Source organism: Pseudonocardia hierapolitana (genome assembly GCF_007994075.1).
In the GTDB taxonomy this organism is placed as follows: Bacteria; Actinomycetota; Actinomycetes; order Mycobacteriales; family Pseudonocardiaceae; genus Pseudonocardia; species Pseudonocardia hierapolitana.
This window is the reverse complement of record NZ_VIWU01000001.1, coordinates 621,226-677,899: the sequence shown is the minus strand read 5'-3', so window position 1 is coordinate 677,899 and position 56,674 is coordinate 621,226. Positions and strand designations below refer to the sequence as shown.

The 56,674-nt window shown below is 72.7% G+C and carries 55 protein-coding genes (1 of these 55 cut by a window edge); 23 read left to right on the top strand and 32 right to left on the bottom strand.

The window, feature by feature from the left end:
• Positions 1-886 carry the 5' portion of a DUF294 nucleotidyltransferase-like domain-containing protein gene (locus FHX44_RS03285; RefSeq protein WP_170308749.1) on the bottom strand. 536 nt of this gene lie to the left of the window's left edge, so 886 of the gene's 1,422 nt are visible here — the first part of the coding sequence; it begins with the start codon at positions 884-886; its stop codon lies off the left edge, out of view.
• 133 nt (positions 887-1,019) lie between these two features.
• On the opposite strand from FHX44_RS03285, the gene FHX44_RS03280 reads away from it, so the two are divergent.
• Both FHX44_RS03280 and FHX44_RS03275 read left to right on the top strand, forming a co-directional pair.
• Positions 1,020-2,231, top strand: coding sequence for a DUF418 domain-containing protein (locus tag FHX44_RS03280; protein ID WP_170308748.1), 1,212 nt, complete (start codon positions 1,020-1,022; stop codon positions 2,229-2,231).
• A 304-nt stretch (positions 2,232-2,535) separates the two neighbouring features.
• Positions 2,536-2,979 (top strand): hypothetical protein, encoded by a 444-nt coding sequence (locus FHX44_RS03275; RefSeq protein ID WP_147254101.1) that lies wholly within the window; start codon positions 2,536-2,538, stop codon positions 2,977-2,979.
• Here the strand turns inward: FHX44_RS03275 and FHX44_RS03270 are convergent.
• Positions 2,957-3,550, bottom strand: a complete 594-nt coding sequence (locus FHX44_RS03270; RefSeq protein WP_147254100.1) for a TetR/AcrR family transcriptional regulator — start codon at positions 3,548-3,550, stop codon at positions 2,957-2,959. The genes FHX44_RS03275 and FHX44_RS03270 overlap by 23 nt on opposite strands.
• A 79-nt stretch (positions 3,551-3,629) precedes the next feature.
• Between FHX44_RS03270 and FHX44_RS03265 the strand changes: the two genes are divergently transcribed.
• Entirely contained in the window at positions 3,630-4,493 is an 864-nt protein-coding gene (locus FHX44_RS03265; RefSeq protein WP_147254099.1) for an alpha/beta fold hydrolase, read from the top strand.
• Here the strand turns inward: FHX44_RS03265 and FHX44_RS03260 are convergent.
• The 10 genes from FHX44_RS03260 to FHX44_RS03215 all read right to left on the bottom strand — a co-directional run bounded on the left by FHX44_RS03260 (position 4,468) and on the right by FHX44_RS03215 (position 12,708).
• Positions 4,468-5,013, bottom strand: coding sequence for a CoA-binding protein (locus FHX44_RS03260; RefSeq protein WP_147254098.1), 546 nt, complete (start codon positions 5,011-5,013; stop codon positions 4,468-4,470). The two genes, FHX44_RS03265 and FHX44_RS03260, sit on opposite strands and share 26 nt — an antisense overlap.
• Positions 5,014-5,086: 73 nt before the next feature.
• Positions 5,087-6,394 carry an O-acetylhomoserine aminocarboxypropyltransferase/cysteine synthase family protein gene (locus FHX44_RS03255; protein WP_425469108.1) on the bottom strand — a complete coding sequence of 436 codons (1,308 nt, stop codon included), beginning with the start codon at positions 6,392-6,394 and terminating at the stop codon, positions 5,087-5,089.
• 258 nt (positions 6,395-6,652) lie between these two features.
• Positions 6,653-7,375, bottom strand: coding sequence for a dienelactone hydrolase family protein (locus tag FHX44_RS03250; protein WP_170308747.1), 723 nt, complete (start codon positions 7,373-7,375; stop codon positions 6,653-6,655).
• A 105-nt stretch (positions 7,376-7,480) separates the two neighbouring features.
• Entirely contained in the window at positions 7,481-8,872 is a 1,392-nt protein-coding gene (locus FHX44_RS03245) for a PPE domain-containing protein (protein WP_212612308.1), read from the bottom strand.
• Positions 8,873-8,892: 20 nt separating this feature from the next.
• Positions 8,893-9,216, bottom strand: coding sequence for a hypothetical protein (locus FHX44_RS03240; RefSeq protein ID WP_147254094.1), 324 nt, complete (start codon positions 9,214-9,216; stop codon positions 8,893-8,895).
• A 102-nt stretch (positions 9,217-9,318) separates the two neighbouring features.
• The gene (locus FHX44_RS44115) at positions 9,319-9,870 is read right to left on the bottom strand and encodes a DUF3558 domain-containing protein (RefSeq protein ID WP_425469178.1); all 552 of its coding nucleotides are present in this window, start codon (positions 9,868-9,870) and stop codon (positions 9,319-9,321) included.
• Positions 9,871-10,176: 306 nt separating this feature from the next.
• On the bottom strand, positions 10,177-10,485 hold the full coding sequence (locus tag FHX44_RS03230) for a hypothetical protein (protein ID WP_147254092.1): 309 nt from the start codon (positions 10,483-10,485) through the stop codon (positions 10,177-10,179).
• A gap of 133 nt (positions 10,486-10,618) precedes the next feature.
• Positions 10,619-11,170 carry a DUF3558 domain-containing protein gene (locus FHX44_RS03225; protein ID WP_170308746.1) on the bottom strand — a complete coding sequence of 184 codons (552 nt, stop codon included), beginning with the start codon at positions 11,168-11,170 and terminating at the stop codon, positions 10,619-10,621.
• Positions 11,171-11,302: 132 nt separating this feature from the next.
• Complete coding sequence (locus FHX44_RS03220) at positions 11,303-12,208, bottom strand: acyl-CoA thioesterase (protein WP_147254090.1); 906 nt, start codon at positions 12,206-12,208, stop codon at positions 11,303-11,305.
• Positions 12,205-12,708, bottom strand: a complete 504-nt coding sequence (locus FHX44_RS03215) for a MarR family winged helix-turn-helix transcriptional regulator (protein ID WP_147254089.1) — start codon at positions 12,706-12,708, stop codon at positions 12,205-12,207. Before FHX44_RS03215 ends, FHX44_RS03220 begins: the two co-directional genes overlap by 4 nt.
• 35 nt (positions 12,709-12,743) lie before the next feature.
• Between FHX44_RS03215 and FHX44_RS03210 the strand changes: the two genes are divergently transcribed.
• On the top strand, positions 12,744-13,838 hold the full coding sequence (locus FHX44_RS03210; protein WP_147254088.1) for a cytochrome P450 family protein: 1,095 nt from the start codon (positions 12,744-12,746) through the stop codon (positions 13,836-13,838).
• A gap of 8 nt (positions 13,839-13,846) precedes the next feature.
• Here the strand turns inward: FHX44_RS03210 and FHX44_RS03205 are convergent, their stop codons facing one another.
• The 5 genes from FHX44_RS03205 to FHX44_RS03185 form a co-directional block, all read right to left on the bottom strand.
• A complete protein-coding gene (locus FHX44_RS03205) occupies positions 13,847-14,350 on the bottom strand; it encodes a GNAT family N-acetyltransferase (RefSeq protein ID WP_212612307.1) in 504 nt (167 codons plus the stop codon).
• An 8-nt stretch (positions 14,351-14,358) separates the two neighbouring features.
• Positions 14,359-15,780: a pyruvate kinase gene (gene pyk / locus FHX44_RS03200; protein WP_147254086.1), complete on the bottom strand. Its 1,422-nt coding sequence runs from the start codon at positions 15,778-15,780 to the stop codon at positions 14,359-14,361.
• Positions 15,781-15,846: 66 nt separating this feature from the next.
• Positions 15,847-16,284 (bottom strand): GlcG/HbpS family heme-binding protein, encoded by a 438-nt coding sequence (locus tag FHX44_RS03195; protein WP_147254085.1) that lies wholly within the window; start codon positions 16,282-16,284, stop codon positions 15,847-15,849.
• A 28-nt stretch (positions 16,285-16,312) separates the two neighbouring features.
• Positions 16,313-16,723 (bottom strand): nitroreductase family deazaflavin-dependent oxidoreductase, encoded by a 411-nt coding sequence (locus FHX44_RS03190; RefSeq protein ID WP_147254084.1) that lies wholly within the window; start codon positions 16,721-16,723, stop codon positions 16,313-16,315.
• A gap of 7 nt (positions 16,724-16,730) precedes the next feature.
• Positions 16,731-17,426: a M50 family metallopeptidase gene (locus FHX44_RS03185; protein ID WP_246170183.1), complete on the bottom strand. Its 696-nt coding sequence runs from the start codon at positions 17,424-17,426 to the stop codon at positions 16,731-16,733.
• 70 nt (positions 17,427-17,496) lie between these two features.
• Here FHX44_RS03185 and FHX44_RS03180 point away from each other — a divergent pair, with 70 nt between their 5' ends.
• Entirely contained in the window at positions 17,497-18,402 is a 906-nt protein-coding gene (locus FHX44_RS03180) for a helix-turn-helix domain-containing protein (RefSeq protein WP_147254082.1), read from the top strand.
• Positions 18,403-18,641: 239 nt separating this feature from the next.
• Here FHX44_RS03180 and FHX44_RS03175 read toward each other — a convergent pair whose 3' ends face one another.
• Positions 18,642-19,277 (bottom strand): LysE family translocator, encoded by a 636-nt coding sequence (locus tag FHX44_RS03175; RefSeq protein ID WP_246170182.1) that lies wholly within the window; start codon positions 19,275-19,277, stop codon positions 18,642-18,644.
• An 81-nt stretch (positions 19,278-19,358) separates the two neighbouring features.
• A complete protein-coding gene (treZ, locus tag FHX44_RS03170; RefSeq protein ID WP_246170181.1) occupies positions 19,359-21,110 on the bottom strand; it encodes a malto-oligosyltrehalose trehalohydrolase in 1,752 nt (583 codons plus the stop codon).
• A 126-nt stretch (positions 21,111-21,236) separates the two neighbouring features.
• Here treZ and FHX44_RS43055 point away from each other — a divergent pair, with 126 nt between their 5' ends.
• From FHX44_RS43055 to FHX44_RS03160, 3 genes are all read left to right on the top strand, one after another.
• A complete protein-coding gene (locus tag FHX44_RS43055) occupies positions 21,237-21,761 on the top strand; it encodes a hypothetical protein (RefSeq protein ID WP_246170180.1) in 525 nt (174 codons plus the stop codon).
• Between the two features lie 31 nt (positions 21,762-21,792).
• Positions 21,793-22,677 carry a helix-turn-helix transcriptional regulator gene (locus tag FHX44_RS03165; protein WP_342792467.1) on the top strand — a complete coding sequence of 295 codons (885 nt, stop codon included), beginning with the start codon at positions 21,793-21,795 and terminating at the stop codon, positions 22,675-22,677.
• A 75-nt stretch (positions 22,678-22,752) separates the two neighbouring features.
• A complete protein-coding gene (locus tag FHX44_RS03160; RefSeq protein WP_147254079.1) occupies positions 22,753-23,775 on the top strand; it encodes a hypothetical protein in 1,023 nt (340 codons plus the stop codon).
• Between the two features lie 44 nt (positions 23,776-23,819).
• Here the strand turns inward: FHX44_RS03160 and FHX44_RS03155 are convergent, their stop codons facing one another.
• A complete protein-coding gene (locus FHX44_RS03155; RefSeq protein WP_212612306.1) occupies positions 23,820-24,335 on the bottom strand; it encodes a pyridoxamine 5'-phosphate oxidase family protein in 516 nt (171 codons plus the stop codon).
• Positions 24,336-24,386: 51 nt separating this feature from the next.
• On the opposite strand from FHX44_RS03155, the gene FHX44_RS03150 reads away from it, so the two are divergent.
• Entirely contained in the window at positions 24,387-24,863 is a 477-nt protein-coding gene (locus FHX44_RS03150) for a MarR family winged helix-turn-helix transcriptional regulator (RefSeq protein ID WP_147254078.1), read from the top strand.
• On the opposite strand, the gene FHX44_RS03145 is transcribed toward FHX44_RS03150, so the two are convergent.
• A complete protein-coding gene (locus FHX44_RS03145) occupies positions 24,860-25,522 on the bottom strand; it encodes a TetR/AcrR family transcriptional regulator (protein WP_147254077.1) in 663 nt (220 codons plus the stop codon). The two genes, FHX44_RS03150 and FHX44_RS03145, sit on opposite strands and share 4 nt — an antisense overlap.
• 80 nt (positions 25,523-25,602) lie before the next feature.
• On the opposite strand from FHX44_RS03145, the gene FHX44_RS03140 reads away from it, so the two are divergent.
• Together FHX44_RS03140 and FHX44_RS03135 are read left to right on the top strand one after the other, a co-directional pair.
• On the top strand, positions 25,603-26,550 hold the full coding sequence (locus tag FHX44_RS03140; RefSeq protein WP_147254076.1) for a zinc-binding dehydrogenase: 948 nt from the start codon (positions 25,603-25,605) through the stop codon (positions 26,548-26,550).
• The gene (locus tag FHX44_RS03135) at positions 26,547-27,920 is read left to right on the top strand and encodes a DHA2 family efflux MFS transporter permease subunit (RefSeq protein ID WP_147254075.1); all 1,374 of its coding nucleotides are present in this window, start codon (positions 26,547-26,549) and stop codon (positions 27,918-27,920) included. The genes FHX44_RS03140 and FHX44_RS03135 overlap by 4 nt, the downstream gene beginning before the upstream one ends.
• Here the strand turns inward: FHX44_RS03135 and treY are convergent.
• From treY to FHX44_RS03120, 3 genes are all read right to left on the bottom strand, one after another.
• Positions 27,832-30,192: a malto-oligosyltrehalose synthase gene (gene treY, locus FHX44_RS03130; RefSeq protein ID WP_147254074.1), complete on the bottom strand. Its 2,361-nt coding sequence runs from the start codon at positions 30,190-30,192 to the stop codon at positions 27,832-27,834. The two genes, FHX44_RS03135 and treY, sit on opposite strands and share 89 nt — an antisense overlap.
• Positions 30,189-32,348, bottom strand: coding sequence for a glycogen debranching protein GlgX (gene glgX / locus FHX44_RS03125; protein WP_147254073.1), 2,160 nt, complete (start codon positions 32,346-32,348; stop codon positions 30,189-30,191). The genes treY and glgX overlap by 4 nt, the downstream gene beginning before the upstream one ends.
• A gap of 76 nt (positions 32,349-32,424) precedes the next feature.
• The gene (locus FHX44_RS03120; RefSeq protein ID WP_147254072.1) at positions 32,425-32,886 is read right to left on the bottom strand and encodes a PPOX class F420-dependent oxidoreductase; all 462 of its coding nucleotides are present in this window, start codon (positions 32,884-32,886) and stop codon (positions 32,425-32,427) included.
• A gap of 41 nt (positions 32,887-32,927) precedes the next feature.
• Here FHX44_RS03120 and FHX44_RS03115 point away from each other — a divergent pair, with 41 nt between their 5' ends.
• The 9 genes from FHX44_RS03115 to FHX44_RS03075 all read left to right on the top strand — a co-directional run bounded on the left by FHX44_RS03115 (position 32,928) and on the right by FHX44_RS03075 (position 46,030).
• Positions 32,928-33,353, top strand: a complete 426-nt coding sequence (locus tag FHX44_RS03115; protein ID WP_147254071.1) for an HIT family protein — start codon at positions 32,928-32,930, stop codon at positions 33,351-33,353.
• Positions 33,354-33,569: 216 nt separating this feature from the next.
• A complete protein-coding gene (locus FHX44_RS03110) occupies positions 33,570-34,820 on the top strand; it encodes an MFS transporter (protein ID WP_147254070.1) in 1,251 nt (416 codons plus the stop codon).
• Positions 34,821-35,814: 994 nt separating this feature from the next.
• Complete coding sequence (locus FHX44_RS03105; protein WP_147254069.1) at positions 35,815-37,218, top strand: GGDEF domain-containing protein; 1,404 nt, start codon at positions 35,815-35,817, stop codon at positions 37,216-37,218.
• 105 nt (positions 37,219-37,323) lie between these two features.
• The gene (locus FHX44_RS03100) at positions 37,324-38,652 is read left to right on the top strand and encodes a GGDEF domain-containing protein (protein ID WP_170308745.1); all 1,329 of its coding nucleotides are present in this window, start codon (positions 37,324-37,326) and stop codon (positions 38,650-38,652) included.
• Positions 38,653-39,173: 521 nt separating this feature from the next.
• The gene (locus tag FHX44_RS03095; RefSeq protein WP_246170179.1) at positions 39,174-40,493 is read left to right on the top strand and encodes a GGDEF domain-containing protein; all 1,320 of its coding nucleotides are present in this window, start codon (positions 39,174-39,176) and stop codon (positions 40,491-40,493) included.
• A 118-nt stretch (positions 40,494-40,611) separates the two neighbouring features.
• A complete protein-coding gene (locus FHX44_RS03090) occupies positions 40,612-41,946 on the top strand; it encodes a GGDEF domain-containing protein (RefSeq protein ID WP_147254067.1) in 1,335 nt (444 codons plus the stop codon).
• Between the two features lie 246 nt (positions 41,947-42,192).
• Positions 42,193-44,121 carry a 1-deoxy-D-xylulose-5-phosphate synthase gene (gene dxs / locus FHX44_RS03085; protein WP_147254066.1) on the top strand — a complete coding sequence of 643 codons (1,929 nt, stop codon included), beginning with the start codon at positions 42,193-42,195 and terminating at the stop codon, positions 44,119-44,121.
• Positions 44,121-44,786 carry a response regulator transcription factor gene (locus FHX44_RS03080; protein ID WP_147254065.1) on the top strand — a complete coding sequence of 222 codons (666 nt, stop codon included), beginning with the start codon at positions 44,121-44,123 and terminating at the stop codon, positions 44,784-44,786. The genes dxs and FHX44_RS03080 overlap by 1 nt, the downstream gene beginning before the upstream one ends.
• Before the next feature lie 113 nt (positions 44,787-44,899).
• A complete protein-coding gene (locus FHX44_RS03075) occupies positions 44,900-46,030 on the top strand; it encodes a sensor histidine kinase (protein ID WP_147260890.1) in 1,131 nt (376 codons plus the stop codon).
• A gap of 90 nt (positions 46,031-46,120) precedes the next feature.
• Here FHX44_RS03075 and FHX44_RS03070 read toward each other — a convergent pair whose 3' ends face one another.
• The 5 genes from FHX44_RS03070 to FHX44_RS03050 form a co-directional block, all read right to left on the bottom strand.
• Positions 46,121-47,026 (bottom strand): IS5 family transposase, encoded by a 906-nt coding sequence (locus tag FHX44_RS03070; protein WP_147254064.1) that lies wholly within the window; start codon positions 47,024-47,026, stop codon positions 46,121-46,123.
• 139 nt (positions 47,027-47,165) lie between these two features.
• Positions 47,166-48,059: an IS982 family transposase gene (locus tag FHX44_RS03065; RefSeq protein ID WP_147254063.1), complete on the bottom strand. Its 894-nt coding sequence runs from the start codon at positions 48,057-48,059 to the stop codon at positions 47,166-47,168.
• Between the two features lie 63 nt (positions 48,060-48,122).
• Complete coding sequence (locus FHX44_RS03060; RefSeq protein WP_147254062.1) at positions 48,123-49,352, bottom strand: HRDC domain-containing protein; 1,230 nt, start codon at positions 49,350-49,352, stop codon at positions 48,123-48,125.
• On the bottom strand, positions 49,349-50,080 hold the full coding sequence (locus FHX44_RS03055) for a LuxR C-terminal-related transcriptional regulator (RefSeq protein ID WP_379590190.1): 732 nt from the start codon (positions 50,078-50,080) through the stop codon (positions 49,349-49,351). Before FHX44_RS03055 ends, FHX44_RS03060 begins: the two co-directional genes overlap by 4 nt.
• 270 nt (positions 50,081-50,350) lie before the next feature.
• The gene (locus FHX44_RS03050) at positions 50,351-50,923 is read right to left on the bottom strand and encodes a DUF3000 domain-containing protein (protein WP_147254061.1); all 573 of its coding nucleotides are present in this window, start codon (positions 50,921-50,923) and stop codon (positions 50,351-50,353) included.
• Positions 50,924-51,050: 127 nt separating this feature from the next.
• Between FHX44_RS03050 and hemE the strand changes: the two genes are divergently transcribed.
• Entirely contained in the window at positions 51,051-52,115 is a 1,065-nt protein-coding gene (hemE, locus tag FHX44_RS03045; protein WP_147254060.1) for a uroporphyrinogen decarboxylase, read from the top strand.
• The gene (gene hemG, locus FHX44_RS03040; protein WP_147260889.1) at positions 52,115-53,581 is read left to right on the top strand and encodes a protoporphyrinogen oxidase; all 1,467 of its coding nucleotides are present in this window, start codon (positions 52,115-52,117) and stop codon (positions 53,579-53,581) included. Before hemE ends, hemG begins: the two co-directional genes overlap by 1 nt.
• 6 nt (positions 53,582-53,587) lie before the next feature.
• Here the strand turns inward: hemG and FHX44_RS03035 are convergent, their stop codons facing one another.
• The gene (locus FHX44_RS03035; protein WP_147254059.1) at positions 53,588-53,824 is read right to left on the bottom strand and encodes a ketohydroxyglutarate aldolase; all 237 of its coding nucleotides are present in this window, start codon (positions 53,822-53,824) and stop codon (positions 53,588-53,590) included.
• A 12-nt stretch (positions 53,825-53,836) separates the two neighbouring features.
• Positions 53,837-55,072: a S8 family serine peptidase gene (locus tag FHX44_RS03030; protein ID WP_212612305.1), complete on the bottom strand. Its 1,236-nt coding sequence runs from the start codon at positions 55,070-55,072 to the stop codon at positions 53,837-53,839.
• Positions 55,073-55,252: 180 nt separating this feature from the next.
• Here FHX44_RS03030 and hemQ point away from each other — a divergent pair, with 180 nt between their 5' ends.
• Positions 55,253-55,948, top strand: coding sequence for a hydrogen peroxide-dependent heme synthase (hemQ, locus tag FHX44_RS03025; protein WP_147254057.1), 696 nt, complete (start codon positions 55,253-55,255; stop codon positions 55,946-55,948).
• Positions 55,949-56,051: 103 nt separating this feature from the next.
• On the opposite strand, the gene msrB is transcribed toward hemQ, so the two are convergent.
• Positions 56,052-56,477, bottom strand: a complete 426-nt coding sequence (gene msrB, locus FHX44_RS03020; RefSeq protein WP_147260888.1) for a peptide-methionine (R)-S-oxide reductase MsrB — start codon at positions 56,475-56,477, stop codon at positions 56,052-56,054.
• Between the last annotated feature and the right edge of the window lie 197 nt (positions 56,478-56,674).

Below are 56,674 nucleotides of genomic sequence, written 5' to 3'. Positions count from 1 at the left end.
GGAACGTGCGCTGCCACTCGTCGAGCCGCCGGCACCAGTTGGTCGCCATGAAGCCGCCCGGGCATCGCGGGACCCCCGCCGCCGCCAGCCCGTCCGTGACCCTCTCGGCCAGCGCCGCGAAGTACTCCCCGGCATCGTCGGTGTGCTCGGCGAAGGCGAGCGCGGTGTCCTGGTCCGACTGCAGCAGCTGCTCCATGCGCCCCTGCGACCCGAGCGCGAGCCAGGCGTACGGGCCGGGCGGGGGGCCGAGGTCCTGCTGGGCGAGCTCCAGCATCCGGATGGTGAGGGAGTCGTGCAGGCTCGCCACGATCGCCGCGATGCGCAGCCCGTCGACACCGTCGGCGAGCAGCGCCGCTGCGACCCCGGCGAGGTCGGACGACAGATCCGCGAGCGCCGGGTCGCGCGGTCCACCCGCTCCGGCGCGGCGGATGCGATCGGCGACGAGCAGCGGGCTGGCGGACTGCTGGCGGATCAGATCGACATCGGTGATCACACCGACGATCAGGCCGCCCCGTGTCACGGGGACGTGCTCGACGCCCTCGTCGAGCATCAACAGCAGTGCCCGGATCAGCGGCGCGCCGCTGGGCAGCGCGTGCACCGGGCTGCTCATGACCTGCTCAACCGGGGTGTCGGGGGGTCGACGCTCGGCCACGATGCGGGCCAGGTCCCCGTTCGTCACGATCCCGTCGGGCCGGGACGTGACCACGGCGCAGCTGTGATGGCCCTCCCGCATGGCCAGCGCGACGTCAGCGACCGTGCTGGTGGGCGGGACGAACAGCGGCTCGCGGCCGACCACATCGGACAGCGGCGTGCCGAGCCCGGTCTCCGGGCCAGCACCCGGCGACTCCCGGGCCACCGACGGTGGGCGGCCGGCGCGGGAATCCACCCGGATCATCGTGCAAGTGCAGACCGGGGTGCCGGCGCTGTCAACCAGCCGAGTCGCGAGATACCAAGGTCTGATCACCGACCCACCGATCGATGGACCCGCACCGCGCCGGGGACGCCCTACGTTGTCCGGTATGACCGCCCCGCCGCCCGGCGACCCCGGTGCCACCCCCACCGCCGCTCGCGCCCTCGCACCGGACATCGCCCGAGGCGGCATGCTGCTGCTGATCGCACTGGCGAACGTCCACGTCTACGTCTACGGGCACCCGCTGGGCGTGCGCGGCTATCCCCTCGACGTCGAGGGCGCCGACCGGTGGGTCGTCCTGCTGCAGATGCTGCTCGTCGACGGGCGGGCCTACCCGCTGTTCGGCCTGCTCTTCGGTTACGGGATCGTGCAGCTGGTCTCGCGGCGTGGTGCCGTGGGCCTGCCCGTGCCCGCCCAGACCAGGCTGGTCCGGCGACGCGGAGCTTGGATGATCGTGATCGGCGCCGCGCACGGGTTGTTGCTGTGGGCGGGCGACATCGTCGGGGCGTACGGGCTGCTCGCGGTGCTCATGGCCGGCCTGCTGGTGCGCGGCGCCGACCGCGCTCTGATCGGCACCGCCGCGGTCGGTGCGGTGCTGACCTCACTCGTCTACATCGGGGCATCGCTGCCGTCGCCACCGGACCAAGGCATGGACTCGATGCTCCCGTCGATGTCCACGGAGAGCCCGCTGGAGGCCGCGCTGTTCCGGGCGTTCGAGTGGCTCGGTATCGGTCTCATCGCCGCAGGCCTGACCGTGTTCGGGGCGGTCGCCCTCGGCGCGTGGGCCGCACGGCGGCGGCTGCTCGACGAGCCGGAGAAGCACCGGCTGCTGCTCGTGCGGGTCGCCTGCGCCGGGATCGGCGCAGCCGTGGTGCTCGGCCTGCCGCTGTCGCTGATGGCCGCGCAGCTGTGGACCGCCCCGCCGCTGGGGATGATCATGCTGGCCGGTGCGTTGCACGCCCTCGGCGGCTATGCCGGCGGGATCGGTTATGCCGCGCTGTTCGGGCTGCTGGCGATCCGGCTGGCCCGCGGGGCCGGCCCCGCCCCGGTCACGCACGCGCTCCAGGCGTGCGGGCAGCGATCGCTCTCGTGCTACCTCGCCCAGTCCGTGGCCTTCGTGGCGCTGCTCCCGGCGTGGACGCTCGGGCTCGGCGAAGACGCGCACCTCTGGCAGACCGCGCTGGTCGCGATCGGCACGTGGCTGGTGATCCTGCTGATTGCCGAGGCCTCCGCCAGGGCGGGCTACCGGGGCCCTGCCGAGCTGCTCCTGCGCCGCCTCACCTACGGCCCGCGCCGCGCGTCCGGCGTTTCGGCGCGGTGAGTCCGGCGCTCACGCCGCGAGTCCTGCGTCTTGGCACGGTGAGTCGGGCGTTTCGGCGCGGTGAGTCCGGCGCTCACGCCGCGAGTCCTGCGTCTTGGCACGGTGAGTCGGGCGTTTCGGCGCGGTGAGTCCGGCGCTCACGCCGCGAGTCCTGCGTCTTGGCACGGTGAGTCCGGCGTTTCGGCATGGTGAGTCCGGCATCCGGGCGGGGTGAGTCCGGCGTTCCCGCCCGTGAGTCCTGCATCCGGGCGCAACGAGTCGTGCGGTGCGCGACATCGGTGGCGGGTGCGGCTACCGTCGCGCGGTGGCCACCCCGCCCAAGAACCCCCGGCCCGACGACGGGCGCCCGCCGTCGTGGGCAGGTGCGCCGGGCTTCACGCCCGGCGTCGACGGCCTTCCGCCGCACGCTCCCATGCCCGGCGCGCCGCCCTATCCGGCGGCGCCGGAGCACGCTCCGCCGCCGGTGGGGCGGCGGGCGCGGCGGACCAGGTTCGTGACGGCGCTGGGAGCGACGGCGTTCTGGGCTGTCGTGAACGTCGTGCTGGTCGTCGCGGTCGTAGGCGTGCCACCCGGCCCCGCGGCGTTCGGGCAGTTCGTCGGCGTGTTGATCCTGCCCACGTTGCTGGCTGCGCTGGCGGTCTGGGCGATCGCTCGCCGCCGAGCGTGGCCGTTCTGGCTGCTCGTCCTGCTGGCGGCGCCGTTCTTCTGGGTGCTGCGCGCCGTCTTCAACGCTCTTCCGGCGAGCTGACCCCCGCCTGCGCGGCCCGTACCGCCGCCGTCACCGCGCTCGCGGCCGCCGTCAGCGCCTCCGTGCTGCGCGCCGCCCGGCACAGCACGAACGCGCCCTCCAGGCTGGTGATGAGCACGATCGCCAGCCGGCGGGCGTCGGCCGGGCCGAACCCCCAGCGCTCGAACCGCGTCGCTCCGGAGTCCACCCACGCGGCGAAGACGTCGGCCGTGGCCTCGCGCAACGTCTCGTCGGTGCTCGCGACCTCCAGCGCCACCGTGGCGATCGGGCAGGCGTCGGCGTATCCGGTGGCGACCAGCGTCTCGGCGGCGGCCGCGAAGCCGGTCTCGACCGCGGTGACCGCGTCGGGCGCCTGGTCGAGGATCGCCTCGACGAGCTGCTGGTAGGCCCGTCCGGACGTCCGGATCACCTCGGCGGCCAGTTGCTGCTTCCCACCCGGGAAGAAGTGGTAGATCGACCCGAACGGCGCCCCCGCCTCCGCGACGATCTGCTTGAGGCCGGTGCCCGTGTACCCCTGACGCCGGAACAGCTCGCCCGTCGTGCCGACGATCCGATCCTTGGTTCCCGCCACCGCTCCTCCTTGCCGCGCCCTCTCGTAATACCCTAGCCTCGTTCTGAGTAGAGCGATCTATCAAGTCGCGGGGGAGTCCATGGCGGAGATCGACCTGTCGGCAGGCACCATCGAGTACACCGACACCGGCGGGGACGGCCCGGTCCTCGTGTTCATCCACGGCGTCATGGTGGGTCCGTCGGAGTGGCGCCGCGTCGTCGCCGAGCTGAGCGGCGAGTACCGGTGCGTGCTCCCGCACCTGCCGCTCGGCTCGCACCCCCGCCCGATGCGGCCCGACGCGGACCTGTCCCTCGCCGGGCTCGCGTCGCTGATCGGCGAGTTCCTGGAGAAGCTCGATCTGCGTGACGTCACTCTCGTGCAGAACGACTGGGGCGGGGCGCAGGTCCTGGTCGCCCACGGCGGCGCCGAACGGGTGGCGCGGATGGTGCTCGTCGCGTGTGAGGCCTTCGACAACTACCCGCCCGGCCTCGCCGGCCGCGTGCTCACCAAGACCGCCGCGATTCCCGGTGGTCTCGCGGTCTTCGCGCAGCTGCTGCGCTTCAGGGCGGCCCGGCGCGCCCCCGGCGGGTGGGGCTGGATGACCAAGCGCCCCGTGCCCGACGAGGTGATGGACGAGTGGTTCCGGCCGGCCCGGGAGCAGGCCGCGGTGCGGCGGGACCTCGAGCGCTACGGCCGCGGCCTACCGCCGCGCGAGGTGCTGCTGGAGTGGGCCGAGCGCAACAGCTCGTTCACCGGGCCGGTGCTCGTCGTGTGGGCGGAGGAGGACCGGGTGATGCCCGCGGAGCACGGCCGCCGCCTCGCCGCGCTCTACCCGCGGGGCAGGCTCGTGACGATCCCCGACAGCTACACGCTGGTGCCCGAGGATCAGCCCGAGGCGCTCACGGCCGCGATCCGCGGCTTCCTCGCGGAGACGTCGGTCAGCGGGCCCGCCGCCGCGAACTGATCACTCCGGTCGCGAACCCGGCGATGTGCAGGCCGCCGTGGAAGCGGGCGTGCTCCACCTTGAGGCAGCGGTCCATCACCACTTCGAGCCCACCGGCCTCCGCCCGGCGCGCCACGTCCTCGTCGAACAGCCCGAACTGCAGCCAGAACGTCTTGACGGTGTCGATGCGCGCTCCGTCTGCGCTCCGCGCGGCGTCGATGCGCGCTCCGTCTGCGCTCCGCGCGGCGTCGAGCCCCAGCACATCGTCGAGCACGGAGGGCAGGTCCTCGCGGCGGCGGAACACGTCGACGAGGTCGGGCACGACCGGAAGGGCGTCGAGGCTCTTGTAGACCGGCCTGCCGAGGATCTCGGTGGCGTTCGGGTTGACGAAGTACACGTCGTAGTCGGTGCTCGCGAGCAGGTAGGTGGCCACGAAGTTGCTGGCCCGGGCCGGGTTCGGCGACGCGCCCACCATCGCGACGGTGCGGGTGGCGCGCAGGATCTGCTGCCGCCGGGTGGCCGACGGGTTCTCCCAGCTCACGAGTCCTCCTCGCTGACGCTCGTCGGCCGCGTCCGCGGCGCTGCCGTGTCGATCGGTTCGCTCGCAGGCTCGCTCACGTGCCCTCCTTCGCCGCGGCGGCCAGCGCCTGGTCGAGGTCCCACAGGATGTCCTCGGGGTCTTCCAGGCCCACGCTGATCCGTACCAGATCCGGCGGGACGCCCGCATCCCGGAGCTGCTCGTCGGTGAGCTGCTGGTGGGTGGTGGATCCCGGGTGGATCACCAGCGTGCGCGCGTCGCCGACGTTGGCGAGGTGGCTGCACAGCTGCACGGACTCGATGAACCGCGACCCGGCCTCCCGCCCGCCGACGACCCCGAACGAGAACACCGCACCCGGCCCGAGCGGCAGGTAGCGCGCCGCGCGGTCGTGGTGGGGGTGGTCGGGCAAGCCGGCCCAGCGGACGTACGAGACCCGCGGGTCGGCGTGCAGCCACTCGGCGACCGCGCGCGCGTTCGCCACGTGCGCCTCCATCCGCTGCGGCAGCGTCTCCACGCCCTGGATCAGCAGGAACGCGCTGTGTGGCGACAGCGAGGCGCCGACGTCGCGCAACTGCTCGGCCCGCAGCTTGGTGAGGAACCCGAACTCCTGGAAGTTCCCCCACCAGGTGAGCCCGCCGTAGGACGGGACCGGCTCCGTCATCTGCGGGAACCTGCCGTTGCCCCAGGGGAACCTGCCCGACTCGATCACGACCCCGCCCAGCGTGGTGCCGTGCCCGCCGAGGAACTTGGTGGCTGAGTGGATCACGATGTCGGCGCCGTGCTCGATCGGCCGGCACAGGTACGGGGTGGCGAGCGTGGCGTCGATGATCAGTGGGATGCCGGCGGCGTGGGCGACGTCGGCGAGCGCGGCGATGTCGGCGATCTGGCCGCCCGGATTGGACACGACCTCGGCGAACAGCAACTTGGTGCGGTCGGTGATCGCCGCGGCGAACTCCTCGGCCTCGCCCGCGACGAACGTGGTGTCGACCCCGAACCGGCGCAGCGTCACGTCGAGCTGGGTGATCGTGCCGCCGTACAGGCCTGCCGCTGCGACGATGTGGTCCCCGGCGCCGGCCAGGGAGGCGAAGGTCAGGAACTCGGCGGCCTGCCCGCTCGCCGTCGCGACGGCGCCGAGCCCGCCCTCCAGGCTCGCCAGCCGCTCCTCCAGCGCCGCGACGGTGGGGTTCGCGATCCGGCTGTAGATGAGCCCGTACTTCTGCAGCGCGAACAGGCTCGCGGCGTCGGTGGTGTCCTCGAACACGAAGCTCGTGGACTGGTAGATCGGCACCGCACGGGCGCCGGTGGCGATGTCGGGTACGTGCCCGGCGTGCACCGCGCGCGTGCGGAAGCCCCAACTGCGGTCCTGCTCGCTCATGCTCTCCATCCTGCTACGTGCCCGCGTGTCCGGATCGGTGTGTGACGAGCCGGGTCGTCACCGGCGTGGTGTTGCGGAACCGGTCGAGGTGGCGGTGATGACGCCGCGGAGGTTCTCATCCCGTTCGGTGATGGGCGCAGGGGATCTCCTGGGGTGCTGGGAGTGTCGGGTCAGCGGGGACCCGGACACGCGCAGCTGCAGACCAGGGCGAAGTCGACGTGCCGGCGGCGCGCGAGAAGGGGCGGCGGGACCGGCATGCTCCCCTTCCTAGTCGATCGGACCGTTGCCGTCGAGGTGCTCGCGGAAGAACGCGACGATCCGGCGGTGGGCGTCCTCGGCGCTCGGCGCGTGGTACTCGGCCCGGAACGGCGAGTACCTCGTCATCGCGCCGAGCAGGCCCGGCGGCCGGCTGAAGAACGAATGGCCTGCGTCGGGATAGGTGCGCACGTCGTGCGGAACGCCCAGCTCCGCGAGCCGCGCCTCCAGCCGGTCGCCGAACCCGCGCGTGGTGCGGTCCCGGCCCCCGTAGCTCGCGACCATCGGGCAGGACCGCGAAACCTTCAGCGGCACGTTGTAGAACGGGGCGCTGACCTTGTACCGGCCGCTCCCGGCGAGGAGGAGGGCGAAGCTCCCGCCGAGGCAGAAGCCGATCGTGCCGATGCGGCCGGCGTCGACCTCGGGGCGCGCGGCGAGCCACCGACGGCCCGCCTCGATGTCGTCCAGCTCGCGCCCGCTGCCGCGCAGCACGGTGCGCATCGCCCGCGCCACGCACAGGCCCTTGACCCGCCCGCGCGCGAAGAGGTCCGGGATCAGCACCGCGTACCCCTCGGCGGCGAGCTCGCGCGCGACGCGGCGCATCTCGTCGTTCATCCCGAACGCCTCGTAGATCATCACGAGCGCAGGGCCCTGGCCCTCGCGGCCGTCGGGCACGGTCAGCACGCCGGGGAGCGTCACGCCGTCGTCGGCGGGAAAGCTGATCTCGGTCTGCACCGGGATGACGCTAGTACCGGGAGATCCCGAACGAGCAGGACGCGAGCGTCGTGGCAACAACGCCGGTGTACTGCTCGTCGCGAGCAATCGCTGGTTTTGTGCTGGTCAGCGCCCGGGCGGCCGACCGTCGTCCGGAGTGATCACTGCCGGGGTGAACCAGCGGTCGTCGGCGAAGGCACCGGAGTCGTCGAGCAGGTAGTCGGGCCTGCGCCGTTCCCGCTCCTGGCCCCCGCCCAGCCCGGCGGCCATCGGCGGGTACAAGCCGCCCATGGCGCTCGGGCCTGCTCCCCGGGGCCCGGGGGGAGGCCCCGCGGCGGCGGCCGCCCGAGCGGTCGGTTCCGCGACGGCGCGGGTGCCCAGCGGCTCCGACGAGGTGCGCGGGCCGGGCGGTGGGGCCTGGTTCGGGTCTGCCGCTCCGGGGCCGGGGAACCGCGAGCCGGGCGGCGTCGGGCCGGCGGGGATGACGTCGCGCCAGCTCGGCACCGGAGCGGGGCGCGGCGGGCTCGGCACGACCGGGCGAGGGCCGCCTCCTCCCGGCGGGTTGCCGGGCCGAACCGGCGGGACTGCTCCCGGCCCGATCGGCGGAAGGGCGGAGGTGCCGGGTGGTGGTGTAGCGCCGGGAGCGGGCGCAAGGCCAGATCCGGTGGGTGCGGTGGGGAGGGCGGGCGCTGCGCTCGGACCGGTTGCCGGCGGGATCCGGCCTGCCTGCTGCCCCGGACCCGGCGGAACGACCGCCGGCGGGGTCGGCGGGGTCGGCACCGGGGCGATCGGTGGCCCGGCGGGTGCGGCGCCGGGTGCTCCCGGCGGCGGCGCGACGTTCGGCGGGGCGGGCGGGATCACCGCCGGTGGCGGGCCGGCCGGGGGGACGGGGGCGCTCGCGCCGGGTGGTGGGGCAGCGACGTCGGCCGGCGATGTCGGCGCTGGGGCGCCGGGGACCGCCGACACCCCCGGGCCGCCGCCCGGCCCTGGGGCAGCGACGTCGGTGACGACCGTGACCTGCGGCGGAGACGGCCAGGACCCCCAGAACTGGAGGTTCCCATTCGAGTTGTCCGTGTAGCCGTTCATCAGCTCGACCGCTCGGGCGGCCCGGTTGGCCGCGTCCTGCTCCACCCCCTGCAGGTCATCGAGGCCGTGGAAGATGAACGTCGGGTCGTTCAGGGCGTCGCCGATCATCGCGTTCCGCTGCTCGGTGAGCGGCTCCGGCATGTTGTCGCGAACGAACTTCGCAAACAGCCCCTGCCCCGTCACAGCCCCGGCGGTGAGCCTCGCGTTTCTCGCAGCGTCGAGTGCCCATTGACCGAGCGGGGTCATCGCCGATCGCGTGGCGTCGGCCGCGCTGCCCTCCCACCCCGCCTGCGACCCGGCCATCGCTGACGCAATCCGCTCATCGATCCGCAGGATCAGCGCCTCGGTCTGCCTCCAGGCATCCTCTGCCGGTTTCGAGACAGCCGCACCGGGTCCTTGGTGCACAGCTGCATAGATCTGATCATGGGTCATGCCTTCCCAGCGCAGGTCACTCACGCCTTCCGCCCCCACAGTGCTGTGTTGTTGCCCTCCGTGCGCCGGTAGTGGTCCTCCATCGCCTTGAGGCTGTCGAGAATCCTGGTCAGCTCGGCCTCGAAACCACGTATGGCAGCCAGTGGACCGTCGACTGCCTCGATGACCCGCTGCTGGTATTCGTTACGGACGAACTCGCTCGTTAAATCGCCCATCCAAGGCTGGGGAATGATCGCCTGCTGTCGAAGTCGGACGAGCTGTGTGCCAAGTTCAGCCAGCCCCTCCTCGACGGCAGCACGCACTGTCGGGATTGCCTGCGGCTCCAGCCGGAGTTGCTCAGGCATTCACACACCTCACCTTCAGGCCATGCGCCAAGGCTAGGTCTGCCTGCTATCGGCAGAGGCGTGATCGGGACAGATCGTTTGCGATCGTGAACGCGTGCACCGTCATCTGATGGCTAGCAGCGTGCTCATCGCATGATCCGCTACTACGACTGCGTCCTCACAGAGCTGAGTCTGGGGAATCGGAGGCGTCCGTCCTCCGTCTGCGAACTGGACGTCGAGGAGCTGACCAGGTGCAACATCCACGATCACTGAGCACCACTCCGTGAAGCGCTGAGGTACGGCGACCACTCCTGGGAAGCCATGCACCTGAGTTGGTTGGATGTCAACCTCGAGGGATCCAGCGGTGTAGAGATCGATGCCGGCAGTCGTAGCGAGAGTTATCCCGGCGGAAACCGCGCGGGGTTCGAAGCCGCGAGTCACACACACCGGAACATCGCCACCTGGGTATAGGCTGCTCGGACCGTGGTCGAGCACCGGCCGCCCGTCCAACCCCAGCTCCGCCCGCTGCTCGTCGGTCAGCAACGAGCAAGGGTCTATCCCATCGATCCGTACATCGCGGGGCCGGGTCGAGGCCGCGGAGGTCGGTTGAGCCGGATCGGCCGGTGCGGGTGTTCCCCCGATCGTCGTGCACCCAGCCAGAAGCACCAGGACCATGATCACGACAGCGTTCCGCACCCCGCCCACGCGTGCACCGTAGCTGCCCGATCACCCTGAGGTGGTACATCTGGTCGAGATCATCATGATCACCACGTGCGGTGCTGGAGCCGCGGCAGTGCGGCTCTACGACCGCATTCGGCGATCAGCGCGTATGTGCCGCCCAACCAGGCTGCGCTGCTCCGCGAACAGAGCGCCTCCGCCTCCTATAAGGATTCTCGGCCGGCTTGGAGACCGCGACACCGGGGCCTTGGTGCACGGCGGGCTAGATCTCGTAGCGGGTGAGGCTCTTCGAGGGGACGTCACTCATGCCTGTTGTCGCCTCATGTCTCCGGCGGCCTGGTCCTCGCTGCTGAGGTACTGGTCCTGCATCGCCTGGAGGCTGTCGCGGATGCGGATCAGTTCGTCGGCGTAGGCAACCATGGCGGAGTACGCGCCTTCAGCCGACTCCATGACGACAGAGTTGTAGTGTGCCCGCGTCGTACTGCTGATCGGGTCGCCCAGCCAGGGTTCCGGGATGAAGGCAGCGCCGCCGAGTCGCTGAACCTGCAATCGGACTTCGGCAATGGCCTCGTCGAACGCCGCCTTGACGGCAGGGAGCGCGCTACTGTCCACGCGGAGCGTGACGGTCGGTTGAGTACCGGGCATTGTCCCCTCGCTTCTGTGGATCCCCGACGCTACGGCGGATGTCACCTCTGCGAGCGTGGAACCTTCCGGATCGTTTGCTATCGCGAATGGTTGTTGGAGATCAGCGAACCGTCAGCAGCGTGGTCATCACTGCGTCTGCTGCTCGCTCCGCGTCCTGGCAGAGTGACTCGACCGGCGCCCCGGCATCCCGTCCGTCGAGCCGAAAGTTGATGTCGAGGGCCTGGCCTGGTGCGACATCAACGACCACGCTGCAGAAGTCAGTGTTGCGTGGTGCGATCGCTACCAAGGCTGGGAAGCCGTCGACCTCGATAGGCCGGATGTTGGCAACGAGTCCGCCTGAGCGGAAGAGGTCGATGCCTGTCGCGGTGACGGCAGCCACGCCCAGGGAGACCGAGCGTGGCCGGAACCCGCCGAACAGACACAGCGGGATGTCGTTGCCGGGGTACGGCGGTAGCGGACCGACATCGAGACGTGGCTCGGCGTCCAACCCCAGCTCCTCCCGCTGCTCCTCCGTGAGCAACGAGCAGGGGTCCACCCCGTCGATCGGCACGTCGCGGGGCCGGGCCGCGGCGGCTGAGGTCGGCGGAGCCGGATCGGCCGGCGCCGGTGTTCCGCCGATCGTCGTGCACCCAGCGAGGAGAAGCAGGACCACGACGACTACTGCACCCCGCACTCCGGCCACAGGTGCACCGTAGCGGCCCGATCACTCTCTGGTGGTACATCGAGCGGAGATCGCGATGATCACGGCGTGCGGGTCTGCAACCGCATATGGGGATGATCGGGGTCAGCGCGGGCGGCGGAGCCGCACCAGGCCTTCCTGGACCGTGGTGGCGACCAGCCGGCCGTCCTGCGTGGTGAACCGCCCGGTCGCGAGCCCGCGGGAGCCGGAGGCGCTGGGGGAGTAGCAGGTGTAGAGCAACCACTCGTCGGCGCGGAAGGGGCGGTGGAACCACATGGCGTGGTCGAGGCTCGCCATCTGGAGACGCTCGGCGGGGACGTCGTGGCGGGCGACCACGGAGCCGAGCAGGGTCATGTCGCTCGCGTACGTGAGCAGGCAGACGTGCAGGAGAGGGTCGTCGGGGAGGTTGCCGTCGGCGCGCATCCACACCCTGACCGGCGCGTCGGAGCCGCCCTCGCGGGCTGTCGACCAGGCGGGTTCGTCCACGAACCGCATGTCGATCGGGCGCGGTGTCCGGGCGAGCCAGCCGGCGTCGTCACCGCGGACGACGCGTTCCCCGATCGTGAGGAGGCTGTCCGGGTCGGGCACGTCGGACGGTGGCGGCTCGCTGTGGTCCAGTCCGTCCTCGGCCAGTTGGAACGAGGCGGACAGTGCGAAGATCGCCTCGCCGTGCTGGATCGCGAGGACGCGGCGGGTGGTGAAGGACCGGCCGTCACGCACGCGCTCGGTCTCGTAGACGATCGGGACGCGGGGGTCGCCGGGGCGGACGAAGTAGGCGTGCAGGGAGTGCACGGCGCGGTCGTCCGGCACGGTGCGGACGGCGGCGACGAGGGCCTGCCCCGCCACCTGGCCCCCGAAGACCCGGGTGGGGCTTTCCGGCGGGCTGACCCCGCGGAACAGGTTGACCTCCAGCTGCTCCAGGTCGAGCAGCTGGACGAGCCTGTCGAGCACGGCCTGGCCGCGCGGCACGCCGTCGGCGTCGGTCTCGGGAACGGCGGGCGAACGCGTCACGGCCGCATCCTCTCAGGGCTCGTTCCACGCGTGGTGCCGCGGTAAGTGCGCTGCTCCTCTGCGATCGCGCGCAGGTAGGTCACCACGGCGGCGCTGCCCTCCGGGCCGAGGTCGTCGGCCACCTGGTCGAACCGAGCGAGCAGCGGGCCCAGCTCCGCCAGGACGGCCTGCCGGCCGGTTTCCGTGAGCTCGAGGATCACGCGCCTGCGGTCGCGCGGGTGCCGCACGCGGCGGACGTGTCCGCTGCCCTCGAGCCGGTCGACGAGCTCGGTGGCCGACGCGGAGCGCATCCCCAGCCGGTGCCCCAGCTCGACCGGGCCGAGCGGGTCCTCGGACTCGGTGAGAACGCTCAGTGCCCGGACGTCGTTGTAGGGCAGGCCCAGCCGCTCGGCCAGGACGTAGCCGGCCTCGGTGGCGCCGCGCATCACCTCCCAGAGCGCCCACGTCGCCTCGGCGGCCGCCCAGCGGGTGCGCTCCCTGGATTCGATCTCGTCGGGCACCGGCCCATGCTACGTTAGCTAGGCAGCCTAGCTACTTGGGAGCCGAATTGTTCGATCCGTTCGCCACAGTCGTTCGCCGGATCAATGAACCGGGCACCGCCGCCGCCTTGCGGGCGGCCGGGCCGATCGTGCGCGCGGAGGCGCCGGCCGGCGGGCCGGTGTGGATCGTCACGGAGGAGGCCCTGGCCCGCCGGGTGCTCACCGACGATCGCCTGGCGAAGGACCCTGCGTACGCCCCGCCGTCATGGGACCGATGGGCGGCGGGCCTCGAACCGACGGCCGCCGAGCAGCCCTCGCTCACCACGCTCGACGGACCGGCGCATGCGGCACTGCGCAAGGCGCACGCTCCGTTGTTCGCCGCCCGACGGATCCAGGGGTTCGCCGATCTGATCGCCACGATCGCCCGCAGGCAGCTGGCCGCCCTGGACGGGCCGGTCGACCTGATGGCGGACTTCACCACGCGGTTCCCGCTCACCGTGATCTGCGAGCTGCTCGGCGTGCCGGCCGACCGCGTCGACCAGGCGGTCGCGGCCTGCGCGCGGATGGGCGCCTACGGCCCGAGCGAGTTCGCGGCGGTGATGGCGGCGTTCGCCGACCTCGCGGCGGCCGCGCTGGAGCACGGCGGCATGGCCGCGGAGCTGCGCGACCGCGTTCCGGAGGGCACCAGCGAGGAACAGGTGCACTACCTGCTCTTCGGGCTGATCTTCGCCAGCCAGATCACCACGGACGCCGCGCTCGGGTTCCTGGTCGCGCGGGCACTGGGCGACCCGTCGGACGACCTGGTGGGCGAGGTCCTGCGGCAACAGCCGCCCGCCCCGTTCACGCTGTGGCGGTTCACGCGCGCCGAGGTCGAGCTGGCCGGGGTGCGGCTCCCGGAACGGGCTCCGGTTCTCGTCGACATCGCCGGCATCAACACGGCCGGCGCGGGGGCCGACCTCACGTTCGGCGCCGGGCCGCACTACTGCATCGGCGCCCAGCTCGCCCAGCTGGAGCTGCGTGCCGTGGCCGACGTGCTGGCAGCCGACTTCCCGGATGCGCGGCTGGCCGTGCCGTACGCGCAGCTGCGCCGGGTCGACCGTGGGATGCAGGGCAGCCGCCTGGTCGAGCTACCGGTGCTGCTGCGCGGATGAGCGGAGGGTCAGCTCGCGCGTCCCTCGTCGAGGGCGGGTATCGCGAGAACCCATTCCTCCTCGCCCACGGCCGGGTTGCTCGGCAGCGGCTGCCGCCTGCCCGTCGGGACGAACCCCGCGCGCCGGTAGGCGGCCGCCGCCGCCGTGTTCCCGTCAGCGACCCAGAGCGCCACCTCGCGAGCGCCGTCGCTCGCCGCCCACTCGACCACGGCCCGCATGAGCCCCGTGCCGACGCCACGGCCGCGGTGTGCCGGGTGGACCCACATCGAGATCAGGTCGCGGCGGTCGGCGATTCCGTCGTAGGACGGCTTGCCCGCCGCAAGGCCGACCCGCTCGCCGCGCACTTCGGCGACGAAGCAGGCGTGGCGGGCGATGCGTTCGCGCCAGCGGGTCTCCGGCTCGGACCGTTCCCGCTCGATGCTCGACGCGAAGGCCCCTGGGGCATCGAGCAGCGCGGAGAGTCGCAGCTCGCGCAGCGACTCCCACTCCGCCGGAGCGAGCCGGCGGACCACGACGCCCGTCAGGCGTGGTCCTCCTCGCCCAGGCGGTGGACGCGGATGAGGTTGGTGGAACCGACGGTCCCGGGCGGCGAACCGGCCACGATCACGACGAGGTCACCGGGCTGGAACCGCTCGATCGACAGCATCGACTGGTCGACCTGGCGGACCATGGCGTCGGTGGAGTCCACCGACGGCACGAGGAACGTCTCGACGCCCCAGCTCATCGCGAGCTGGCTGCGCACCGCGGGCTCCGGGGTGAACGCGAGCAGCGGGAGCCGGGTGTGCAGGCGGGCGAGGCGCCGGACGGTGTCGCCGGACTGCGTGAACGCCACCAGCGCGCGGGCCGACAGGCGCTCTCCGATGTCGCGGGCCGCGTAGGAGATCACGCCCCGCTTGGTGCGCGGCACGTGGTTGAGCGGCGGGACGTTGACCGGCCCATCCTCGACGGCCTCGATGATCTGGGCCATCGTCTGGACGGACTTGATCGGGTAACGGCCGACGCCGGTCTCGCCCGAGAGCATCACGCAGTCGGCGCCGTCGAGCACCGCGTTGGCGACGTCGGACGCCTCCGCACGGGTCGGCCGCGAATTGGTGATCATCGATTCGAGCATCTGGGTGGCGACGATGACCGGCTTGGCGTTCTCGCGCGCGATCTGGATGGCGCGCTTCTGCACCAGCGGCACGTGCTCCAGCGGCAGCTCCACGCCCAGGTCACCGCGGGCGACCATGATGCCGTCGAACGCGAGGACGATGGCCTCGAGGTTGTCGACCGCCTCCGGCTTCTCCAGCTTCGCGATCACCGGCACCCGGGCGCCCATGCTGTCCATGATCTTGTGGGTCACGTCGATGTCGGCGGGGCTGCGCACGAACGACATCGCGATCGTGTCGACCCGCAGGCCGAGCGCGAACTCGAGGTCGCCGCAGTCCTTCTCGGACATGGCGGGCACCGTGACGTTCATCCCGGGCAGCGAGATGCCCTTGTTGTCGCTCACCGGGCCACCCTCGGTGACGCGGCAGACGACGTCGTTGCCCTCGACCTTGACGACGCGGAGGGCGACCTTGCCGTCGTCGACGAGCAGCCGGTCCTCGGGACGGGCGTCGGCGGCGAGGCCGGTGTAGGTGGTGGAGACCCGGTCGTGGGTGCCGGCCACGTCATCGACCGTGATCCGCACCTCCTCGCCGGTCTGCCACTCGACGGGCCCGGTGGCGAAGCGCCCCAGGCGGATCTTGGGACCCTGCAGGTCCGCCATGATGCCCACGGCGTGGCCCTCGGCATCGGCCGCGGCGCGGACCATGTCGTAGACCCGCTTGTGGTCGTCGCGGGTGCCGTGGCTGAAGTTCAGGCGGGCGACGTCCATCCCCGCCTGCACGAGCTCGCGGATCCGGTCCGGCGACGCGGTGGCGGGACCGATAGTGCAGACGATCTTGGTGCGTCGGCTCACGCGAATGAGTCTAGCGTGGCAACTGGAACGATCAGGTGAAGGTTCGTCTTCGATTCAGTCCGCAGCTCAGGCCTCTGCGCCCGTCTCCGCGACGAGGCCGGCCGCCGCGATCCCGGCGAGCGCAGCGGCCTCGTCGTTCAGCGACGTGTCCCCGCTGACGCCGACGGCGCCCAGCAACTGGCCGTCGGCGTCCCGGATGAACACACCACCGGGCACGGAGACGAGCTTGCCGCCGGAGAGGGCGACGATCGTCGTGTAGAGGTCCGGCGCCGCTTCGGCGCGGGCGGCGAGCGCGCGGTTGGTCATGCCCATGCCCAGGATCCCCCAGGCCTTCGCGGTGGCGAGGTCGGGCCGCAGGTATCCGGAGCCGTCCTGGCGGCCGAGCGCGACGAGCGCGCCACCCGGGTCGAGCACGGCGACCGTCAGGGGCTGGAAGCCCTGATCGGTGCCGTGCTGCAAGGCGGTCTGCACGATGGTCTGGGCCTGGTCGAGGGTGATCGGCATGGGCCGATCCTGCCCCCCGGATCCTGGCTCAGCCCACGCGGGTGAGCCGCACCAGCGGGATGAGGCGGTCGGTGTTGCGCTCGTAGTCGGCGAAGCCGGGGCGCTCGGCCACGACGCGCTTCCAGAACTCGTCGCGCTCGGCGCGGGGCAGCTCCTCCGCGAGCACCGTGTACCGCTCGGTGCCGACCTCGACCTCGATCTTCGGGTTGGCCCTGAGGTTGTGGAACCACGCCGGGTGCGTGGGCGCGCCGCCGTTCGAGGCCACGATCACGGTGTTGCCGTCGTCCTCGGGGAAGTGGACCAGCGGCGTGACGCGCTCGACGCCGGACTTCGCTCCGATGTGGTGGATCAGGATCATCGGGGCGCCCTCGAAGTAGCCGCCCACGATCCCGGAGTTGGCGCGGAACTCCTCGATGACCTTCTCGTTCCAGTCGCTCATCTTTCCCTCACCTGAAGAGCAGGATCCCGGCCGCGACGATCACGGCCGTTGCCGCGAGCAACCAGAACAGCAGCACCCACATTCCCCGGGGCACCCACGTGATGGCCCCGAGCATGTCCGCGTCCGACGCGCCGCGCCGCCTGCTGCGCCGCAGCTCGTGCACGGCGCGAACGCCGCCGAAGAGCAGGAACCAGCACAGCACGGCCGCGAACCCGTCCTGCAGACGGGGCTCGCCCCACCACGCGACGGCGCCGACCAGCGCGCCGGTGGCGAGCACGACGAACACCCCGTACGCGTTGCGCACGTGCACCAGCGTGGCCACGAGCAGGACGATCGCGATCCACAGCATCAGCGCGGTCTGGTCGGCGGCGACCAGCAGGGCACCCCCGACGCCGAGCAGTGACGGCGCCGGGTACCCGCCGAGGAAGGTGAACACAAGCCCGGGTCCGCGGCGGTCGCCGGTCGAGACCGTCAGCCCGGAGGTGTCGGCGTGCAGCCGGATCCCGGTGAGGCCGCGCCCGGCGATGACCGCGACGAGCGCGTGCCCGCCCTCGTGGGCGATCGTCACGACGATCCGTGTCCATCGCCACGCCGCCGTCCACATCACGACGACCAGCGCGAGCGCCGCGGCGAGCAGCACGCCAGGGCGCTGCTCGATCAGTGCGGAGAGGGTGCGTTGGAACGTTGCCAGGCCGTCACCCACACGACCCAGTCTCGCACGGGCGCAGAATCGGCCTTGACCTTCCAGCCGCTGGAGACTCGAGGATCGGTTCATGGCCGAGAAACCCCTGCTGACGATCGGGCAGCTCGCCCGCCGCACGGGCGTGCCGGTCCGCACCATCCGGTTCTGGTCCGACGAGGGCGTGCTGCCCGAGACGGACCGGTCGGCCGGCAACTACCGCCGGTACGACGGCCGGGCGGTGGCGCGGCTCGACCTCGTCCGCACGCTGCGCGAGCTCGGCATGGGCCTGGACGACATCAGGCTCGTGCTCGAGCGCAGGCGCAGCGTCGAGGACGTGGCGGCCGCGCACGTGCAGGCCATCGACAACCAGATCCGCGTCCTGCGGACGCAGCGCGCCGTGTGCACGCTGCTCGCGCGGGGCGCTCCCTCTCCACGGAAGGCAGCACTGATGAACGACCTCGCCCGGCTCTCCGCCGCCGAGCGCCAGCAGATGATCGACGAGTTCGTCGACGCCACGTTCGCGGGCACCGACCCCGACGCCCCTGGCGCCGGGATCGCGAACAACATGCGGATGCTCCCGGCCGCACTGCCCGACGAACCGACCACCGAGCAGGTGGAGGCGTGGGTGGAGCTCGCCGAGCTCGTGAACGATCCGGCGTTCCGCGCCCGGGCCCGGGAGATGGCCGTCGCCGGTTCGGAGGCCGCCGGCGACCAGCCTCCGTTCGACCCGGCGCCGATCGTCGAGCACGCGGGCGCCGCCGTCGCCGGCGGCACCGCGCCCGACTCGCCGGAGGGCCAGGCCGTCCTCGCCCGGATCATCGATCCCGGCATGGACGCGGCAGCCCGTGACCAGCTGGCCGACACGATCGACACCTTCACCGACCGCCGGGTCGCGCGCTACTGGGACCTGCTCGGCATCCTCAACGGCTGGGGGCGCGCCCCGGCGCAGATCGAGCCGTTCGAGTGGTTCGTCGACGCCCTGCGTGCCCACGGCTGAGGCGGGCCCGCCTCCAAGCCGGTGGCGCTGGAACGCCCGACTCGCCGCGTCGTAACGCACGACTCACCGTGTCAGGACGCAAGACTCACCGTGTCAGGACGCAAGACTCACCGTGTCAGAGCAAGACTCACCCGCGAGTCCGACGTCTCGACACGGCGAGTCGGGCGTCCGGATACGGCGAGTCGGGCGTCTCGGCGCGATGAGTTGGGCATTTCGTGGGAGTTCGACAGCTCGCGCAGTCAGTCCTTGCGGCCCGTCAGCGCGAGGCCTGCGCCCATCGCGATCAGGGACACGCCGCCGATGCCGCCCATCCACCGCAGGCGGCCGGGTGAGGTGGCGAACCAGGTCCGGGCGCTGCCAGCCGCCAGGCCCCAGGCGCTGTCGAGGGTGGCGGCGATCATCGCGAACAGCAGCCCGAGCACGAGCATCTGGGTGGTCGGGCTGCCCGCCGCGGTGTCGACGAACTGCGGCAGCACGGCCGCGAAGAACACCAGCACCTTCGGGTTGGTGACCCCGACGATCACGCCCTGCAGGAACATCCGCCGGTCGGGGGGCGCGGCGGGCTCGCCGAGGCGGGCGATCAGGTCGCCGCGCCTGCGGATCGTCTGCACACCCAGGTAGACGAGGTAGGCCGCGCCGACCAGCTTGAGCACGGTGAAGACGGCCAGCGACTGCGTCGCGATCGCACCGAAGCCCAGCGCGACCGCGACCACGACGAGCGAGGCGCCTGCCGTGTTGCCGGCCACGCTCGCCAGCGCCGCCCGCCTGCCGTGGGCGAGCGCCCGACCGACGATGAACAGCACGCTCGGCCCGGGGATGATCACGAGGATGACGCCGGCGAGCGTGAACGCCAGCAGGGTCTCGACGGAAGGCACGCCGCGAACGGTAGCGAGGCGGGCCGGGACGGTCGCGGGCATTCCGCGCGCGGCACGACGGCGGGCAGCGCGCGGAGTCGGTCAGGCCAGCTTCGCCACGGCGAACGACTCCGGCGGGAGGGTGAGCGCCCTCCCGTCCCCCTTCACCGGCTCCGACGCCAGCAGGATCCGCTCGATCGGCGCCTCCAGGTCGAGGGTGACGGCCTCGGCGGCGAGGTTGCAGGCCACGCGCAGCGTGCCGCGGTGCAGCACCACGGTGCGTGCGGCGTCGTCGCCCCCGACCCCCACGTCGTCGAGCCACGGGTCGGAGAGCTCCGGCCACGCCTTCCGCAGCGCGATCAGCTCCCTGTGCATCCGCAGCAGGGTGGCGTGGGGCTCCTGCGCGGGCTCGTCCCAGTCGAGCTTGGAGTCGAGGAACGTGCTCTCGGCGTTCGGGTCCGGAACCTCGGAGTCGCCCCAGCCGTGCTCGGCGAACTCCCGCCGCCTGCCCTCGCGCACGGCGTCGCGCAGCGCCTCGTCCGGGAAGTGGGAGAAGAACTGCCACGGGGTGCGCGCGCCCCACTCCTCGCCCATGAACAGCATCGGCGTGAACGGGGAGCAGAACACGAGCGCGGCGCCGCAGGCCAGCAGGCCGGGGGAGAGTGTCTGGCTGAGGCGGTCGCCGGTGGCCCGGTTGCCGATCTGGTCGTGGTTCTGCAGGTAGGCGAGGAAGCGGTGCCCCGGGATGCGTCGGGTGTCCACCGGAGCGCCGTGGGTGCGCTCGCGGAATCCGGACCACGTGCCCTCGTGGAAGAAGGCGCGGGTGAACACGCGCGCGAGGCCCGTGATGCCCGCCTCTGCGAAGTCGGTGTAGTAGCCCTGGGACTCCCCGGTGAGCACCGCGTGCAGGCTGTGGTGGATGTCGTCGCACCACTGCGCGTGCAGCCCGTACCCGCCGCCCTCGCGCGCCGTGACCAGCCGCGCGTCGTTGAGGTCGGACTCGGCGATGAGCGACAGCGGCCTGCCCACGTGCGCCGACAGCGCCTCCACCTCGACTGCCAGCTGCTCCAGCAGGTGCGTGGCACGGCTGTCGTGCAGCGCGTGCACGGCGTCGATCCGCAGCGCGTCGACGTGGAAGTCGCGCAGCCACATGAGCGCGTTGTCGATCGCGTAGCGGCGCACCTCGTCCGAGTGCGGCCCGTCCAGGTTGAGCGACGGGCCCCAGATGTTGCTGCCGGCGAAGTACGGGCCGAAGCGGTCCAGGTAGGCCCCCGACGGGCCGAGGTGGTTGTAGACGACGTCGAGCACGACGCCGAGCCCACGGGCGTGGCAGGCGTCGACGAACCGCTTGAACGCGTCCGGCCCGCCGTAGTTCTCGGTGACCGCGTACCAGCCGACGCCGTCGTATCCCCAGTTGCGCGGCCCGTCGACGGCGTTGACCGGCAGCACCTCCACCATGTCGACGCCCAGCCCGACGAGGTGGTCGAGCCGCTCGATCGCCGCGTCGAAGGTGCCATCGGCAGTGAACGTGCCGGTGTGCAGCTCGTAGAGCACGCTGCCCGGCAGCTGGCGGCCGGTCCACGCCCGGTCGGTCCAGAAGAAGGCGTTGTCGTCGTACACGCGTGACGCCCCGTGCACGCCGGTGGGCTGCCAGCGCGAGCGCGGGTCCGGCAGCGGCTCCTCCTCGTCGTCGAGGAGGAAGGCGTAGGCGGTGCCGGGCGCCGCGTCCTCGACGACGGCCTGCCACCACCCGGCGGCGCCTGCTGACGGATCGGGGGACATCTCGTACGGGGTGCCGTCCACCAGCACCCGGACGCGTTGGCGCTGTGGCGCCCACACGGCGAAGTCGGTCACGTCGGGCGATCCTGCCAGCACTCGCCAACGGGCACCGGCGCGCCGCCGACCTGCTCCCGTGTCGACGAGCGTGCTGCTGCTGGTGGTGGTGTCGGTCGGGTGCGGCGTCGGGTTCGCGGACTGGCCGTGTACGCGCAGGTCCGCGGGACGGGCGGGCTGCGCGACGTGACCTGGGGCGTGCCCGCCGTGATCCTCGTCGTCTGCGGCCTCTTCGGCATCGGGGCGTACTGGCTCGACCCGGGAATCGCCCGCACCACCCTCCTCGAGGTGGACGCGCAGGGCTCGCTGGGCGTGCCGGTCGGCGCGTCGGCCCCGGTGCGCGAGTACGACGTGCTGGTGGAGCACCCCGGGGTCGAGCACGAGCTGTTCGTGAGCCCGACCCTCGGCGACAGCGGCGGTGAGGCGGACGGTGCGGTGGAGCTGCACGTGCAGCTCGTCGACCCGGCCGGGCGGGTGCTCGTCGACCAGCCGTTGCTGCTGGAGCCGGAGTGCCGCCGGACGTCGGGGTGCGGCTGGCAGGACTGGACCGCGCCGTTCACGCCGACGACCGCGGCGGCCCACCGGCTCGCGGTCACGGTGGTCACCGTCGACGTGCCCGCCGTGCACCTGCTCGTGACCGATCCGGAGAAGACCGACGGACCGTGGACGTGACAGGTCCTGGTTGTCCCACTCGGGACGGATCATGCTGGAGCGTATGGATCGCGGCGAGCTCGGGGACTTCCTGCGCAGCAGGCGGGCGTTGCTGCAGCCATCGGACGTCGGGATGGTGGTGGGGTCCCGGCGGAGGACGCCGGGCCTACGGCGTTTCGAGGTCGCGCAGCTCGCCGGGATGTCACCGGACTACCTCGCCCGGCTCGAGCAGGGGCGGGCCGCGGCTCCCTCGGTCGCCCTCGTCGCGGCCCTCGCCCGTGCCCTACGGCTGAGCCGGGACGAACGCGAGCACCTGTTCCTGCTCTCGGGGCACCACGCTCCGCCCGCGCCGGGGTCCGACGAACACGTCAGCCGGGTCCTCCTGCGTCTGCTCGACGACCTGGCCACCCTCCCCGCTCTGATCGCCTCCGACCTCAACGTGGTGCTCGCTCAGAATGCGCTCGCCGACGCGCTGCTCGGCGAGCAGACCGGACTGCGCGGCTTTGCGCGCAGCTGCACGTACCGCTGGTTCACCGATCCGACGTTCCGCGCCCGCCAGCCGGTCGACGACCACGAGGGCGAGAGCCGTGCCCAGGTCGACGACCTCCGCGCGACGGTCGCGGCGCGGGGCGGCGACCGTTTCGCCGCGGGCCTGGTCCGGGCCCTGCGCGCCGCGAGCCCGGAGTTCACGCGGTTGTGGGCCCGACACGACGTCGCCGTCCGCCGCAGCGATCGCAAGCGGATCATCCATCCGGTGGTCGGGCTGGTCGAACTCGACTTCGACGTCCTGGCGACCGCCCAGGGGCAGCGGCTGATCGTCTACTCACCCGCCCCGGGCAGCGAGGCCGTGGGGCAGCTCGAGCTGATCGCGGCGCTCGGCCGGGAGCGGTTCGACGCCGCACCGTTCGTCACCGCGGAGCCGCGCCGGACACCCTGACCGCACGTCAGGTGACCCTGCGGGTCCGGTGACGTCGACCGACAGTCCACATAGGACAAGAAGAGGAGCATCACGATGCGAATGTCGCCGTCCGCCGCGCACGTCCGCGTGTCGTCCGTCGTCCTCGGCATCGCCGTGGCGGCCGGCACGGCGTTCGGTGCGGCCGGGTGTGCGTCCGCCGAGCCCGCTGCGCCGACGGAGACTCCGGCGCCCGCCGGGCTCAGTGAGTTGGCCGATGTCCGGGTGGTGGCGGAGTTCGACAGGTCCGTCGGGCAGAACGCGGAGAGCGTCGCGCTCGAACCGGGTGGCGGCGCGATCGTCGGCATGATCGGCGCCCGGCAGGTCGTCCGGGTGAGGGGAGACGGCGGTACCGAGGTGCTCGCCACCATGCCGGTGCCCGCGGGCGGGGGCGGTACGACGCCGGTGGTCGGGGCTCCGCAGGTGACCGGGGTGGCGCGCGATCGAGGCGGAGCGGTGTTCTTCCTCTACTCGGCAGGGCGGGGTGGGCTGACCGGCATCTGGCGACTGGTGCCCGGGTCGGCCGAGCCGGAGCTGATCGTCTCGATACCTGCGGACGCGATGCCGAACGCACTGCTCATCGACCAGGCCGGAGACCGCTTCCTCGTCACCGACTCGACCGGTGGCCGGGTGTGGGAGGCCCCGCTGTCCGGTGGCGAACCGTCGGTATGGAGCGCCGACCCCGCCCTCGCTCCGTCCGAATTCTTCGGAGCGAACGGGCTGAAGCTGCACGCAGGAGCGGTGTGGGTGAGCAACTACGATCTCGGCACGATCGTGCGCATCCCGGTGGAGCAGTCGGGTGCGGCAGGCCCGGCCGCCGTGCACGCCACGGGCCTGGCCGGCATCGACGACTTCGACTTCACCGGTCGGGGCGACGAGATCCTCGCGGCGCTCAACGACACGAGCGAGCTGGTCGGTGTCGCGGCGGACGGCACGCACCGGGTTCTGCTCGACGGCGACGACGGCCTCCAGGGCACGACGGCGGTGGCCGTCCGCGGGGACACCGCGTTCATCACCAACGGCGCACTCCGGGAGGGGGACCGACCCGCACTGCGGGTCGCCCGTCTCGTCGGAGGGTGAGCCACGCGGCGTGAGTGCAGGCCCGCAGCGAGTACGGCGGCCGGCTACCGGCCCGCCTCGACCGCCGTGGACCCGGGGTTGCTCGGCGACCTGTTCGGCTGAGGAGGTCCGATCGTCACCACCACGTGCCCCCGCCCCGCCGCGAGGTCGGCGGCCCGGGCCCAGCGCAGCCGCCACGGCCGCAGCTCCAGCACGGCGGCCTGCGGATGGGCGGTGCCACCCTCGAACACGCTCTCCGGGTCGAAGCCGACCGGATCGGGATGGGCGCGGAACACCGGCCAGGTCCGCTCCGGGGTCGGGTCCCACGCGGCGGCGCACTCGGCCACGGCGACGTCGTGGGCGGGATCCCAGTAGGAGACGGAGGCGTACGGGCTGTGCGCGATGTGTGCCCGCTTGAGAGCGGTGGCCCGGGTGCAGACCCGGCCCAGCAGCCCGTCGGGCGTGCGCTCCCACACCGGGTGCACCACCCGCGAGCGGGGCCGATTGCGGCCGTCGACGGTGGCGAGGGTGGCCCAGACGACGCGGTGGGCGATGGCGACGAACTCGTCGAGATCGGACACGACGAGCACGGTAATTGCTCAACCATAGTTGTGCAACTAAGGTTGTGGGTCATGGAGCTGGACGTCGTCACCGCACTGTTCCTGAGCGGGCTCGCCCTGAACGAGGAGGCGGTGCGCAGGCTCGGTGCCGCGGGCCACCCGGATCTGCGCATCAGTCACGGGTTCGTGGTGCAGCACGTCGTGGACGGACCCCGCTCCATCGGTGAGCTCGCCGAACGGATGGGGGTCACCCAGCAGGCCGCGTCGAAGGCGGTCGGTGAGCTGGAGCGGCTCGGCTACGTGGAACGCAGCCCCGATCCCGCCGACGCGCGGGTCAGGCGGGTCGGGTTGTCCGCGCGCGGCGTCGAGGCGGTCGCCAGGACGCGCCAGATCAGGGCAGGGCTGGAGTCCGAGCTCGTCGAGCTGCTGGGTGCCCGGCGCGTCGCCGAGCTGAAGGAGGCGGCCTGGGCGGTGCTCGAGCGGACCGGCGGTGCCGCGGCCGTGCGCGCGCGCCGTGTCCCCTCCATCCGGGGTGACGCATCGAGCTAGCTCGTCCGGGCCTCCCAGCGCTCGGTGAACAGCCGCAGGCTCGGCGGCTCGCCGGGCAGCGGGCGGCCAGGGCCGGCGCGCAGGCCGTCGAGCGCGATGGCGATGATCCGGCGCCGGGCCCGGACGGCCTCGTCCACCAGATCGTCGCGGCCCTGTGCGCGCACCTGGTCGACGAGAGGTGAGCGGCGCAGCTGCTCGATCAGCAGCGAGACGTCGACGGCGGTGGCGTCGGGCCGCAGCGCGCCGGCGTCGTGGGCGCGGGTGACCAGCTCGGCGAGGAGCTCGTCGCCGCGGGTGCTCGCGGCCCACATCTCCGGTGTGACCTCGATGGTGCCGGCCACCGGTGCGAGCGAGCCCTGCCCGGACTCGACGCACTCGGTGACGAACCCGGTGAGCCCGGTCCACGGGTCCGCGGCGGCGAGGCCGCGCTCGGCCGCCTCGTTCCACTGCTGGACGGCGAGGACGGCGAGGTGTTGGAAGAGCTCCTCCTTGGACCGGTAGCGGCGGTAGAGGCTCCCGATCCCGACGCCGGCCCGCTTGGCGATGGCGGCGACGGAGGCGTGTGCGCCGTCGAGGGAGAGGACGTCGCGGGCCGCTTCCAGGAGTGCCCGGTCGTTGCGCTCTGCCTCGGCGGCGCGCGCGGCGCGGCGCTCGGTCATGGCTCGATCATAGCTTCCTTGCGGAGCGATTCGCTCCGTCTTATAGTCGGAGCGAATCGCTCCGTTATGAGGGAGGCGCGGTGCAGGCGATCGTCATGGAGGAGTTCGGCGGGCCGGAGGTCCTCCGGCCCGCCGAGGTGCCCGACCCGGTACCCGGGCCGGGACAGGTGCTGGTCGCGGTCGAGTACGCGGGGATCACGTTCGTCGAGACGCAGGTGCGCGCAGGCCGCGGTCCAGCCGGGATGCCGGTCCCGCAGCTGCCACGCGTCCCGGGCAACGGGGTCGGCGGCCGGGTCGTCGCGACCGGGCCGGACGTCGACCCCGGTCTGGTCGGCACCACCGTGGTGACGACCACGGGCGGCGCCGGTGGCTACGCCCAACTCGCCGTGGCCGCGGCCGCGGACGTCCTCCCGGTCCCCGGGGGCCTGGCCCTGCCGGACGCGGTGGCGCTGCTCGCCGACGGCCGCACCGCGGTGATGCTGCACCGGCAGGCGACGCCGCAGCCGGGGGAGTGGGTGCTGGTGGAGGCGGCCGCGGGCGGCGTCGGGAGCCTGCTGGTGCAACTCGCCGTGGCGGCCGGGGCGCGGGTGGTCGGCGCGGCCGGCGGCGCCGAGAAGGCGGCGTTCGCCGGTTCCCTCGGCGCCGTCGGCGTCGACTACTCCCGCCCCGGCTGGGAGCACGAGGTCGTCGCGGCGACCGGCGGGCGGGGCGTCGACCTGGTCTACGACGGCGTGGGTGGGCGGCTCGGCGCGCAGGGCATGGCCGCCGTCCGTCCCGGCGGTCGCGCCCAGGTCTACGGCATGGCGTCGGGTGGCTGGACCGAGGTCCCCGCCGGTGTGGACGTGGTGAAGGGCGGAGCGCCGACGCCGGCCGAGATCAGGGCGTTCGCCGCCGAGGCCCTCGCCGCTGCGGCCGCAGGCAGGCTGCGCCCCGTCATCGGGCAGACGTTCCCGCTGGCCGACGCCGCGCGAGCACACCGGGCTATCGAGGCCCGCGCCACGACCGGCAAGACCCTGCTGGTCCCGTGAGCGCGCGGACGAGCATCGTCCCGATCGCCGTGACGGTGCTGTTCGGTGCGGTGGCGGCCCTGCTCGACACCACGCTCGTCGCGGTGGCCCTGAACGCGTTGCAAGCGGACCTGGGCGCGTCCGTCACGGCCGTCGGATGGGTGAGCACCGCGTACATCCTCGCGATGACCGCGGTGATCCCGCTCGTGGGCTGGTCGGTCGGCCGGTTCGGCGCCCGCGGGGTGTGGGTCGCCGCCCTCGGGGTGTTCCTGCTCGGCGCGGTGCTGTCCGCCTGCGCGTGGTCGGTCGGCTCGCTGATCGCGTTCCGGGCGCTGCAGGGCCTCGGCGGCGGGATGGTCCTCCCGCTGACCCAGGTCACGCTGGCCCGGGCGGCGGGACCGGAGCGCCTGGGTCGCGTCATGGGGGTGGTCGGCCTGTTCGGCCAGCTGGCCCCGGTCACCGGCCCGGTGCTCGGCGGCCTGCTCGTCGACGGCTGGGGCTGGCGCTGGGCGTTTCTCGCCACGGCGCCGCCCGTGCTGGCCGCGCTCGCGATGACGGGTCGCTGGTTCCCCCGCGAGACGGAGCGCAGCTCCCGACCCCTCGACGTGGCCGGGCTGGTGCTGCTGCCGGGCGGCCTCGTCGCGCTGCTGTACGCCCTGTCCGGCGGAGGCGTCGCGCTCGCGGTCCTCGGGGGGGCCATGATCACGATCTTCGGCGTGCGCGCGCTACGCCGGAGCGACGCGCTCGTCGACCTGCGGTTGTTCGCCGACCCGTCGTTCCGCGGCGGCACGGTGATGATGTTCGTCCTCGGCGTCACGACGTGGGGGCCGATGTTCCTGCTCCCGCTCTACCTCCAGCAGCGCGGTGGGCTCTCGTCGCTGGACGCCGGGCTCGTGCTCGCCCCGCAGGGCGTCGGGATGGGATTGGCGTTCCTGCTGGTGGGCCGGGTCGCCGATCGCCTGCCGCCGCGCCCGCTCGCCGCGGCCGGGATGGCCGTGGGAACCGCGGCCACCGTCCCGTTCCTGTTTACGAGCGACCCGGTGCTCCTGGGCACGACGCTCCTCGCGCGTGGGGCCGGGTTCGGCGTGGCGAGCCTTCCGATCGCCGCCGCGATCTACCGGACCCTGCCGAAGGCGGCCATGGCGCACGCCTCCAGCGCGAGCAACGTCGTGCAGCGGATCGGCGCCGCGGCCGGCACCGCCCTGATGGCCGCCGTCGTGGCTGCGGCGGGCTTCGAGCCTGCGCTGCTCGTGATGGTCGTCCTGGCGGCCGTGGCGTTGGCTTCGACGATCGTCCTGCGGCCTACGCCGGGCGGACCAGCAGCGCCACCGGATAGCGCGACAGGACGTCCGACAGACTCGGAGCCGCACCGTCGACCGCGGTGTCGGTGATGACGTCGTGCCAGTCGGCCGTGCCCTCGGGCAGCGGGAGCACCGTGTCGCCCCAGCCGCCGCGGGCCACGAGCCCCACCGGCAGGCGCGTCGCCACCGCGACGAGCGACGCCGAGCGTGCGAACGCCACGGCGTGCCGGGCGGCGGAGCCCTGCGCGGGCAGCGGCCGGTAGCCGGTGAACACCTCGGGCCGGTAGCGGCGCAGCCGCAGCGCGCTCGCGGTGACGAGCAGCTTCGCGGCGCCTTCCGCGTCGACGTCGGGCAGCCAGCCGTCGTCGAGGCGGGCGAGCAGCTGGCGCCGGATCGCCCAGTCGACCGGCCGGCGGTTGTCCGGGTCCACCAGGGAGTACTCGAAGAGCTCCGTGCCCTGGTAGACGTCCGGGACGCCGGGGCCGGCGAGCTGCAGCAGCTTCTGCCCCAGCGAGTTGGCCCGGCCCGGGCCGGAGATGCGGGCGACGAACTCCTCGATCTCGGCGACGAGGTCGGCGTCGGCGAGCACCTGCGCGGGCCACGCCGCGATGGCCTCGTCGACGTCGGCCACGGCCTCGACGTGGCTGGTGACGAGCTTGGCCTCCTTGGCCGCCTTCGTCAGGTACCCGGACATCCGCTCGGCCGTGATCGGCCAGGCACCCACCAGGTTCTGCCAGGCCAGGAGCTCCAGCGACCGGTCGGGCAGCGGGTGCGCGGCGGCCCACCGGCCGACGTTCCCGGCCCACTCGCGCGGGATCTCGGCGAGGACGGCGAGGCGCGCGCGGACGTCCTCGGAGCGTTTGGTGTCGTGGGTCGACAGCGTGGTCATCGTGGCAGGCCATGCCGCCTCTCGCGTGGCCATGGCGCGGTGGAACTCCTGCGGGGGAACGCCGAAGCGGGACGGGTCACCGCCCACCTCGTTGAGCGCGACGAACCGGTTCCAGCGGTAGAACGCGGTGTCCTCGACGCCCTTGGCCATCACCATCCCGGACGTCTGCTGCACGCGGGTGGCGAGTAGGCCCGCCGGGTCGGCGAGCATCGCGTCGCGGATCGCGTGGAGGACGTCGGCGAGGTCGGGCCGGTGGGTACGCGCGACGCTGACCGCCGTCTCGAGCGCCTCCCGCCCCTCCGGCAGGTAGCTGCGGTAGACGGGGAAGCCGCAGAGCAGCTCCGCGACGGCGGTCCGCACGCGGTCGGCGGCCTCGCCCGGCTCGGCCTCGGTGGATGGTGCGGCCTCCGGCACGGGGACGAGCGCAGCGATGCGCCGGACCTCGGCGGCGAGGATGGTGTCGGCCGCCTCCCGGCGAGCCGCGTGCTCGGCGGAGCGCGCCGACTCCTTGCGGCCGGTGTGCTCGGCGGCGAGCTGGGTGAGCAGGCCCGCGCCATCGGGGTCGACGAACACACCCTGGATCTCGCACAACGCCTCGTAGCCGGACGTGCCGTTCACGGGCCACGACGCCGGCAGCTCCTCGCCGACGCCGAGGATCTTCTCCACGAGCAGCCAGCGGTCCGGGCCGATCGCGGCGCGCAGGCGACGCATGTAGGAGCCCGGGTCGGACAGGCCGTCGGGGTGGTCGACGCGGATGCCGTCGACGTCGCCGGCAGCGACCCAGCGCAGGATCTCGCGGTGGGTCTTCTCGAAGATCTCCGGCAGCTCCACGCGCACCGCGGCAAGGGTGGACACGTCGAAGAACCGGCGGTACGTCAGCTCGGCGGCGCCGCGTTTCCAGGAGACGAGGCGGTAGTGCTGGCGCCCGTGCACCTCCTGCGCGGTGCCGGAGTCGCCGCTTCCGGCCGCCACCGGGAAGGCGCGCTCGTAGTAGCGCAGCTGGGTGCGGTCGTCGGAGAGGGTGAGCTCCGAGAGCGCCTTCTCCTCGTCGGCGTCGAGGACGGGCAGGAGGATCGGGCCCGCGTCCCAGTCGATGTCGAACGTGGCCGCGTGCTCCGACGCCCGGCCGTGCGCGAGCACGTCCCACCACCAGGGGTTGGCCTGCGGGATGTCGACGCCCACGTGGTTGGGCACGATGTCGAGCACGAACGCCATGTCGTGCTCGCGCACCGCCGCGACCAGCGCCTTGCGGCCCTCCTCGCCACCGCGCTCGGCCGAGACCCGGGTGGGATCGACGACGTCGTAGCCGTGGTTGGAGCCGGCGCCGGACTCCAGCAGCGGCGACGCGTACAGCGCCCCCACCCCGAGCGCGTCGAGGTAGGGCAGCAGCTCGACCGCGTCCCCGAACGTGGTGTCCTTCGACAGCTGCAGGCGGTAGGTCGAGCTGGGTGCGGGGGAGTGGGACCGGTTCACGAGCCCGCCTTCGTGTGCTGCAGGACGATCACGGAGCGGGCCGGCACGCGGAGCACGCCGCCGCCTTCCACCGTGGCCGGCTCGGCGGCCACCACCCCCGGTGCGGTGGACAGGGTGATCACCTCGCCCGTTGCGGTGTCGACCACCACCGCCCACTGCGTGCCGTACTCCCGGCCCGGGAGCGTGACGTCGATGTCCTCGTAGTGCGCGTTGAGGCACAGCAGGAACGAGTCATCGCTGACCCGCTCGCCGCGGGTGTCGACCTCGTCCATGCCCTGACCGTTGAGGAACACGGTGACGCACTTGCCGAACCCGGAGTCCCAGTCCTGCTCGGTCATCTCCTCGCCCGCGGGGGTGAACCAGGCGATGTCGGCGAGAGCACCGGCGCGGCGGCGGCCGATGGGGCGCCCGGCGAAGAACTTGCGGCGCCGGAAGACCGGGTGGGCGTGGCGGAGCGCGGTGACCCCGGCGGTGAAGTTCAGCAGCGGGGAGTTCTTGGTGGCCAGCGACCAGTCCACCCAGGAGATCTCGCTGTCCTGGCAGTAGACGTTGTTGTTGCCGCTCTGCGTGCGGCCGAGCTCGTCGCCGTGCAGCAGCATCGGCACGCCCTGGCTCAGCAGGAGCGTGGTGATGAAGTTGCGCTGCTGGCGGGCCCGCAGCGCGAGCACGGCCTCGTCGTCGGTGGGCCCCTCGACGCCGCAGTTCCACGATCGGTTGTGGCTCTCGCCGTCACCGCCGCCCTCGAGGTTGGCCTCGTTGTGCTTCTCGTTGTACGAGACCAGGTCGGCGAGGGTGAAGCCGTCGTGCGCCGTGACGAAGTTGATCGACGCGTACGGGCGGCGGCCGTCCTCCTGGTACAGGTCCGAGCTGCCGGTGAGCCGGGATGCGAACTCCCCGATCGTGCCCGGCTCACCCCGCCAGAAGTCGCGGACGGTGTCGCGGTACTTGCCGTTCCACTCCGTCCACAGGGGCGGGAAGTTGCCGACCTGGTAGCCACCGGGCCCGACGTCCCACGGCTCGGCGATCAGCTTGACCTGGCTGATCACCGGGTCCTGCTGCACGAGGTCGAAGAACACCGACAGGCGGTCGACGTCGTAGAACTCGCGGGCGAGGGTGGAGGCGAGGTCGAAGCGGAAGCCGTCGACGTGCATCTCGGTGACCCAGTACCGCAGCGAGTCCATGATCAGCTGCAGCGTGTGCGGGTTGCGCACGTTCAGCGAGTTGCCGGTGCCCGTGTAGTCCATGTAGTACCGCGGGTCGTCCTCGACGAGGCGGTAGTAGGCGGCGTTGTCGATGCCCCGCAGCGAGAGCGTCGGGCCCATGTGGTTGCCCTCGGCGGTGTGGTTGTAGACCACGTCGAGGATCACCTCGATGCCCGCGTCGTGCAGGTCGCGGACCATCGCCTTGAACTCCTGCACCTGGTTGCCGGTGCGCCCCCCTGCCGTGGCGTAGGCGTGGTGCGGGGCCAGGTAGGCGATCGTGTTGTAGCCCCAGTAGTTGGAGAGACCCTTCTCCTGCAGGTGGTGGTCGTTGAGGAACTCGTGCACCGGCATGAGCTCCACCGCCGTGACCCCGAGCGTCCTGAGGTGCTCGATCATCACCGGGTGGGCGAGACCCGTGTAAGTGCCGCGCAGCTCCTCCGGGATCTCCGGGTGCGCGATCGTGAGGCCCCGAACGTGCGCCTCGTAGATCACGGTCTCGTGGTACGGGATCCGCGGGGAGCGGTCGGTCCCCCAGTCGAAGAACGGGTTGACCACCACCGACTTCGGCACGAACGGCGCGGAGTCGGAGTCGCTGCGCCCCTCGGGCTGGCCGAACGGGTAGCCGAACACCGCCTCGTCCCACACCACCGGACCGTCGAGGGCCTTGGTGTAGGGGTCGATGAGCAGCTTGTTCGGGTTGCACCGCAGGCCCTGGGCGGGGTCGTAGGGCCCGTGCACCCGGTAGCCGTAGCGCTGGCCCGGCTCGACGCCGGGCAGATATCCGTGGTGGACGAACCCGTCGACCTCGGACAGCGGGACCCGGGTCTCCTTGCCCCGCGGGCTGAACAGGCACAACTCCACCTTCTCCGCGACCTCGGAGAAGATCGCGAAGTTGGTACCGGATCCGTCGTAGGTGGCACCCAGGGGGTAGGCGTGGCCCGGCCACGGCCGCATTGCTTCCTCCGGCGTCTCGGGAATGACCGCCAGAGGTTACCGGGGTCGACCGGCCCGGCGCCGGATCGCGGGGCCGTCAGGCGAGGCGCGCGGGGAATCCTCCCGTGGCCACGGGGCTCCACCGGGCCGGCGTGATCCTGATCAACGCCTTGCCCTGCTCCTGCATCGCACGGCGGTACTCGTCCCAGTCGGGGTGCTCGCCGGAGATGCAGCGGAAGTACTCGACGAGCGGCTCCACCGCGTCGGGCAGCGTCAGCAACTCTGCGTCGCCGTCGACCTGCACCCAGGCGCCGCCGAAGTCGTCGGACAGCACGATGACCGACGCCTTCCCGTGGCGGGCGACGTTCATCGCCTTCGCCCGCTCCGGATAGGTGGAGATCACGATGCGGCCCTCCGGGTCGACACCGCCGGTGACCGGCGACCCCTGCCAGTCACCGTCCTTGCGGGGTGTGAGCAGCACCATCTTGTGGCGGCACCGGATGAACTCGACGAGACCGTCCCGATCGACGGACGTGTTTGTGGCGATGGTCCGAACCATGGCCTCCGAGCGTAGTGGGACCACCGATACCCTTGCCGACGATGAGCACCCTCTTCACCCGGATCATCGACGGCGAACTGCCCGGACGTTTCGTCTGGTCCGACGATCGCGCCGTCGGCTTCCTGTCGATCAACCCGCTCGGTCCCGGCCACACGCTCGTGGTCCCCCGCGCGGAGGTCGACCACTGGGTCGACGCCGAACCGGGCCTCCTCGCTCACCTCACCTCCGTCGCGCAGACGGTGGGCGCGGCCGTCCGCGAGGTCTGGCAGCCGCCGCGGGTCGGCCTGATCGTCGCCGGCTTCGAGGTGCCGCACCTGCACGTCCACGTGTTCCCCGCGTGGGACATGGGTGCCTTCGACTTCGGGAACGCGGCGCCGTCGGTGGAGGCGCAGGAGCAGGAGGAGCACGCCGAGAAGCTCCGGTCGGCCCTGCGCGCTGCGGGCCACGGCGAGCACGTGGCGTCCTGAGGTTCGCCGGAACCGGTCGCTCTGCGTGACGTGAAGGGCCCCCTTACCGCCCTCGGGTGGCGTCACGGGTGACGGAGCGGAGGCATTGTTGCGACGGGTGGGGGACACCGGGCAGCATGCCGATCGGACGACACGCACCGCGCATGATCATTTACGGTGGGTTAGACCGAACGAGCCAGTCGGCGAGGGACACCAGGTCGAGGGGGGAACGACCGCATGGTGGGTAGCGGACTCGGCGCGGTGTTCCGCGCGCCCGAATTCCGGGTGGTGTGGGCGGCTGAGCTGTTCTCGATCGCGGGCGACCAGCTCGCACGCGTCGCGCTCGCGGTGCTCGTGTACGGCCGCACCGGTTCGGCCGTGTGGGCGGCCGTCGCATACGCCCTGACCTTCTTGCCCGCGCTGCTCGGAGGCGTGTTGCTGTCCGGGCTCGCCGACCGCTACCGCCGTCGCGAGGTCATGATCGTCTCGGACGTCGGGCGGGCGGTCCTCGTCGCCGTGATGGCGATCCCCGACCTGCCCCTGTGGGCGCTCTGCACCGTCCTCGTCGGCGTCGTGCTCCTCGGCTCGCCCCACACCGCGGCGCAGGGCGCGCTCTACCCCGAGATCCTCCAGGGCGAGCTCTACGAGCGCGGCCTCGCCGTCCGCCAGATCACCAGCCAGACCGCACAGCTGGTCGGCTTCGCCACCGGTGGCCTGCTCGTCGCGGCCGTGAGTCCTGGCATCGCGCTTCTGGGCAACGCCGTGTCGTTCGCGCTGTCGGCCGTGGTGCTGCGCATCGGCGTGGCCGATCGGCCGGCCCCCGCCCCCGCGCCCGGACCCGACCACGCGATCGGAGGGCTGCGCGGCATCGGCACAGGGCTCGCCGAGATCGCCACCGACCGGCGACGCCGCGCGCTCGTGCTGCTCGCGTGGCTCGTCGGCTGGTACGTCGTGCCGGAGGCGCTCGCCGCCCCGTACGCCGCCCAGCTCGGTGCCGGCCCGGCCGTCGTCGGGCTCCTCATGGCGGCCGACCCGCTGGGCAGCGTGCTCGGCGCATGGCTGTTCGTGCGGTTCGTCCCCGCCGAGACGAGGGCACGGCTCGTCGGACTCATGGCCGTTGCGGCCGGAGTTCCGCTGGCGCTCTGCATCCTGCGCCCGGGCGTCCCGCTCACCCTCCTCCTGTGGGCGGTGTCCGGGATGCTCTCCACCGCTTACCTGCTGCAGACGCAGGCGAGCTTCGTCCGCGCCACCCCGGACGGGGGTCGCGGCCGCGCGATCGGGGTCGCCGCGTCCGGGATCATCGCGGCCCAGGGTGCCGCGGTGCTCCTCGGAGGCCTGCTCGCCGAGGCGTCGGATCCCGCCACCGCTGTGGCGGTGGCCGGGGTGCTCGGGGCGGTGTTGTCGGCCGGTGGTGCCGTGGCATGGCATCGCGCGAACGCCACCACGCCCGCGATGCAGCTCGGCGTCGCGCCGGCGCGCCAGCGCTGAAGCTGCTGCCGGTCCCGGCACGGTCTGCGGCCGAATCAGGGTCCTGGCTTCGTCACCAGCTCTTGTTGCGCACCTGAATCTCCTTCGGTCGGTGGTCGGACGGGCCGTCGGTGGGTGGTCACCAGCTCTTGTTGCGCACCGTGGGTCTCCTTGGTCGGTGGGTGGTGGGGTTGTTGTGGGTGGTCACCAGCTCTTGTTGCGCACCGTGGGTCTCCTTGGTCGGTGGGTGGTGGGGTTGTTGTGGGTGGTCACCAGCTCTTGTTGCGCACCGTGGGTCTCCTTGGTCGGTGGGTGGTGGGGTTGTTGTGGGTGGTCACCAGCTCTTGTTGCGCACCGTGGGTCTCCTTGGTCGGTGGGTGGTGGGGTTGTTGTGGGTGGTCACCAGCTCTTGTTGCGCACCGTGGGTCTCCTTGGTCGGTGGGTGGTGGGGTTGTTGTGGGTGGTCACCAGCTCTTGTTGCGCACCGTGGGTCTCCTTGGTCGGTGGGTGGTGGGGTTGTTGTGGGTGGTCACCAGCTCTTGTTGCGCACCGTGGGTCTCCTTGGTCGGTGGGTGGTGGGGTTGTTGTGGGTGGTCACCAGCTCTTGTTGCGCACCGTGGGTCTCCTTGGTCGGTGGGTGGTGGGGTTGTTGTGGGTGGTCACCAGCTCTTGTTGCGCACCGTGGGTCTCCTTCGTCGGCGGTCGGTCAGGTCGTCGTCGGCGAATTCACCAGCTCTTGTTGCGCACGGCACACCTCCTCCCGTGCTCGCCGAGGGAAACGGGTGGTCTGGCGGCCCCTGTGACGGGAGCGAGGGAATCTCCGTCCCCGAAGTGAGTGGGCGACGCACTCCCCATGACGGTTGCGGGCGGCATTGCTACCTCCTCCTGCAGCCGAGGCCGTCCGGTTCATGGCCTGCGTCACGGCTGCCGCGGGTGGGTGAGCTGTGACCCGTGACAGTCCCGCGCGGGTCCACTAGCCTCGCTTCCCTCGATAGAGGGATGGCTGAGAGTATGAATGTCTAGGGGCACGCGCCAGGACGCTGCCTCGACCGGTGGCGGCAGCGCTGCTACCGGCAGCGCTGCTTGGCGGCTCGCACAATGGGCCATCTGGGGCATTCCGCGTCGGCTGGTCGTACCTGTGCTGCTCGTGGAACTGACCGCGGTCGTCCTGACGGCCTTCGCGGTGAGGCCGGCGGAATTCGATCGCACATCGATCATCTTCGGCTCGATGTTGTGCGCCTTCGGGATCATGCACTCCGAAGTCGCCATGCGGGTCGAGCGGACTCGCCGTCGCATTGCCGAGACGTTGCACGTCGATCTGAGTTCGGTGTGGACGTTCGCGGGTGCGGTTCTTCTGCCCCCCGCGCTCGCCGCCGGCGTTGCGACAATCGTTTTCACCCACCTCTGGTGGCGTTCCTGGCGCCCGCGGGTTCCGATATACCGGCATGCGTTCAGCACCGCCACGATCGTTCTGGCCTGCCTCGCCGCGAGCGCGGTGGTGGGTGCGTATCGCGACGGCGGGGTCACCGGTGTGGACGACGTCCCGGGTGTGCTCCTGCTCGGGGCGGCGATCCTCGTCTACACGACGGTGAACAGCGCACTCGTCGCGGGCGCGGTCGCGGTGAGTAGCCCGCAACCCGACATCGGCAAGGTGCTCGGGCGGTGGGACGACAACCTGCTCGAGTTGGCCACCCTGTCGCTCGGGGCGATCACCGCGGTAGCGCTGGCGATCAACCCGGTCCTCATCGTCTTCGTACTGCCCCCCTTGCTGGTGCTGCACCGCGCCGTTCTCGTCAAGCACCTGGAAGAGGCCGCGAACACCGACGGCAAGACGGGCCTGCTCAACGCCGTCGCCTGGCACGTGCAGGCCGAGCGCGCGCTGCAGCGGACGAAGCGCCGTGACGGTCCGCCCGGCGTCCTGGTGCTGGACCTGGACCACTTCAAGGCCGTGAACGACACCCACGGCCACCTGGCGGGCGACCAGGTGCTGACCGCGGTGGCCGGCGTGCTGCGGGACGAGGTCAGGGAGCGCGATCTCGTCGGGCGGTTCGGCGGCGAGGAGTTCGTCGTGATGCTGGCCGGGCTGGGCGGACGGGGCCCGGCCGAGATCGAAGCCGTGGCCGAGCGGATCCGGCGGCGCGTCGCCGACCTGCGCGTCGAGATCCCCACACCGGACGGGCCGCTGACGGTGCGAGGGCTGAGCGTGTCGGTCGGGTGCGCGGTCATGCCGGACGGCGGCGCGGAGCTGCGCGACCTCCTCGAGGTCGCAGACCGGGCGCTGTACGCGGCCAAGGGGGCGGGGCGCAACGCCGTTCGGATGGGCAACGCGACGTCCGACCGGCCCGCGCTCCTGCCGCTGCACACGGACCCGTCGACTCCGGTCGAGCCCCCCACGCTCCACAGCAACGCCGGGGACTGACGCACGAACGGTCGGCCCCTTGTGCCCTGCATTACGCTCCGTACTGCCGCCGACACAATCGGGAGTGCGATGGTTCCGGAGCGACCACCCCTCTCCGGTGAACATGTGCGTACGGGTGGTTGCGCCCCGCACCGGTGGCCGCTGTGGCAGTTGCCGCGGCTGTTGCTCGGCGCCGTGCTGCTCGTCGAGGCGGTCGCGGTCGCCCTGCTCGTCGGTGGCTTCCTGACCGGGCCCGCTCCGACCGCGGCCGAGCTGTGGGCCGGGGGCGCCCTCTGCGTGCTGGGGATCGCCTACAGCGAGATGGCGGTCGGCGTCGAGCGGGAACGGCGGCGGCTGGGCGGCGCCTCTTACGTCGACCTCAGCTCGGTGTGGACGTTCGCGGCGGTGCTCGTGCTGCCGGGTGCCCACGCCGCGGTGGTGGCGATCGTCATCACGCTGCACCTGTGGGTGCGCGCGTGGCGCCGGTGGGTGCCGCTGCACCGCCAGCTGTTCAGCGTCGCCACCGTGGTGCTCGCCTGCATCGCCGTCGGAGCACTCCTCGAGTCCGTGGGCGCGCAGCAGAAGCCGCTGTGGCTGGTGCTCGTCGCGATGGTCCTGTTCACGGCCGTCAACTCGGGGCTCATCGCCGCCGTCGTCGCCCTCAGCGTCCCGCACGCAGGCCCGGCCACGCTGTTCGGCCCACCGGACGAGAACCTGCTCGAGGTCGGCATGCTGTGCATGGGCGCGCTGACCGCGATCGTGCTCGCTCTGAATCCCGTGCTGCTCCCGCTGGTGCTGCTCCCGTTGTACGCCGTGCTGCGGGCGGCGTTGATCCGGCCGCTCGAGGCAGCGGCCAGCACGGACGGCAAGACCGGGCTCCTCAACGCCGCCACATGGGTCGCCGAGGCGGAACGGATCGTCGGCGGCGCCGACCCCGCAGACCGCGCCGGTGGCGTTCTGATTCTCGACCTGGACCACTTCAAGGCGGTCAACGACACGCATGGGCACGCGGTCGGCGACCACGTGCTGACGGCTGTCGCGGACGCCGTGCGGCGGGTGGTGCGCGCCCACGACCTCGTGGGCCGCATGGGTGGCGAGGAGTTCGTGGTGCTGCCTAGGCGCGCAGCGGCCGGCGGGCGCTCGGTGGAGCTCGACTCGGTGGAGCTCGAGGTGGTGGCCGAGCGGATCCGGTCCCGCGTGGCGGACCTGCGGCTCGAGGTGCCGACCTTGCGTGGGCCGCTGGTGATCGCCGGCCTGACCGTCTCGCTCGGCGGTGCGGTGGCCCCGGCCGAGGGCAGCGACCTCGCCGCGCTGCTGCAGACCGCGGACTCCGCCCTCTACGAGGCCAAGCGGGGCGGTCGCAACACGGTGCGGATCGCGGTGGCGTCCGGGCAGCCCTCGTCCGTGCCGCTCGCCGCTCGTGGGCCCGGCGTCCCGGCGCGCGCAAAGGACTGATCGCCGGGCGTGGTGCGCGCCGCCGGGTCCCCCCGGCGCCTTCCCGCCACACCCGGCGATCGCCGGGGATTCGGTGCTATTCGGCGGTTCAGGTCCAGTCGCGGTTGCGCATGGCGTCTCCTTCTCGGGTGTGTGGGGGTGGGTGGTCAGGTCCAGTCGCGGTTGCGCATCGCGTGTGCCTCCTTCCGATCTCGAACTCCATTTGCGCCACCCTCCGTGAATGACGAGGGGCTGCGGAGCCGCGGAGCCGCGTATTCGTGATCGCGGTCGGAATGTTTGCCCGACGATGCAGGCCGGTACTGCATTCAGGTGCGCGGCGACACAGCGGGGTGGCCGAATAGTGCGATCTGCACCATCACGTCATCTCACTGTGTCACGGCACGGGCGGATCCACGCCCTAATGGGTGACACGACGAGGGTCCTCCACTACCGTCGGTGTCGACGCCGAGGATCGACCGAGAGCGCTGATGTCCGCAGATCCCGAGAGAGCCCGTCCCGCGGCTCGGGCGGTCCGTGCCTGGATGATCCGGAGGTGGCCGCTCTGGGAGGTGCCGCACCGGCTCGCGGTGTCGGTGCTCCTCGTCGAGGCAACGGCGCTCGGGCTCGTGATCGCCGTCGCGGCGCGGATGCCGGTGCCGGAGCCGTTCCAGCTGGGGCACGCCGCCCTGCTCGGAGGGCTGGGGATCCTGCACACGGAGATCGCGCTCGGCGTCGAGCGGGTCCGCAGGCGCGTGATGGTCGGCAACCACGCCAACCTCAGCTCGGTGTGGACGTTCGGCGGCGCGCTCGTGCTGCCGCCCGTGTACGCGGCAGCGGTGGCCGTCGTGGTGCACATGCACGTGTGGGCGCGCACCGGACGGCCGCGCGTGCCGCTCTACCGCAGCGTCTACAGCGCCGCCACGATCGTGCTGGCGTGTCTCGGCGGCGCAGCGGTCATCGGGTTCCTCGGCTCGGGATCGGAGCCGCTGACCGCCGCCGGGATCCCCGGTATCACGCTCGCGCTCCTCGTCTACACCACGATCAACACGGGGCTCGTCGCCGGTGCCATCGCGATGAGCGCCCCGCAGCCCGACCTGGCCCGGGTGCTCGGCCGCCTCGACGACAACCTCCTCGAGGTCGCCACCCTCTCGCTCGGTGCGCTCACAGCGGTGGCCCTGGTCGTCAACCCGTGGCTGGTCCTGCTCGCCCTCCCGCCGCTCGTGGTGCTGCACCGTGCCGTGCTGGTGCACCACCTGGAGGAGGCCGCGAACATCGACGGCAAGACCGGCCTGCTCAACGCCGTGGCCTGGCACGCGCAGGCCGAGCGGCTCCTGCAGCGCAGCAGCCGGGCCGACGGTCCGCGCGGGGTGCTGGTGCTCGACCTGGACCACTTCAAGGCGGTCAACGACACGCACGGCCACCTCGCGGGCGACCAGGTGCTCACGGCCGTGGCAGGAGCGCTGCGCGCCGAGGTCCGCGAGCGCGACCTCGTCGGCCGGTTCGGCGGCGAGGAGTTCGTGGTGCTGCTCGCCGGTCCGGCGGTCGGCGCGGCCGTCGAGCTGGAGGCGGTGGCCGAGCGCATCCGCAGCCGGGTGGCCCACCTGCGGGTGGAGATCCCCACCCCGGACGGCCCGCTGACCGTGTCCGGGCTCACCGTCTCGATCGGCGGAGCGGTCGCACCTGCCGAGGGCGCCGACCTGCGCACCCTGCTCCAGATCGCCGACACGGCCCTGTACGCGGCCAAGAAGGCCGGACGCAACATCGTGCGCGTGGGTACGCCACCAGGGCCGGTGCCCCCCGTCGGGTCCCGCCACGGTGGCGAGCAGGCTCCTGACGCCGGCTGGCTTGTTGACGGAGAGTGACGGACCGGTCGCGGAGGACCACCCCCATGTGCGATCACAGTCCTCCTGACATGCCGTTCCCGCGTCACTAGCCTCGCCGTGAGGCACCTGGCGGTCGCGGCAAGGGGAGGGGGCGAGCGTGGAGGAGCCGGCACACTCGCACAGCCCGGCAGGCCGACCCGATCCTGCCGGTTGGGAGTTGTGGCGGCTGCCGGCGAGGGCAGTGGCGCTGGTGCTCGCCGTCGAGGCGGGAGCGATCGCCTCTGTGATGACCCACCTCGCCACGCCGGACGGGGCCACGTTCACCGGTGAGGCACTCGCGCTGGCCGCGTTCCTGACGTTGCTCAGCGTGGTGCACACCGAGCTCGCCACCGGGATCGAGCGGATCAGGCGGCGGGCTGCCGAGACCTCGTACTTCGACCTGAGTTCGGTCTGGACGTTCGCCGCCGCCCTCCTGCTGCCGCCCGCGCTCGCGGCGGCGGTGATCGCGGTCGTGTACCTGCACCTGTGGCGGCGGGTGTGGCGGCCCGCGAAGGTGTCGTTGCACCGCCACGTCTACACGACCGCCACCGTGGTGCTCGCCGCAGGCGCGGCGCACGCCGCCGTCGAACAGGCGGGCGGGCTGCCGGCCACCCCGGACGACGTCGCGGGCGTCGCCGGGATCGCGCTGGCCGTGCTGCTCTACGTCGTGGTCAACACGCTCCTCGTCGCCGCGGTCATCGCCCTCACCAGCGAGTGGCCCGGCCTGCGCGCCCTCGTCGGGCGCCTCGACGACAACGCGCTCGAGGTGGCCACGCTCTGCATGGGTGGGCTCGCCGCCGTCGCGATCGGGTCGACGCCCTGGCTCGTGGCGCTCGTGCTGCCACCGATCCTCGTGCTGCACCGCGCGGTGCTGGTGCGCCACCTCGAAGAGGCGGCCAGCACCGACTCGAAGACCGGGCTGCTCAACTCGGCCGCATGGCAGGCGGAGGCGGCCCGCGCGCTGCGCCGGGCCCAGCGCGCGCGGGGCACGGCCGCCGTGCTGATCCTCGACCTGGACCATTTCAAGCTGGTCAACGACGCCCACGGGCACCTCGCGGGCGACGACGTCCTGGCCGCCGTCGCCCGCGAGCTGCGCGAGGGTGTGCGCGACGGCGACCTCGTCGGCCGGTTCGGCGGTGAGGAGTTCGTGGTGCTGCTGGCGGACCTGCCGCCAGGGGCGCTCGGCCGCGCGGAGGTGCGTTCGGTGGCCGAACGGCTGCGGCGGCTCGTGGCGGAGCTCGACGTCCCGGTCTGCACGCCCGACGGCAACCTCACGATCGCGGGCCTGAGCGTCTCGGTGGGCGGCGCCTCCGTGCCGGCCGACGGAGCCACGCTCGACCAGGTGCTCAAGGTCGCCGACGCCAACCTGTACGCGGCCAAGCGCGGCGGGCGCAACCTGGTGCGGATCGCGGGCCCGGTGCAGATCCCGGCTCCGCGGACGGCAGCGGGCTAGCGGTCCTGGCGGAGCGCCTGGTGGACCTCCGTGCGCCTGCGCGGGCCTCCGGGTAGGCCTCGGTCCGAGGTTCGCCCGAGCGCACTCGTCAGGGCGCCAACCCGGATTTCGGAACGATCGATTCGCCATGATCCATCCCAGATCCGCCGGATCGCCCCATCGAGGGCCACGCGGCGCGACCTCGCAACGATCGCCGCCCGGGCCGTGCGGACGCGCGAGATCCGCGACCTTCCGTAAGCTGGCCCGGTGACCGTGTTGCGATCCGTCCGTGGCCCGGCCGACCTGAAAAGGCTCGGAGCCGACGAGCTCCCGGCGCTGGCCGCCGAGATCCGCGAGGAGCTCGTGGCATCGGTGTCGCGCACCGGCGGCCACCTCGGCCCCAACCTCGGCGTCGTCGAGCTGACCATCGCGCTGCACCGGGTCTTCGACTCGCCGCGCGACTCGTTGATCTGGGACACCGGCCACCAGGCGTACGTCCACAAGATGCTCACCGGCCGCCACGACGGCTGGGAGGCGCTCAAGAAGACCGGGGGCCTGTCGGGCTACCCGTGCCGGGCGGAGAGCGAGCACGACCACGTCGAGAACAGCCACGCTTCCACGTCGCTGTCCTGGGCCGACGGTCTGGCCCGCGGCTACGCGCTCACCGGCCAGGAGCGCCACGTCGTCGCGGTGATCGGCGACGGTGCGCTCACCGGGGGGATGGCCTGGGAGGCGCTCAACAACATCGCCGCGGGCAAGGACCGCAACGTCGTCATCGTCGTCAACGACAACGGCCGTTCCTACGCCCCCACGATCGGCGGCCTCGCCGACCGCCTCGCCACGCTCCGGCTGCAGCCCGGCTACGAGCGCGTGCTGGAGGCAGGCAAGCAGGCGCTGTCGCGCACCCCCGTGGTGGGTGCGCCGATCTACGCCGGGCTGCATGCGCTCAAGGCGGGCGTCAAGGACGCCCTGAGCCCTCAGGCGCTGTTCTCCGACCTGGGGCTGAAGTACTTCGGACCGGTCGACGGGCACGACATCGCGGCGATGGAGTCCGCACTGCGGCGCGCCCGGCACTTCGGCGGGCCGGTCATCGTGCACGCCGTCACGCAGAAGGGGCGCGGCTACCCGCCCGCCGAGAACGACGAGGCCGAGCAGATGCACAGCCCGCCCGCGTTCGACCCGGAGACCGGGCTCCCGACCGGGCCGCCGTCCGTGGGCTGGACGAGCGTCTTCTCGCAAGCCCTCGTGGCGCTCGGGGCCGAGAGGCCCGACATCGTCGCGATCACCGCGGCGATGCTCGGCCCCACCGGCCTCGCCCCGTTCGCGCGGGCGTTCCCCGAGCGCTGCATCGACGTCGGCATCGCCGAGCAGCACGCGCTGACCTCCGCCGCCGGCCTCGCGATGAGCGGGCTGCACCCGGTGGTCGCCGTCTACTCGACGTTCCTCAACCGGGCCTTCGACCAGCTCCTGATGGACGTGGCCCTGCACGGCAAGGGCGTCACGCTCGTGCTGGACCGCGCCGGCGTCACCGGCAACGACGGGCCGTCGCACAACGGGATGTGGGACCTGTCCCTGCTCGGCATCGTGCCCGGGATGCGGGTGGCCGCCCCGCGCGACGCCGCCACGCTGCGCGAGGAGCTGGCCGAGGCCGTCGCGGTCGAGGACGGGCCCACCGCGATCCGCTTCCCCAAGGGTGCGGTCATCGAGTCGGTGCCCGCTCTGCGTCGCGTGCAGGGCGTCGACGTGCTGCACGAGTCGGACGCCGACGAGGCCTCGGTGCTGCTGGTGTGCGCGGGCGCGTTCGGGGAGCTCGGGGTCGCCGCCGCACGGAGGCTGGAGCAGCAGGGCGTGGCTGTCACCGTGGTCGACCCGCGGTGGGTGCTGCCGGTCCCCGAGGTGCTCGTCGACCTCGCCCGCTCACACCGCCTCGTCGTCACCGTCAGCGACTGCGGCCGCCACGGCGGTTTCGGTTCCGCGCTCGCGGCGGTCCTGCGCGACGCGGGGTGCGACGTCCCGCTGCGCGACCTCGCGCTCCCGCAGCGGTTCCTCGACCACGGCAGCCGGTCCGACGTCCTGCACGCAGCCGGGCTCACCGCGCAGGACGTGGCTCGCCGCGTCACCGAGTGGGCGGCCGCGCTGCCGGCCGGGGCCGCGTCGATATCGGAGGAGCCCGCTCCGTCGGAGGAGGCTCGCTGATGCGGGTTCTGGTCGTCGAGGACGAGCGGGCGCTGGCCGACGCAGTGGCGCGCGGCCTGCGTAGGGAAGGCATGGCCGTCGACGTCGCCTACGACGGCGACAGCGGCCACGAGAAGGCGGTGATCACCCGCTACGACGTGGTGGTGCTGGACCGGGACCTGCCGGGCATGTCCGGCGACCGGCTGTGCGACGAGATCGTCAAGTCCGGGTCCACCACGCGGGTGCTGATGTTGACGGCCAGTGGCACGCTCGCCGACAAGGTCGACGGCCTCTCCCGGGGCGCGGACGACTACCTCGCCAAGCCGTTCGACTTCCCCGAGCTCGTGGCGCGCTGCCGGGCGCTCGGGCGCAGGGCCACCCCGGCGGTGCCGCCGCTGCTCGTGGCGGGCGACGTCGCGCTCGACCCGGCGCGGCGCACCGTGCACCGCGCGGATCGGCCCGTCGAGCTCACCCGCAAGGAGTTCGGGGTGCTGGAGGTCCTGATGGCCGCCGGCGGCGCCGTGGTGAGCAGCGAGGAGCTCCTGGAGCGGGTCTGGGACGAGAACGCCGACCCGTTCACCACCACCGTGCGGGTCACCGTGATGACCCTGCGCAAGAAGCTCGGCGATCCCGGCGTCATCGAGACCGTGGTCGGCGCCGGCTACCGGGTACCCGCGGCAGGATAGGCGGAGGAGGGACGCCGACCGTGGCCGAGCCCGCGCCGTCCCCGACCCGCACCGCGGGCCGGCCGCCCCAGCAGGTGGTCCCACCGGCGCCACCGCCACCGGAGCTCGCCCGGGTGCCTCCCCGGCGCCGCGGGGCGGGCCTGCGGCCGCGGCTCACCCTCGTCTGCACGGCCGTTGTCGCACTCGTCAGCGCCCTCCTGCTGTGGCTCGGCTGGCTGCTCGTCGGTGGTGTGGCGCGCAGCGTGCCGTCGCTCCCGCCGGGCACCACGGTGCGCGTCGGCAACGTCACCGTGCCGGCCGAGCGGCTCAACGACGCCATCGGTGCGGCCGCCCGCGCCGACGTGCTGCGCGCGGGCCTGATCGCGTTCCCGCTGGTGGTGGCCGCTGCCGCGGTGGTGTCGTGGGTGCTCGTCGGCAGGGTGCTCGGCCCGCTGCACGCCGTGACGGCCACGGCGCGGCGCCTCACCGTCGAGTCCCTCGACACCCGCACCGGCCTGCAGGACGCCCGTGGCGAGGTCGCCGAGCTGGCCGCGGGCTTCGACGCGATGCTCGACCGGCTGCAGGCCGCGTTCGACGCGCAGCGCCGGTTCGTCGCCAACGCCAGCCACGAGCTGCGCACGCCGCTCTCGGTGCTGCGCACGGAGGTGGACGTCACCCTCTCCGACCCCGATGCCGACGCCGAGGAGCTGCGCCGGATGGCCGGCGTCGTGCGCGAGGCCACGCGCCGCGCCGACGACCTCATCGCCGGCCTGCTGCTGCTCGCCCGCACCGAGAGCGCCGAGCTCAACGAGGTGAGCCCGGTGGACCTCGCCGAGGTCGTGGTGCCTGCGCTCGCCGCCGTGCGCGCGGAGGCAGGCCGGCGCGGCCTGCGGATCCAGGTCAAGACCGCGGCGGCCCCGACCCGCGGCGACCCGGTGCTGCTCGAACGCGTCGCGGGCAACCTCGTCGAGAACGCGGTGCGGCACAACGTGGCAGGCGGCTGGCTCGAGGTCTGCACGGGCACGGCCGACGGGCTGGCCCGGCTGCAGGTCTCCTCCAGCGGTGCGGAGATCCCGGGCGACCGCGTCGCGGAGCTGTTCGAGCCCTTCCGCCGCGGCCCCGTGGCCCGCACCGCCGACACCCCGGGCTCGGGGCTGGGGCTCTCGATCGTCCGCGCGGTCGTGCAGGCCCATGGCGGGCGCGTGTGGGCCGAGCCGGTGCGCGGGGGAGGCCTGACGGTGACCGTGGAGCTCCCCGTCCGCTGACGCACCCGTGCCGGCTCGCGCTGCCCGTCGACCAGGCGCGTCGGCCACGAAGGGGTGTGCCGGCCGAAACGGGACGCGCCCCGTAGTGCACTAGCGCGTGTTTACTAATCGGCGGAGCCAGATGTTGATCTCTACGATCTGGGTGGTGGCTTCGAAGCGCAGGGCGAGCTTGTCGTAGCGGGTGGCGAACCCTCGGTGCTGTTTGTGCAGGTTGATGCTGCACTCAACGGCATGCCGCTGGCGGTAGATGTCGGGGTCGAACCGTGGAGGCCGTCCACCACGTGATCCACGCTTACGCCGGTGGGCCTGCTGGTCGCGCTTGATCGGGATAGTCGCGCGGATACCGCGTCGGCGTAGGTAGGCGCGGTTGGCCCAGGATGAGTAGGCCTTGTCGGCCAGTACCCGGTCCGGTCGGGTCCGGGGCCGCCCCTGCCCGGGCCGCAGGACCCGGATGCGTTCCAGGACCGGCACGAACTGCGGGCTGTCTCCTCGATGCCCGGCGGTGAGCAGCATCGACAGCGGCTTACGCCCCTGCTCAGAAGCCAGATGCAGCTTTGTGGTCCATCCGCCACGGGACCGGCCGAGTGCGTGGTCGGCCGGCTCATCACCGGGTGGTTCGACTTGACCGGCCGGGTCTTGGCGGGCGCCCGCGGCGTGCTGGTGCGCCCGCACGATCGTGGAGTCCACCGACACGTCCCAGCAGATCAGGCCAGCCTCGTCACCGAGTTGCTGCAGGCGTTCCATGATCCGGGTCCAGATGCCGTCACGTTGCCAGGCCCGGAACAGGCCGTAGACCGACTGCCAGGACCCGTACCGCTCGGGTATGTCCCGCCACGGTGTGCCGGCACGGGTCCGCCACCGGATCCCGTCGATCAACTGTCGTCTGGTCCACGTTCGGGGCCGCCCACGCCCACTCACCGCAGGTAGCAGGGGTGCAAGCAGCTGCCACTGCGCGTCGGTGAGGTCATGACGGGCACCCGCGGGTACGGTCCCCACGAGGTCTCCGGTGGTGATGGTCTTCTTGGTCGTTGATCCATCTACCGGAGGCCTCACTCATCTCCGCCGACCGACACGCGCTGGCCGACGACGAAGATCCACTTTCTAAACAGGCGCTAGACGAGTAAGTCCGAATTGATCAGTGGTCGTAAGCGATCAGGGATCGGGTGATGGGCTGGCCGGTGGCGCGGTTGTGCCAGATCGCCGCGGTCAGGGCGAGCAGGCGCTGGCCGATCCTGGCGCCGACGCCATCGATGCTGCGCCCGCCATGCAGTTCGAGGTCGAGCTGGCCCTTGAGGGTGTCGTTGACCGACTCGATGAGCTGCCGAATCGGTTTGAGTAGGTGTTCTCCGGGGCGGGGGGCGCGGTTGCGGTACGAGGGGCGCAGCAGCGTCGCGCCGCGTTCGGCCAGGTAGCGGTCGAGCTCGGCGGAGGCGTATCCCTTGTCGGCGATGATCGTCAGCCCGAGCCGGGTGGCGGTGAGGGTGGGGTCGTGGTCGAGCACGGCCATCAGCACCTGCCGTTCGTCGAGTTTCGGGTCGGCCAGCGCCCAGGTGATCGGCAGCCCGGCCGGGGTGCACACCAGGTGTAGGCGCAGGCCCCAGAAGAACCGCGAGTGCGAGGCGCAGTAGCTGTAGCCGGCCCACCCGGCCAGGTTCGAGCGGCGCACGGTGGGGCGGGAGCGGGCGCACTCGACCGGGGTCGAGTCGACGATCCACACCGGGTCGTCCCACAGGTCGGTGTCGGTGGCCAACACCCGGATTAGCCGCTTGATAAGAGACAACGCGCCACGGAGGCGCTTGTTGTAGCCGGATTGCCCGGGCAGGTAGGGGAACGCGCCGGGCAGCGCACGGGGGACGAACCGCAGCCAGCGGGCCTCCGAGCGCACCCCGAGCAACACCTGTGCCACGGCCAGAGTGAGCAGCTCGGCATCCGAGAGCTTGGGTGGTCTACCCGGACGGGTACGGCGGCCCAGGTAGTCGTCGATCTTGACGTACAGTGCGGTCAGGAGGGTGTTCAGGTCGGTCGTCACAAACTGATCTTGAACGCCCTCCTGCCACGTCTACGGGCCACCCCGCCGTTAGGACTTACTCGTCTAGCGCCCGGCCAGCGCCTTCTCCAGCCGCTCCGCGAGCAGGTCGATCTGCCACTCGCGCGCCCCACCGGCGCGCAGGGCGGCGCGGACGTCGCCGTCGGCGGGCGGGGCCCAGCACAAGCGCCGCAGCAGGTCGGGCTGGAGCAGGTTCTCCACCGGGACGTTCCACTGCTCGCCCACATCCGCCACGGCGGCGCGGGCGGCCGTGAGGCGGGTGGCGGCGTCCGGGTCGCGGTCGGTCCAGCGGGAGACCGGGGGCGGCCCGTCGGAGGGCGGGGCTGCGCGCGGGTACTCGGCGGGGTCGAGCGTGTACGCCTTCTCGAGCGCCGCGAACCAGTACGACGTGAGGCGGCGCTGCGCGCGGCCGCGGAAGGTCGGCATGCCGGCGAGCACCTGCGCCGACTCGGGTTCGGCGGCGGCCGCCGCGACGATCGCGCTGTCCGGCAGCACCCGCCCCGGTGCGATGTCCCGCTCGGCGGCGAGCCGGTCGCGGGCCTCCCACAGCGCGCGGGCGGCGGCGAGCAGCCGCGGCTTGCGCAGCTTGTGGACCCCCGACAGTCGCCGCCACGGCTCCGCGCGGGGCGCGGGCGGTGGCGCGGTGCGGACGGCCTCGAACTCCTGGGCCGCCCACTCGAGCTTGCCCTGCTCGGCCAGCTCCCGGGCGAGGACGTCACGCAGCTCGACGAGCACCTCCACGTCGAGCGCGGCGTAGACGAGCCAGTCCTCCGGCAGCGGGCGACGCGACCAGTCGGCAGCCCCGTGCCCCTTCTCCAGCGAGAGCCCGAGCAACTGCTGGACCAGTGGCCCGAGCCCCACGCGCGGGAACCCGGCGAGCCGGGCGGCCAGCTCCGTGTCGAACAGCCGGGTCGGTGCGAGCCCGGCCTCGGCCAGGCAGGGCAGGTCCTGGCTCGCCGCGTGCAACACCCACTCGGGCCCGGTGAGGGCAGGCGCGAGCGACCCCAGGTCGCTGCCGAGCGGGATCGGGTCGATCAGCGCCGTGCCCGCGCCCTCGCGCCGCAACTGGACGAGGTAGGCACGCTGCGAGTACCGGAAGCCGGACGCCCGTTCGGCGTCGACGGCAATGGGCCCGCTGCCGCCCGCGAGCGCGGCGGCGGTGCGGTCGAGCGCGGTGCGATCGGCGACGACCGGAGGCAACCCGTCGGCCGGCCGCAGCAGCGGGACCGGCGGCGGGGTGTCCGGGTCATCCCCTGAGAGTGCTTCTCCTGTCAGCGGATGACCCCGGCACGCATTGCCAGCGCGACCATCTGGGCGCGATCACCGGTACCGAGCTTGCGCCCGATGCGCGAGAGGTGGCTCTTCACGGTGAGCGCCGACAGGCTCAGGGCCTCGCCGATCTCCTTGTTGGACTGCCCGTCCGCCACGAGCTGCAGGACCTCCACCTCGCGTGCCGAGAGCTCACGCGGGGTGTTGTCGGTGCCCGGCACCCGGGTGCCGGTGGCGAGCAGCGGCGCAACGGTCGGGTCGGCGTACACGCCGCCGTCCAGCACCCGCTTGACGCCGTCGGTGACGATCGCCGCCGACGCCGACTTGAGCAGGTACGCCTGTGCACCGGCCTGGAACGCCGAACGCACCGCGTACGGGTCGTCGGACGAGGCGAGCACGACCAGACGGTTCCAGCCCAGCGACCGCAGCTCGGTGACCAGGTCCAATCCACTGCCATCGGGCAGCCCGAGGTCGAGGATCGCGAGGTCGCACGGTCCGTTGGCGTGCGCACGAGCGCGCGCCTCCGCCACCGACGCGGCCTCGTACACCGTGCCCGCGCCCATCGAGCGCAATCGTGCCGCGATCGCCTCGCGCAGCAGTGGGTGGTCGTCGACCACCAGCACCGAGAACAGCTCTTCCCGCGGGTGCGGGACCATCGCGGGCGACAGCACAGCATGGGCGGGTGGATGCCCCGCAGCGCCGCGCACCGGCGCGCCTTGGCCCACAACGGCCACGTCACTACCTCCCTGGAGTCGGTCGTTGCCCCCCGACCGGCACCAGACCCCCGGTCGGATGGAACTAGTCGCCCGACCGCCCGAGGAGGTGTCGTGGAGGAAGCGTAGCCCCCCAAGCGGTCTAACGTCGTGTATCGGATCGAACTTCTCTGGGTGAAAGTTACAGCGTTGTCGATGCCGATCCACTCGTCCGGGTGAGGATATTGATCACTGGGAGCATCGAACGTGCTGGTGAGCCCTAGGATCACCCGTTCGTGATCGCATCCTCGCTCAGGCTCGACGAGTTCCCAGCGGGAGCACGCCGACGGGCGGAAGACCGGCCGCGGAGGCCACCAGGGCGCAGAACGCATCGGCGTGTCGCGACAGATCGGAGCCCACCGGGGTCCAGGACGCTCGCAGCTCGACGTCGTCGTCGCGGCGCGGGCCGGCGATGTCGCCGAACCGCACCGAGGACGTCTGCGTGACGGTGCCGCCCAGTGCGACGTGCTCGGCGCCTGCGAGCTCGAGCGCCTCGGTCAACCAGGACCAGCCGACCACCGGCAGCATCTCGTCGCCGAGCTGTTCGGGCTCCAGCCGGGCCTGCACGAAGCAGACGAGCCGGAAGGTGCCCTCCCAGGCGTCCTGTCCGGCGGGGTCGTGCAGCAGGATCAGGCGGCCGCTGGTATCCGGCTCCGAGGCGTCCCCGTCCTCGGTCACGGCCTCCACGCTGAACGCCCACGTGTACGGCGCCAGCCGGGGCGGCGCGTCCAGCGGGGCGAGCACGAGCTCGGGTCGCGGCCGCACGGCGCGCAGCGAGGCCACGGCCTGCTGGAACTCCTGTGGTGGGGCGGGCGCGTCGGACACGAGCGAGGACTTTAGGTCGCTCTCGGTGATCCGCAGCCGAGGCGCGCCGCACGCTGGACAACCCGGACGTGGGACGTCGGCCGCCCGACGGTGACGCGGTGGTGGGGCGTGGGAGGATGGCGGGACCATGACCGTCATGCCCGCCTCCGACGTCCAGCCCCGGCGGCACCTGCCCGCGGCGCCCCTCCTCGCTGCCGCCCGGGGGGAGCGGCCGTCCCGCCTCCCGGTGTGGTTCATGCGCCAGGCCGGGCGCTCGCTGCCGGAGTACCGGGCCCTGCGGGCCGGTTCCGGGATGCTGCAGGCCTGCCTCACCCCCGACCTCACCTGCGAGATCACGCTCCAGCCGGTGCGCAGGCACGGTGTGGACGCCGCGGTCCTGTTCAGCGACATCGTCGTGCCGCTCTACGCGGCCGGGGTCGCGGTGGACATCGTGGCCGGCACGGGGCCGGTGGTCGCCCACCCGGTGCGCACGATGGCCGACGTCGAGCGGATCCCGCTCCTGCACGCCGAGCAGGTCGCTCCCGTCACCGACGCGATCGGGCTGCTGATCCCCGAGCTGGGTGACACCCCGTTGATCGGTTTCGCGGGGGCGCCGTTCACCCTCGCCTCCTACCTCGTCGAGGGCGGTCCCAGCCGCAACCACGAGCGCACCAAGGCCATGATGCGGTCGGCGCCGGACGTCTGGCACGCGCTCATGGGCCGGCTCGCCGACATCACCTCCACGTTCCTGCGCGCCCAGCTGGCGGCGGGCGTCGACGCGGTGCAGCTGTTCGACTCGTGGGCCGGGGCGCTGTCCGAGCGCGACTACCGCGAGTACGTCATGGCCCACTCCGCGCGGGTGCTGGAGAGCGTGGCCGGCGCCGGTGTGCCGCGCATCCACTTCGGGGTGGGTACAGGCGAGCTGCTCGGCGCCATGGCCGAGGCGGGCGCCGACGTCGTGGGCGTCGACTGGCGGGTCCCGCTGGACGAGGCGTCGCGCCGCACCGGCGGTCGCGTCGCCGTCCAGGGCAACCTCGACCCGGCCGTGCTGTTCGCCGATGCGGCGTCGATCGAGGCCGAGGCGCGGCGGATCGTCGGGGAGGGCCGCCTCGCCCCGGGTCACGTCTTCAACCTCGGGCACGGCGTGCTCCCGGAGACCGACCCCGACGTCCTCACCCGGCTCGTCGAGCTGGTGCACACGCTCGAGCCGTGATCGCCCGCGTCGCCGTGGTCGGCGGCGGGATCTCGGGTCTCGCCGCGGCGCACCGGCTGCGCACGCTCCTCGGCCCGACGGCCCGCATCGATGTGCTCGAGCAGCGCGACCGCATCGGGGGCGTGCTGCACACCGTCGACCTCGCGGGGGTGGCGTTCGACGTCGGGGCCGAGGCGTTCCTCGCGCGCCGGCCGGAGGTGCCCGCCCTGCTCGCGGAGCTGGGGCTGACGGACGCGCTGGTGCATCCGACGGGCGCCGCCGCGTCGGTCCGCGCGGCGGGCCGCACCGGCCCGCTGCCCGCCGGAACCCTCATGGGCGTCCCGACCAGCGCTGCGCGGCTCGACGGGCTGCTCTCCGATGCGGGGCTGGCCACGGTTGCGGCCGAGCCGGAGCGGCCGCTCTCCTGGGAGCCCGGCGGCGACGTGGTGCTCGGCGGGCTGCTGCGCGCACGCTTCGGTGACGAGATCGCCGACCGGCTCGCCGACCCCCTGCTCGGCGGCGTCTACGCGGGTCGTGTCGACGCACTGGGCCTGCGGGCGACGGTGCCCGCCCTGGCCGCGGCCCTCGACGCCGGTGCCCCCTCTCTGACCGCCGCGGCCGACACCGCGACTCACGTGCAGCCAGGCCGCGACTCGCGTGCACCCACCCCGCGACCCGCGGGGAGCGCGCGAGTCGCGGTGTCGGTGCAGCCCAGTCGTGAGGTGGGTGGCGAGCCGCGGGTCGGCGGGCACGTGTTCGGGGCCGTGCGCGGTGGTTATGGGGTGCTGCTCGACTCCCTCGTCGCGGCCTCCGGGGCCGAGGTCCGGCTGCGCACCACCGTGCGGGAGCTGCAGCGCCGGGAGGGAGGCTGGCGGCTCGTGCTCGGGCCCACCACCGCGCCCGAGGCGCTCGACGTGGACGCGGTCGTGCTCGCCGTCCCGGCCCCCGCGGCGGCGCGGCTGCTGGCCGGTGCGGCGCCTGCGGCGGCCCGGGCGGCGGGGGAGATCGAGCTCGCGTCCTCCGTGGTGGTCGCGCTCGCCTTCCGGGCGGAGGACGCCACGTCGCTCCCGAGCACGTCGGGCGTGCTCGTCGCGGCGGACGAGCCCATGGCGGTCAAGGCCTTCACCCACTCCTCGAACAAGTGGGCGCACCTCGCGGGAGGCGGTCTGGTGCGGCTGCGGGCGTCGCTGGGGCGCTTCGGCGAGGCCGCCACCCTCCAGGTGGACGACGCCGAGCTGATCGCCCGCGCTCGCGCCGACCTGGGGTCCCTCACCGGTGTCACGGCCGCTCCGGTGGCCACGCACGTCCAGCGGTGGGGAGGGGGACTGCCGCAGTACGGGGTGGGTCACCTGGACCGGGTGCGGGCGATCGAGGATGGCCTGCCCGCAGGCGTTGCCGTCGCGGGGGCCGCGCTGCACGGCGTGGGTGTGCCGGCCTGCATCGCCACGGGCCGCGCCGCCGCCGAGCGCGTGGCCGCCACGGGCTGAGCGGGCCTACTGCACGTCGGAGTCCGGCGGCGGCAGCTGCACCGTCCGCTGCCGCTCGACGGCCGCGACCCCGGCCACGTCGCCGAGTGCCTGAACGCGCTGCGTGTCGATCGAGCCGGTGATCAGGCCGATCGGGCGCAGCACCTGGTCGACGTGCATCCCGCCGTGCTCCAACGCGGCGACGACCTCGTCGATCCGGCCGACCGCCTCGTCGGTGACGGAGACCGTGACCTTCTCGGGCATGCCGCCAGCGTCTCAGGCGCCGGGCGCGCGGACCAGCCCGGAGCCGACGTCGCTCGCGGGTAGGGGCAGGCGCTGTGCGGCCTGCACGAGCTGCGTCCACAGGTCTCGCCCCGTGGCCCCGGTGCGCTGGGACCACAGCGCGGCGATGCCCGCGACGTGCGGGGTGGCCATGCTGGTGCCGGAGATCGTGTTCGTGCCCCGGGGCGCAGGCCATGACGAGTACACGTCGACCCCCGGGCCCGCGATGTCGACCTGCCCGCCCTCGACCGTGGTGCTCGCCGCGGAGAAGTCGGCGATCCCCAGCGCGCTGTCCACGGCGGCGACGGCCATGATCGACGGACTGTTGGCAGGCACCCCCACGAATCCGGGGTCGCCCGCGCCGCGGCGGGCGTTGTTGCCCGCTGCGGCCACGACGAGGCTGCCGGCGATGAGGGCGCGCCGACCCGCGGTCTCGTACGCCGTGGAGACCTCCCGGACGTCCGCGCCGAGCGACATCGAGATCACCTGTGCGCCCGCGGAGATCGCCCAGCTCATGCCCGCGAGGATGTCGGCGTCGGTGCCGGACCCGTCGTCGCCGAGGACCTTGCCGACGAGGATGCGCGCCTCGTGGGCGATGCCGTAGCGCCGCCTCGCGCCGGGGGCGAGCGGCCCGCACGCCGTGCCGGCGACGTGGGTGCCGTGGCCCTGCACGTCATCGGCGGTCTGGCCCTCGACGAACGACCTGGCCTCGATGTCGCGCCCGGCGAAGTCGGGGTGGCCGAGGTCGAGGCCGGTGTCGAGCACCGCGATCGTGACGCCTGCGCCGGTCTCGGGGGAGTCGGCGACGCCGGTGGCCTGCAGGCCCCAGGTCAGCTCGCCGGTGTCGCCGAACTGCGCGGTGCCCACCGGGCCCGACAGCCGGGCGTGCAGGAACTGCGCGGCGTCGCGGAAGCCGCGCAGGTACTCCTCGGACAGGGACCCCCCGATCGCGCGCTGCACCCGCTCCGGTTCCACACCCAGCACCCGGCGGTCGGCACGAGCGGCACCCAGCTGCTGTGGTGAGAGGTCCGCGACGGCCATCCCCAGCTCGGTGAAGAGCGTCGGACGGACCGGCGCCGCTGCGCGCTCGGCGTCGCGGGTGCTCATGACCCGCTCGACGCCACTGAGCTCCTGCACCGCCGCGCGGGCGGCGTCGTCGTCGCCCAGCAGATCCTCGTTCAGCACCAGCAGAAAGCGGCCGGTCAACTCGACGTCCCGCGCTCCCACCACTCGGCCCCTCCCGATCATCGTCACCCGTCGGGGCCACATCGTGCCGGGGAGTGGCGGGCGCGGCGCACGGGGGATCACAGGGATGAGCTCGCCGACCTGGCGCGTGGGCCGCCCGGCACCGTGCCGGGCGCCACTGCCGGCGCGGGATGAGGCCCAGGTCGTGCGTGGCAGGATGGTGGCGTGGCACGTCTGGACTACGCAGAGCTGAACAGCGCCATCCGTTACGCCATGTGGTCGGTGTTCCGGGTGGAGCCCGGCCGCCTCGGCGACGACCGCGGGGCGGCAGCGAGCCAGCTGGGCGAGTTCCTCGACGCGCTGTCGGGCAAGGGCGTGACGGTGCGCGGCGTGTACGACCTCGCCGGCTTGCGTGCCGACGCCGACTACATGGTCTGGTGGCACGCCGACAACGTCGAGGCCCTCCAGGCGGCCTACGCCGACCTGCGCCGCACCACCGCGCTGGGCCGGGCCAGCACGCCCGTGTGGAGCCAGGTGGCCCTGCACCGGCCCGCCGAGTTCAACAAGAGCCACCTCCCGGCGTTCGTCGCGGGGGAGGCGCCGCGGCGCTACATCTGCGTCTACCCGTTCGTCCGCTCCTACGAGTGGTACCTGCTTCCCGACGACGAGCGGCGCCGGATGCTCGCCGAGCACGGCATGGAGGCCCGCGACTACCCGGACGTGCGCGCCAACACCGTGCCGGCGTTCGCGCTCGGCGACTACGAGTGGATCCTCGCGTTCGAGGCCGACCAGCTGGACCGGATCGTCGATCTGATGCGGCACCTGCGGGCCACCGACGCCCGCCGGCACGTCCGGGAGGAGACGCCGTTCTTCACCGGGCCGCGGGTGGAGCCGGGAGACCTGGTCGCGACCCTGCCTTGAACCGAGTAGCGCTGATTCAGCGCTACTCGGCACCCCTGTCTACTGCTCACCGCGGACAAGCGACTGGCGAACGCCCCCCGCCTCGCGTGCGAGGTCGAGGTGATCAGCTGGCGTCCGGCTCGAGCCGGAGCGAGATGCTGTTGATGCAGTACCGCAGGTCAGTGGGCGTGGGGTAGCCCTCGCCCTCGAAGACGTGGCCGAGGTGGCTGTGGCAGGTGGCGCACAGCACCTCCACGCGGCGCATGCCGAGGCTGGTGTCGACGCGTTCGATCACGGCGTCGCCCGCGAGCGGGGTGAAGAACGACGGCCAGCCACAGTGCGACTCGAACTTCGTGTCGGACCGGAACAGCTCGGCTCCGCAGGCGCGGCAGGAGTAGACGCCCTCGGTCTTGGTGTCGGTGTACTCGCCGGTGAACGGCCGCTCGGTGCCGGCCTTGCGCAGGACGTGGTACTCGGCGGGGGTGAGCTGGGCGCGCCACTCGGCATCGGACTTGACGACCTTCGCGGCGGGCTCGGTGGCGGGATCCATGCTTCCCAGACTATGTCCGGTGCTCCGCGTGCGCACTGAGCCGGCGGCGGCCAGCAGCAGCGGCACGACGAACCACCCGACCCGGCCGGACGGGGCGAGCAACATGCCCGCGGCGAGGCTCGCGGCGGCGAACCGGGCGGCCGCGGCGGCATCGGCGGGTGGCCTGCGGATCAGCAGCACCGCGGCGAACGCGGCCG

Bases quoted from the DNA above. Each gene is read 5' to 3' on its own strand.
- FHX44_RS03280 (WP_170308748.1), top strand. From the start codon at position 1,020: ATGACCGCCCCGCCGCCCGGCGACCCCGGTGCCACCCCCACCGCCGCT.
- FHX44_RS03265 (WP_147254099.1), top strand. From the start codon at position 3,630: ATGGCGGAGATCGACCTGTCGGCAGGCACCATCGAGTACACCGACACC.
- FHX44_RS03255 (WP_425469108.1), bottom strand. From the start codon at position 6,394: ATGGAGAGCATGAGCGAGCAGGACCGCAGTTGGGGCTTCCGCACGCGC.
- FHX44_RS03245 (WP_212612308.1), bottom strand. From the start codon at position 8,872: ATGACCCATGATCAGATCTATGCAGCTGTGCACCAAGGACCCGGTGCG.
- FHX44_RS03240 (WP_147254094.1), bottom strand. From the start codon at position 9,216: ATGCCTGAGCAACTCCGGCTGGAGCCGCAGGCAATCCCGACAGTGCGT.
- FHX44_RS44115 (WP_425469178.1), bottom strand. From the start codon at position 9,870: ATGGTCCTGGTGCTTCTGGCTGGGTGCACGACGATCGGGGGAACACCC.
- FHX44_RS03195 (WP_147254085.1), bottom strand. From the start codon at position 16,284: ATGCCGATCACCCTCGACCAGGCCCAGACCATCGTGCAGACCGCCTTG.
- FHX44_RS03190 (WP_147254084.1), bottom strand. From the start codon at position 16,723: ATGAGCGACTGGAACGAGAAGGTCATCGAGGAGTTCCGCGCCAACTCC.
- FHX44_RS03180 (WP_147254082.1), top strand. From the start codon at position 17,497: ATGGCCGAGAAACCCCTGCTGACGATCGGGCAGCTCGCCCGCCGCACG.
- FHX44_RS03165 (WP_342792467.1), top strand. From the start codon at position 21,793: ATGCTGGAGCGTATGGATCGCGGCGAGCTCGGGGACTTCCTGCGCAGC.
- FHX44_RS03160 (WP_147254079.1), top strand. From the start codon at position 22,753: ATGCGAATGTCGCCGTCCGCCGCGCACGTCCGCGTGTCGTCCGTCGTC.
- FHX44_RS03150 (WP_147254078.1), top strand. From the start codon at position 24,387: ATGGAGCTGGACGTCGTCACCGCACTGTTCCTGAGCGGGCTCGCCCTG.
- FHX44_RS03145 (WP_147254077.1), bottom strand. From the start codon at position 25,522: ATGACCGAGCGCCGCGCCGCGCGCGCCGCCGAGGCAGAGCGCAACGAC.
- glgX (WP_147254073.1), bottom strand. From the start codon at position 32,348: ATGCGGCCGTGGCCGGGCCACGCCTACCCCCTGGGTGCCACCTACGAC.
- FHX44_RS03120 (WP_147254072.1), bottom strand. From the start codon at position 32,886: ATGGTTCGGACCATCGCCACAAACACGTCCGTCGATCGGGACGGTCTC.
- FHX44_RS03115 (WP_147254071.1), top strand. From the start codon at position 32,928: ATGAGCACCCTCTTCACCCGGATCATCGACGGCGAACTGCCCGGACGT.
- FHX44_RS03110 (WP_147254070.1), top strand. From the start codon at position 33,570: ATGGTGGGTAGCGGACTCGGCGCGGTGTTCCGCGCGCCCGAATTCCGG.
- FHX44_RS03105 (WP_147254069.1), top strand. From the start codon at position 35,815: ATGTCTAGGGGCACGCGCCAGGACGCTGCCTCGACCGGTGGCGGCAGC.
- FHX44_RS03095 (WP_246170179.1), top strand. From the start codon at position 39,174: ATGATCCGGAGGTGGCCGCTCTGGGAGGTGCCGCACCGGCTCGCGGTG.
- FHX44_RS03080 (WP_147254065.1), top strand. From the start codon at position 44,121: ATGCGGGTTCTGGTCGTCGAGGACGAGCGGGCGCTGGCCGACGCAGTG.
- hemE (WP_147254060.1), top strand. From the start codon at position 51,051: ATGACCGTCATGCCCGCCTCCGACGTCCAGCCCCGGCGGCACCTGCCC.
- FHX44_RS03035 (WP_147254059.1), bottom strand. From the start codon at position 53,824: ATGCCCGAGAAGGTCACGGTCTCCGTCACCGACGAGGCGGTCGGCCGG.
- msrB (WP_147260888.1), bottom strand. From the start codon at position 56,477: ATGGATCCCGCCACCGAGCCCGCCGCGAAGGTCGTCAAGTCCGATGCC.